Source organism: Shewanella sp. SM71, assembly GCF_025653905.1.
Classification (GTDB): Bacteria; Pseudomonadota; Gammaproteobacteria; order Enterobacterales; family Shewanellaceae; genus Shewanella; species Shewanella oncorhynchi.
Genome location: NZ_JAKKRW010000001.1, coordinates 115344 through 173014, shown reverse-complemented (window position 1 = coordinate 173014; position 57671 = coordinate 115344). Strand labels below are relative to the sequence as shown.

Genomic DNA, 57671 nt, shown 5'->3' with positions numbered 1-57671 from the left:
GATAAAACAACGTCCAAAACCGCAGTTAGCTGTTATTTGATAAAAAATAACACATTGAAATTATTGAGCTAATTCGTTTAAATTGATGCTCCTACCTAAATAGGCCAAAATCACAGGCTGAGCATCAACTTCTAAACGTTTGGCCTGTTGCTTACCAAAAGACCACGCAATCAAGGCACCAACGGCCGCAAAGCCCATGGCACCTAGGTTAGGATTAAACTCAAGCAACTGGCCTAAAAATTGTCCTAACGCCGCGCCGACAAACAGGCCAAACAGCGGCATTAAATAGATTAATGCTGCTGCTTTGAGGATCACGCTCTCGGGAAGGCCTAATTTGAGTAATTCACCAGCCTCACAGCGGCGGTCACTCTGAATAGAAAATTGCTGGGTTTTCGAGGAAAAAGCCTGAGCGACAGCAGAGGTCCCGCAAGACTCACTGTTACTGCAGCTCTTGCAGGTACTCTTAAGTTCCACTTCAACCGTCAACCAGCCTTGACTATCACTGGAGACGACTCTGGCAATTTCTTCCATCATAATCGGCGTCCTATTCTAGCGTCAGACTTTTAGCAATGCGCGTTAAGGTTTCTGTCGGCACTTTACCCACAGCAACCACTTCGGCATTACCGACTTTTTCTGAGACTAACGACAAGCCATTACGGGTAATTAATTCTTCAGGCAATGGACTCGTGCCCGCACGCGCCACATAAACAGAAATATTTGCCAGTCCATCGGTCAGTGCTATGTATTCCACCGCCTCATGGCTGCCAATCAATCTATGGTGATCACGCACTACCACAGTAAAACCTGCGGGTAACCAAGCAAATTGCCAGTTTTGACCGTCTTGGCGCTCGGCTTGATCGATAACTGCCGGCCACTCTTGCTTATAAGCCTCTTGCAAAATGGCTGGCGGCTCGCTGAATTCAATGAGTTCAATCACCATGATCTGCTCAAGTAATTGCTTATCTTGAGTCAGCATGTCGTATCTCAGCGGCAGATAGGTTTCCATATCAAGCCAAATTTGAAAGCCATAACGGAATTCATCATTAGGCAACAGGCGGATCATCTGCCCCGGACGCCCAGCGATACGGGTACGGCCACCGAGTACAAACTGATAACCCACTTCTAAGTCCGCCATATTGGCAGAGAAAGCAGCAGGCCAGACACCTTGAATATGATTAGAAACGATACTATACGCAGGCTCATCGTGCTCAATAAAGGTGACACGATTACCGACACGCACTGCATTTTTGGGTGGACCGTTAAGGTATTCTAGAAAGGCAACTTCTTGATTATTCACCTTACCATGCAGGTAAACCAAAGGCCGAATATGATCGGCCTGAAGTTGAATAATCGATGCTTTAAACTCTTTCTCTCGTAAAGCCTGACTCATTTTCTCGAGCCAAGCTTTGGCAGGCATGTCTTCCTGCGCGGTTGCAGGAAAGACCAAGGCTAATAAAGCCAACAGGATTAGACGCAAGCTAACTCCTCGTTATTGATTGACCGGAACGGGTACGACCTCGGTATTGTCCTCTACAACCGCACCAGTATTCAATCGTTGTTGCAACATATGATCTTGGATATAAGTATTAATTCGACGACGTTGCTCATTCACCTGATCATTGGTATAGCCTTGATTCTGTTGTACAGGACCGGTTTGTAGGCTCACAGGTGATGCGCTACCAATCAGCGGCCTTGTAATTAACACGGGCGATGGTGACGCGGCATCATCGGCGGTTTGATTGTAATTCTGCACACCCACAATCGCAAACATAGCAACCGTCGCAGCAATGGCATATTGACCAAATTGCTTAAATAAAGGTATGACGCGGCTTTGCTCCGAATTGGCGGCAATTTGTGGCGTTACAGGTGCAGTGACTTTAGACACATGATGCTTAGGCGCAACTATCGCTGGCTCAAGTTCAATGGCGGCAGCAATGCTAGCAGAGAGATCTAACACAATAGTCTGCGGCAATTCGCCACGCATGGCATCGCCTATCATATGATAGTTATGCCATTTATCATGTGAATGTGTATCAGCAGATAACTCTGCCATGGTCTGCTCATCAGTCTCTCCATCGACTGCGGCAGATACCCATTCTTGACCTAATTTATCCATTTTTCACCTGTCTAAATATAAGGGTTTCTTAAAATAAGAATTTAGGCTTCCAGCAAAGGCTGGAGCTTTTTATCGATTGCTTCTCGTGCTCGGAAGATACGTGATCTTACGGTCCCGACAGGACAATCCATGACTATGGCAATATCTTCGTAACTCATACCATCGAGTTCACGCAATGAGATGGCCATTCGTAATTCTTCAGGCAAGGTCTCTAATGTATCGAAAATCACTTTTTTGATTTCATCCGATAACATTAGCCGTTCTGGGGAGGCAAACTCCTTCAGCGCGTCACTACCTTCGTAATATTCGGCATCTTCTGCATCAACATCATTCGCAGGCGTTCTACGCCCCTGTGATACGAGATAATTCTTCGCAGTGTTTACTGCGATGCGGTACAACCAAGTATAAAATGCACTTTCACCGCGAAAGTTTGGCAAAGCTCTGTAAGCTTTGATAAACGCTTCCTGTGCGACATCAGCAACGTCCGCTTGGTTCCGTACATAACGGGATATCAAGCTAATGACTTTACTTTGATATTTAAGCACTAACAGGTTAAAAGCGTTTTTATCACCTTGTTGTACGCGCTCAACTAATTGTTGATCACTTAATTGTCCACTCATCCGAGCCGACTTCTCCTAAATCTAAAATGCTGATTTCTCAGTCGCTCGAATCATATTCACTTATGTAGACTCGCGGGCTTTGAAAAAGTTCTAAAAATTATACAAAAAAAGTAAGGTAAAAAGGAAAGTACCCATAATCGGTGAGTTGGTTTACCATAGTTGGCACTCTTCAGTCACATCATGATACCCGATGAAACAAGTAGTTGAACACCAATCTGACATATTAGTCATAGGTAGCGGTGCCGCAGGTCTGACACTAGCTTTGCATCTTGCTGAAAAAGCAAAAGTAATTCTGCTTTCAAAAGGCCCACTCTCGGAAGGGTCGACTTACTACGCCCAAGGCGGTATCGCCTCCGTCTTCGACGAAAGTGACACTATCGAATCCCATGTTGCAGACACCTTAATCGCAGGGGCGGGTTTATGTGACAAAGACGTTGTCACTTTCACGGCTGAAAATGCCAAGAGTGCGATGCAATGGCTTATCGAATGTGGCGTCGCCTTCGATAAAGAAGAAACCACAGACGGCAACGCAAAAGATGCACCTTACCATTTAACCCGTGAAGGCGGCCATAGCCACAGACGTATTCTGCACGCTGCCGATGCCACAGGCAAAGAAGTGCAAACCACACTGCAAGAACGCGCACTCGCCCACCCCAATATTCACGTTTTAGAACGCTATAACGCCATCGACCTCATCACCACCCGTAAGTTAAATCGCCCAGGTAATCGTGTGTTAGGCGCTTATGTGTGGAATCGTAATGAAGAACACGTCGAAACCGTTAAGGCCAAGTTTGTTGCGTTAGCAACAGGTGGTAGCTCAAAGGTTTATCAATATACCTCAAACCCCGATGTCGCTAGCGGTGATGGTATTGCCATGGCATGGCGTGCAGGTTGCCGTGTGGCGAATATGGAGTTCAACCAATTCCATCCAACGTGTTTGTACCACGCAGATGCGCGCAACTTCTTACTCACCGAAGCCCTGCGTGGTGAAGGGGCTTATCTGCGTCGTCCAGATGGCAGCCGCTTTATGCCGGACTTTGATGAACGCGCTGAGTTAGCTCCCCGTGACATCGTTGCCCGCGCCATCGATTATGAGATGAAACGTCTGGGTGCCGACTGTGTATATCTGGATATCAGCCATAAAGATGCTGACTTTGTGATGAAGCATTTCCCGACCATCTATAGCCGTTGCTTAGAGCTGGGAATCGATATCACTAAAGATGCGATTCCTGTGGTACCCGCCGCACACTATACCTGCGGTGGTGTAATGACAGATATGCACGGTCAGACGGATCTCAATGGTCTCTATGCTATTGGTGAAGTCGCCTATACGGGCTTACATGGTGCCAATCGTCTGGCGAGTAACTCGTTACTCGAATGTTTAGTGTTTGCCCGTGCGGCGTCACAGGACATAGAAAGCCAACTGCATAAAATTCAAATCCCGGGACAAATACCCGCATGGGATGAAAGTAAAGTGTCGAACTCGGATGAGGAAGTGGTCATCGCCCATAACTGGCACGAACTGCGGTTATTCATGTGGGACTACGTTGGAATTGTACGCTCTGATAAACGTCTGGAGCGAGCACTGCGCCGATGCCTGATGTTACAGCAAGAAATTCAGGAATATTACAGTAACTTCAGGGTTAGCAATAACTTGCTCGAATTACGTAACTTAGTGCAAGTGGCCGAATTAATTATTCGCTGTGCCATGGAGCGTAAAGAAAGCCGTGGGCTGCATTTTAATATCGATCATCCAGAGAAATTAGACGCGCCTCGCCCAACAATTTTACTACCAGAAAAGTAACCGCATACGCATAGGTGACTTCATCATAAACAGACTAAATCTCAGAATGAGGTTTAGTCTGTTGCATTTTAGCCCGCAGCAACAGCCGACATAAATGTCGATAGTCAGTATCGTCTAACATATCAGCCCAAACCAGCAAGAGCCGTAGCTGAGTATCCACTTCGATATAAATCAAGCAAACAAAGGGCGTGACCCAAGTGCGTTTTAGTACCTGAAAGTGCTCCCCCGTTGACAAACGTCCCTCGCCTTTATCACTCAGCACAAAATCTAAACGCCAATGCTGCAGTCGCCACAACTGCGACAGCAAAAAAATACTGACAAGTACGATAAACAAATATTTAAGCAGAGATAAGGCGATAATGTCGCTTTGGGGCCAAAGCAGAAATGAGCTAGAACAGACACAAATAAAAACGACCAACGAGAGTCGTTGGTCGAAAGAAGCTTTTACGCTGAAACTATGGTGCCGGTCTTCCACGGACTTTTACTATCATACGAGCCAGTTCAGTATCAGGGCACACTTCATGGCCCATAAACCAAGCAAACAATTCTGGATCTTCACATTCCAACAAACGGATAAACACGGTTTTATCTTCATCGGACATTTCTTGATAGAAGTTTTCAACAAAAGGTTGAAGCAAGACGTCTAATTCCAGCATCCCACGGCGACATGCCCAGCGAACCCTTGCGATGTTCATTAATTCCAAGGTATTTCTCCCAACACAGATTTGGCATTAGTCTATCAGTTCACTGACTAAAGTGTCGATTAACCCTTCATATTGACTTACAAAATTAGCATTGTTGTACTTGCGTATCGAGCCCCTCAAAGAGATCGCTAAAATCTGTATCCAATAATCGCTTTACCGCAGGATGTTGGATCATACGTTCGGCAAACATCACATGGTATTCCTCTTTCACATCGGTAGTTTCACCGAGCAAATTCATACCATGGGAAATCACTTCTTGGCGATAAATCGACGGTGTGACAAAAATACCTCGTTTAAGGTAACCAAAGGCCTTCATCATGGCCGCATCATCGAACTCGCCCAAAATACTGACTTTAAGGTTTTGCTCGTCAAACCAGCGATATAGCTGTTGTCCAAGTGATGTTCTGCGGCCAGGAATTAATAGCTGGCCTTGCTCTAAACAGGCTGGAAAATCTGCGCTATAAGTCTCAGCGGAGAAAAAACTCACGCCACACTCGCCTAATTTTTTAGATAAAATTTCAGGGTATTTCAGTGACTCACCTGCACAATCCGAAAGGATCATATCCAGTTTATGCTCACGTAAACGCGCCATTAGGCTCTCGTGAGTCGCCTCATAGCAGGCTAAGTGCATAGAATTGTCATTAGGCACTACAGATAATAACACTCGACTGACTAAAGCTTTAGATAAGGCATCGGCAATACCCACCTCGAATAACATGGCATCCGCTTTTTGATAGTTAAGTAAATCGAGCATTTCATAGCTAAGGCTAAACATCTTATCGGCGTAGCGAAACACCAATTCACCTAACTCTGTCGCCTCCAATGTCCGACCGACTCGCTTGAACAGACTGCCGTTTAACCTATCTTCTAAGGCACGAATTTGCCCCGTTATCGTTTGCGGCGTTAAACATAGGGCTTCGGCCGCCTTCGCGACTGAGCCCTTTTTCTTAATCATCCAAAAATAATACAAGTGGTTATAATTCAAGTGCAGCATGCTAACCCGCTGTTAATGCTCCCTCAAACGCCAAGGCGCTGAGGGGGGACTGTGTTATTTTAAACTCGATAGTTTAAAATCAGATGATTAAAAACCTGATGATTCCCAGTCAAGTTACTTTAAACGCTGGCAGTCGAGTAAGTTAGTAACTATGCCTTGTAACTGCTCCAAATCGGCAGCATTCCCCAGACTTACCGCTTCAGTGACTCCTGAAACTAAAACGTTACGTTCAGGAATACGTTCGGCGCAATAGGTTCGATTCGCTTCTTGAAAACGTTTACCACCGCGATACTTAAGTGCCCTCGATTCATAACCATTAGTTTCTAATCTCGCCCCTAAGGAATCAGATTTAAACATCAAAGCGCCATCCACTATTCCTTCAAGATAGCTTTGGCAAGTCTGCGAGTTTGCATCCTGATTACAGGCCGAAATTTGCGATGCCGTCGCGGTTGTCGATAAACATAAGAGCGTTGCTATTCCCATTAATTTCAACTTTATCATAGTTATACTCCTTTCTTAGGTAACACTTTTGATAACCAGAAATACCCGACTAACGCTGCCATAATCGAACCGATTAAGGTCCCTAGGCGTGCTAAGTCACCGTACATAGGGTCTGCATGTTCAAAGGCTAACGACGCAATAAACATAGACATAGTAAAACCAATACCGCACATGGCCGCGACGGGGGCAATTTGCTTCCAACCTACGCCATCGGGCAATTGAGCTAATTTTAGTTTCACCGCAATAAAGCTAAATAACATTACACCGATTGGCTTACCTAACATCAGGCCCAATGCAATACCAACAGGAACAGGAGAAATTAACGTCTCCAAATTCATATTGCCGACATAAACGCCCGCATTGGCAAAAGCAAACACTGGCAAAATGAGGAAAGTACTCCAAGGATGCAAACTATGCTCTAAGCCTTCTGAGGGTGAACTGCCATCCTTTGCCCGCAATGGAATACAAAAAGCAATGATGACGCCAGCCAGGGTCGCATGCACTCCAGACTTAAGTACGGCAACCCAAAGGATTAACCCTAAGATGCCATAGGGTAAAAGTGAGGTAACCCCTTTGCGGTTTAACCCAACCAAGCCCGCAATCGCTAAACTGGCAATCACTAAACTGATGGTTGATAAGTCAGTACTGTAAAACAGCGCGATAATCACTATGACGCCTAAATCATCGATGATAGCTAAAGCAAGTAAGAAGACTTTCAGTGAAACAGGAACGCGGCTTCCGAGCAGCGCCATAATACCTAAGGCAAAGGCAATATCGGTCGCGGCAGGAATCGCCCAGCCCGCTTGTGTGACAGGATCACCGTAGTTAAACAGTAAGTACACACCAGCAGGGACTAACATGCCGCCAATGGCTGCAAAGGTAGGCAGGGAAGCTTGAGCGACACTCGATAAGGCGCCTTCAAGTAACTCACGTTTCACTTCTAAACCAATCAGCAAAAAGAATATGGCCATCAAGCCATCGTTTATCCACAGGATGAGTGGCTTGTGTATATTGAGCTCGCCAATTTTGACTTGAACGTCAGTGCCTAAAAAGCCTTGATAAAGTCCAGATAAGGGGGAATTGGCCATCAGCATGGCTAAGGCAACAGCAACCAATAACAGGATACCGCCAGCCGACTCTTGGCTCAGAAAATTTCTAATTGCTTTTTCCATCTTGCACTCCTAAAAATCATAATGAATTGAGTGTAGACGAATTGTAATAACAAATATAATCGTAAGTTTCTCCCTAACACCTCGGTTATCCCGAAGTGTTAGGCTAAAAAACATGCATCACACAGCAACAGGGGCTTTGATATGAGGGTGTGGAGCGTAGTTTGTTAATTCAAAATCATCGAATTGATAGTCAAAAATCGACTCAGGTCTGCGTACAATAGTCATGGTCGGCAACGGTTTTGGATCACGACTTAACTGCAGTGCCGTCTGTTCCATATGATTAGAATATAAATGGGTATCGCCACCCGTCCACACAAAATCACCTAAGGCCAAGTCACATTGCTGGGCGACCATCATAGTTAACAAAGCATAACTGGCAATATTAAATGGCAAACCAAGAAACACATCACAACTACGCTGATACAGCTGACAAGATAATTTGCCATCAGCTACATAGAACTGAAAAAACGCATGGCACGGTGCCAAAGCCATTTTATCCAGTTCGCCCACGTTCCACGCAGAAACGATAAGACGGCGAGAATCTGGCTGAGATTTTATCTGGGCGATAACTTGCGAAATCTGATCGATAGCATCACCACTCTGGGTTGGCCAACTGCGCCACTGGGCACCATAAACTGGGCCCAAATCGCCATTATCATCGGCCCATTCATCCCAAATGCTGACCTTGTTTTCGCGTAAATAGGCAACGTTAGTTTCACCCTTCAGAAACCACAGCAATTCATGGATGATAGAGCGCATATGGCATTTTTTGGTGCTCACCAAAGGAAAACCTTTGCTCAAATCGAAGCGCATTTGATAGCCAAATACCGAGCGAGTCCCAGTACCTGTGCGATCCGATTTATTCACGCCTTCGGCTAATATGTGCTTCATTAAGTCTAAATATTGTTTCATTGCTGCTTACCTTGCTTACGAAAAATCAAGTACAAACCGATTAACACCATAGGCACAGAGAGTATCTGCCCCATAGTCATAAATCCCCAGTAGAGTCCCAACTGTGTGTCGGGTTGCCTCACAGTTTCAACCATAATACGGAACATACCGTAACCGACTAAGAACATACCAGAGACTGCACCGACTTTATCGGTACGTTTGCTAAACCAGTAAAGTAATAGGAATAATGCTACGCCTTCAAGGGCGAACTGATACAACTGGGATGGATGACGTGGGTCAGGCCCACCAGTTGGAAACACCATAGCCCAAGGCAGATCAGTGGTTCGTCCCCAAAGCTCGCCGTTGATAAAGTTACCAATACGACCAGCGCCTAAACCAATAGGCACAACAGGTGCCACCATATCGGCGACAGCAAAAAAAGTACGTTTTTGTTTCCACGCGATATAGAGCATCGCCGTAATCACGCCCATCAAACCGCCGTGGAAGGACATGCCACCTTCGGAGATTTTAAATAAATAGAGGGGACTGGCGAGGAAATAATCGAAATGATAAAAAAGCACGTAACCGATACGGCCACCTAAAATCACCCCAAGAAAACCGTAAAAGAGTAAATCTGAAACTTGCTCCCGAGTCCATATCCCCTTTGAACGGTCGGCTTGGCGGTTCAACAACCACATGGCCGCAACAAATCCGACTAAATAGGTAAAACCATACCAACGCAGTGCCGGTTCAAAGGTTTGTCCAAAAAGATTAAACGGTCCAAATGAAACGATCACGGGATCGATATTGGGGAAACTCAACGCCATAACACATCCATTAGCAGCCTAAAACAAAGATAAACATAAAAACTAGGTCAGAATTAACTTAAGGCCGACACATAGAAGTAACAATGCAAATATCTTTTTAAGTACAGGTGTTGGCCAAGTGCTCGCCGCTTTTACCCCCACAGGCGCCATCAAGACAGAAGTAATCACTAAACCAAACAATGCAGGTAAATAGATATAGCCTAAGGTACCATAGGGCAACTCAGGGGCATTCATTCCTGCAATAATATAGCCGAAACTGCCAGAAAGAGAGATTAAGAAGCCCATCGCAGCAGAAAAACCCACGGCTTGACGCATCTGTAAACCATAAAAAGTCAAAAATGGCACTATCAGTATACCGCCACCTATCCCGGTCAAACCTGCCAAAACCGCAACAAAAGCCGATACAACAAAAAGCACTACTGAATTAGGTAATTGACGATTTGATTCGGCCTTAACGGGATAAGCCATTTGAATTGTCATTAAAATCACAAAGATGGCAAAACCTTGTTGTAACTTATCAGCGGGAATACGCTCAGCAATAAAACCTGAAGCCAGCGCGCCTATAATAAGGCCCGGTAACATTGATTTGAATAAATTCCAAGGCACATTGCCACGCTTATGGTGGGCACGTGCCGACGAAATAGAGGTGAGAATAATGGCTGCTAGCGAAGTGGCAATTGCAATATGGGGGAGCTGAGTAGAGCTAATACCGACCGATGGCAAAATATAAAGCAGTGCCGGCACTACAATCAAGCCGCCACCGATACCTAATAATCCTGCCATAAAGCCGACAAATGCGCCTAAAGCCAAGCAAATAAAGAACACCAACAACAAACTATCCACACGAGTACCTACAGCGTGATAAATTGAGGGCCTTAGCTTAAAGCAAAACACAGCATTAGTTAATTAAGAATTGTTGCAAGACCCTGCTTGGTCAAATATTCTTTAACCAGCTCACGCACTTGGAAGCCGTTTGATAGGCTCAGCGCTTTAGCAAGTAATTGATCTAAATCAGCCCGCGCAACACGACGCAATAGATAATTGATCCGCGCTAAACTGCCCTGATTCATACTCAACTGATCGTATCCCATAGCCACCAGCAAAATGGCCCCCATAGGTTCGCCCGCGAGCTCTCCACAGATACTAATATCGAGTTTATGGTATCGACAATCGAGGTGCGCCTGATGCAAAGCCCGCAATATTCCAGGATGATAACTGTCAAATAACGAGCTCACCCGTGGGTTATTACGGTCAACAGCCAATAAATATTGGGTTAAATCATTACTACCAACAGAGACAAAATCCACTCGTTTTGCCACATCATCCAACTGATATAACATGGCTGGCACTTCGAGCATAATGCCTATGCGTGGCATCACTATGTCGCTGTTAACATCGTTTTTTAATTCAACATAGGCTTGTTGCAAATATTCTAAGGATTGATCGATTTCATCTAAGTTGCTGACCATAGGCAGCAAAATACTTAACTGTTTACCGTCTCCCCCAGCCTGTAGCATGGCCCGTAACTGCACCAAAAATAGCTCAGGATGATCCAGAGACAAGCGAATACCGCGCCATCCAAGGAAAGGATTGTCTTCTTTAATCGGGAAATACGGTAAAGGTTTATCGCCTCCCACATCTAAAGTACGCATCACCACAGGTCGACCGGACGCGGCCGATAAGACCTGTTGATAGACTTTGACTTGCTCAGATTCACTCGGGAAGCGCTGTTGCAACATAAAAGGAATTTCAGTGCGATAAAGCCCAATACCGTCGGCGCCCTCTGCAATTTCAGAGGCCACACCACTGAGTAATCCCGCATTGAGATACAAGCGAATACGTGAACCATCTAAGGTTACAGAAGGCAGCGCTAATTCTTGGGCATACTGGCGTTGCAAGGCTTTTTGTGCCGAAATCAGGCTACGATACTCACCGACAATAGCAGGTGATGGCGACACCAATAACTGACCACGGCTTGCGTTTACGACTAAAAGTTTTTGGTCAATATTGGCGGATAACAGTTGCTCTACACCTGTAATAGCAGGCACACCTAAGGCACGGGCTAAAATGGCGGCATGGGAGTTTACGCCACCAAGCTCAGTGACAATACCCGCAAGCTTTTGCCTTGGGAACTCAGCCAACATAGTCGCATCGGCTTCACGGGTAATGAGGATTACAGGTTTATCGGGCTCAAGCTCTAGACGTTCTGGCTCAATAAGTTGGCGCAATACTTTTTGACCTAAGTCGCGAATATCGCTAGCCCGCTCCTTAAGGTAAGGGTCTTCCATTGCTAAAAACTGTTGAATATAACGTAGAGACACTCGGCTCACCGCCGACTCAGCAGCCCAACCTAATTGCACTTCACGGGTATATTCGCCGCCTAAACTAGCATCATCGAGCAGTAACTGTAATGCATTGAAAATGGAGACAACTTCGTCATCTTGCTCGCGATCAAACCGTTGAGATAAGGCACCTATCGCTTCTTTACAACGCGCCATAGCCGTAGTTAAGCGACTCGATTCATAGGCAATATCGTCAGAACGCACCTCAGGCTGTTCAAGGGGGATTTCCCCACCAAGTACGAAGGCATACGCAATGGCGATACCGTTTGACGCTGAAGTACCTTGAAACAGAATTTGTTGATGATGGGAGCTGACTTGTGCTTTTTGTTTTAACCCACGCACTGCCATCGCTAATTGGGCGGCGAGGGTCATCAGGAAGGCTTCTTCGCCCTCACTGAATTGACGAGCACTCGCCTGCTGTACCACTATCACCCCAACCACAGCCTTCTGGTAGATAATAGGTACAGCTAAAAAAGCGCGGTATTCTTCTTCGGCGACTTCAGGAAAAAGCTTAAACCTTGGATGAAGCCGAGCATCCGCTAAATTAACGGCCTCTTCTCGCTGGGCAGCGAGTCCAACTAAACCTTCAGTCAGCGGCATACGTACTCGACCAACGGCGCTTTTTTCAAGACCATCGGTTGCAGATAACACGAGTTCTTGCTCTTCTAGGATATAGATGGAGCAACATTGGGTTTCCATCGCCGCTTTAGTCGATGAAACTAAGATTTCTAATGCGGTTTCCAAACTGTGGGCAGATGCCACAGCCTGAGTAATATCCCTAAGCGTATTTAACACTGTTTTCAATCCTCTTTTGAAAATCAGCCCGTTGTTTTTTGTCTTCCCCGTTTCCTAGGTATTTCTAGGGTTTGGAATGACAATGCCGTTACCGCAAACTCTTTCATCACCTTACGATAAACATCACGCTTAAATGACACCACTTGCCGCACAGGATACCAATAACTTACCCAGCGCCAATCGTCAAATTCAGGATGTCCAGAAGAACTCAAATTAATCGCACTATCTTGGCTTTTCAGTTGTAACAGAAACCACTTTTGTTTTTGCCCGATACACACAGGTTTACTGTCTTGCCTCACTAAACGCTTTGGCAAACGATAGCGCAACCAAGAACGGGTCGAGGTTAATATATGCACGTGTTCAGGTCTTAGGCCCACTTCTTCATACAACTCACGGTACATAGCCTCTTCTGCTGTCTCGCCATCATCGACGCCACCTTGAGGAAATTGCCATGAGTGTTGACCGAAACGTCTAGCCCACATGACTTGGCCATATCTGTTACAAATTATAATGCCCACATTTGCGCGAAAGCCGTCGCTATCAATCACATGGACTCCAAATCACATTAAATTTTAATAAACTGATTGTTTCATAAAGCTAGTCTCTCAGCAAACCTCTATTTTATCCTAAGCTTTGGATAACATCTGACTTAAAAGACATTTATCAACAATGCTAGGGGATGGAATCCGGGGATATCCACATTTTCTGTGGATATCTCTGTTTGAAACTCAGGTGAACTTGTTATAACGTTCAAAAAACATCTATTTACCATCGTTTTTAAAATTTAGAGTTAAAACTTAATGGCAAACAAATTCATAAACTTGCACGTTAATCACGATTTATTTTAGACTAAAAAACCAATAAAGCTCATTATTTGACCAGCAAGAAGTATTTATATCATTCTCGCGATATTACTCAACTTTATACACAAATAGTGTCCACAACTGTCCACAAAAGCCAGAATAAATGCACTTTATTCGCATTGACTTAGGATTTTTATTAGGTTAAGAGGCTCACTTTACTGAGTTATCCATAATATCTGTGGATAAGTATGTGGGGAACGCAAGGGAAAGCAGAGAGTAACTTTGAACACTTTTTTGCAAAACGGGGGTTAACACGGATATAAAATTTAAAATCAGTCACTTAGAATAAAAACATTCGGTACAAGTTAATCCACCCTGTAGGGCTCATTTTTTAACCACCATTGCTAAGCGGTTATTTTTAAGTAAAATCCAGCCATGAATCGAATTATCCCCCCTGAAAATCTATCTGAACTACTCGAACGTGCCAACATGATGGCGGGCGTGAGTTTGGCGCAGATAGCCAGCCAAAGAAGCATTCGTGTCCCCAAGGATCTTAAACGCGATAAAGGTTGGGTCGGTCAACTAATCGAAATGGAATTAGGCGCAACGGCGGGTTCTAAACCTGAGCAAGATTTTCTACATTTAGGGGTCGAGCTAAAAACTATCCCCATTGATACACAGGGGCGACCGCTGGAGACCACATATGTCTGCGTGGCGCCGCTATCGAATATCCAAGGATTAACCTGGCAAAACAGCTTAGTCTGCCATAAGTTACAGCGAGTACTTTGGGTACCCGTTGAAGGAGAGAGGCATATTCCTGTGGGTGAGCGCCGTATAGGTACGCCAATATTGTGGGAACCGGATCCGCACGAGTTGCAATTACTGCAACAGGATTGGGAAGAGATCATGGAGCTTATCGCCCTCGGAAAAGTAGAGAGGCTTACAGCGCGCCACGGCGAAGTGCTGCAATTGCGCCCTAAGGCCGCTAATAGTAAGGCGTTAACACAAAGCATTGCCGAAGATGGTAGCCTCAAAATGACCAACCCTAGGGGCTTTTATTTAAAGACCAGTTTCACTGCTATGATACTTAATAAGGTATTTGGTTAATTTTTAGTAACGATATGGACTTGGATTGATCCAGATCACAAATTTCACTGGCACTAAGGTGACTCTTTTCTATAAACTACGGCATCCTGAAATCACAGCCGTATTCGGATACCAATCAAGCAGTGAGAGCACGTAGACAAGCGAAAAAACTCCTTTTTGCGATTTTAGCTTGGGCGATTGCCATGGCTGCATTCGTGTTTTTTCGATATGCCCAATCACCAGAGCTGCCCCAATGGGCGGTAAGTTCGGCTGATCTCGCAACACTTGCTATCTACATGGGGATTATTTTCGGCAGCTTACATTGGATGTCGAACGTCATTGCCGATTTCAGTGCAATCAATCGCCTCCCCTATGTGTTTTCAGTCATCTTTAAGGGCTTGTTTTTATTACTGGGTGCTACGACGTTAGCTTACATGACTCAGTTTTTAAATATGTGGGCCATCGAAAATCACATGTCGACCCTCAGACAAATGCTGACGGCGCACATTCTCTATAGTCCTTCATTCCAAGCATTGATCGTATATTTGGTCGTTGTACGAGTCAGCTTAGCTTTTGTCGAGCAAATGGCATTATTAGTCGGGCCGCGTATTTTACTCAACATAGGCCTTGGTAAATACCACAAGCCAAGATATGAGCAGCGCTTATTCCTCTATTTAGATATGGTCGCCTCAACCACACATGCCGAATCACTTGGCGATTACCGCTTTAGTCGATTGATCCAAGACAGCTTTAGTTTACTTTCAGATACAGTGTCCAATAACGAAGCTGAAATCTACCGCTATATGGGAGATGCAGTGCTGCTTCACTGGCCATTAGAAGAAGGGATAGTTCACGACCGCTGCATGAATATCTATTTTGAATTTAGCCAACAACTGAACTGGCAACGCCGCTACTTTGAAGAGCATTATGGCTTTGTGCCGAAATTTAAAGCGGCGGCCCATTGTGGACAAGTCGTCGCTGCAGTTGTTGGTGTACAGAAACAAGAAATTAGTTTCTTTAGTGACGTGCTCAATACCTTAGCAAGACTGCAAGATCAATGTAATCCACTAGGACAGCGCATGTTGATTTCGGGCGCACTCGCGGGACGTTTAGATAACCCCAACACTCAGTATCACCTATCAAATCTAGGCCCAGTCAAACTCAAAGGGAAACAACACTCGATTGAAGTGTTTGGCGTTTCCCCGCTCTGATTTGTAATCGACTTTAAGCTTTAGCTTGAATTAATGCTTTGCAGTTACAGTCAGTTTATTCCTCGTCCTTAGCTAATAATTTTTGGATCATTAAACCTAAAGTGCGGAAAGTTAAGATCCGACTGGTGGTTTGACGCCAGACAAGGCCGATATCACGGTAAGGTGCCTCACCCGGTGGCGTCATCACCACTAAATCTGTGTCATTCAAAATACCCGCGTCAATGGCCATTTGCGGAAGAAACGTGGTGCCCAGTTTACTGTTCACCATCTGCACTAAAGTATGCAAACTGGTGGCGGCAAACGGATTGACTTTCGCACTATCACCTAGCTGACATGCAGTAATAGCATGGCCTGTGATGCAGTGCTCACTTTGCAGAAGAAAAATACTCTCGTCCGGCAGAGTTTGATAATCAATAGGTTGATGTATGCCACCCGCTAAATCTTTGTGGGCCACCATTTTGAAAGGATCTATGCCCACTTTCATGCTGTGGTAACCGCTAGTATCAACGGGTAGCGCTAGGATCAATAAGTCCAGCTCTCCTTTCCCCAAAGCATCTAGCAAACGCTCAGTGGTATCTTCCTTCAATAATAAACTCATCGCCGGATAAGATTGCTGACACTGGCGGATCACACGACTCAATAGAAAGGGCGCAATAGTGGGAATACAGCCTAAGCGAATATCCCCCGTCATCGGCTCGCCTTGGTTTTTCACTAATTCCACCAAATCATCCACATCAGTGAGAATTTTACGGGCGCGCTGCACCACTTCTTCACCAATGGCGGTAAACATAAATGACTTATGGTCTCGCTCAATCAACTGATGCCCTAACTGCTCTTCTAGGTTTTGGATCCCACTTGAAAGCGTTGATTGACTGACAAAACACACCTTAGCGGCGCGGTTAAAATTCTGCTCTTGATGGAGATTCACCAAATAGAATAAGTTTTTTAAGCTAGGTAAACTTTTCATTTTCTCGATTGCCATTAAGGTTATGAATTAAGAAATTAAATCTACTTTAGCATAAGTGATGAGCAATAACGCGGCATAAGATATCAGGATTGTGACCCGAATCGATATTCAATCGGTTCGCCGTAAAACTTAAGTGAGAGTATCAAAATAAGATGGGAAAAGCGCTAACAAGAAAATGTCGAAAACAACAAACTTAATCGTAAAACCAATGCAAGATTCACTCAATTGAGCGCAACAATAGACATTATTGCTGCGCCTTAACGTACCTTAGCAAATAATATTTTATGCTTTGGCTTGGAGGAATAACTTTAACTGTTGTAAATCTGCACTCGCGTGTTCAACGATGTCAGCAACCCAAGAGCCATGTTCAGCATCCCATCTTGCTTCTTCGCCATGCTGTAATAATTGGGCGATTTGCTGAATACGTTTTAACCCCACAGAACCTGCAGCACCTTTAAATTTATGTGCTTCTGAACATAAGGTATCTTTGTCTGCTGCGTCGTTAGCTTTCACTAGATTTCCAACATATTCAGGCATTAACTGCTCAAATAACACCACACTCTTGAGTAAGGTACCGGCACCAATGGCGCTGCAGTACTGTTCGAGAGTATTGAGATCTAGGATTGCTTCTAATTCAACTGTGGCCATAAGGCCTCCCTTAAGTGGTTCAATGCTTAAAACGAATTTATCACATGATACCCACTAAAATTGTCAGTGCAACTTATAGCGATATTCATGGTCTAATTCAGATTAAAATTAACAAAAAACAAACTAATAGTCGTAAATAAACGCTTACGACATAATAGCGACGACATAACATTTAGGGAGTAAATTTATCCCACTAACTTGCCTCTATCGTTGCGCTAATGCGTGCCCTTGTCCACCATAAAGCTGCAAATTATCCACAATCGCCACCAATCCATCCCAACGATAGACACACCAATCGGGTGCTAATAGCATAGGTTTTTTCGCATAAGCGGTGACACGGTGAAAAATCACTTCCGCGGGAGTATGGCGGATCATCTCGCCGACACTGTGAGCATAATCCTCAAGACTCAATAAAGGTAAGCGCCCACTTCGCCACGACTTAGCCATAGTACTACCTTCGACGATATGCAAAGGATGTAGCTTCAAGCCATCAACGCCCTGCTGCAATACAGCAGCTAAAGTCGCCATATAATCGCTATGGGTTTCATCGGGTAAGCCAAGAATGAGATGAGTGCACACCTTAAGACCGCGAGCTCTCGCCCTCGACACAGTGTCACAATAACAGGCGAAATCATGGCCACGGTTAATTCTACGCAGTGTTTCATCTTTGGCTGTTTGCAACCCGAGCTCTAACCACACATCGACACCATTTTCCTGATAGCGCGCCAGTAAATCCAGTACATTATTCGGCACACAATCGGGGCGAGTTCCAACACATAAACCGACTATCTCACCATCTTTAACCGCTTCATCGTACTTAGCCATTAACACTTGATATTCATCGTAAGTGCTAGTGTAGGCTTGAAAATAAGCAATAAATTTATCGGCTTGTGCCTGAGGCTTCGCCTCACGATAGCGGCTCTTACCCTGTTCGAGTTGCTCAGTAATACTCAATACATCGGCAGTTTGATGGCTAAATGACGCCACATTACAGAAAGTACAACCTCCACGCCCTAAAGTGCCGTCACGGTTAGGGCAAGTAAACTTGGCATCTATAGTGAGTTTTCGCAGTCGGGTGCCATATCGCGCCTTACAAACGGCACCAAAGGTGTTCACATATGCATCAAGCCCCATCAGAGCACCCACCAAATTTCATATCGCTTCATTGAGAATAACCAAGATAAAATCACAAATAGAAAAGAAAATACGTGAACAAATAGAAGAAAAAGCTTAGTGTAAATAAGGTAGCGAGAGTTTTCTTGGCGCTACATCAAATTCCCGCCTGACTCATACCGTTATTATCATAAATGTGCGCACCCTCAAATTAGCCAGCTTACCGCTGAGATCTTGCTCACATCAAAAAATGAATAACAATTCAACAATTTTAATTTTTTATCTATTTACTGTGTTTGCAATAAAAATCACTATTTCTAAATCAAAAACAATCCCATCAGCATGTTACACCTTGGTAAATTTTGAGTTTGATAGTTTTTAAAATTCTTTTTATTCATAATGTTATACAACACATTTTACTGTTGACGTTAACGTAAGGCAATTGTGATTTGTGTATGAAACATGAATTAATACCCATGTTTTATGCAAATTTTTGGTTTGACCTTTATTGAATCTCAGGCTAATTTGGGTGGTTCGGGTGCATATCTATAGAAAGTCTTTACATTTTCTCCCCGAGTAGTAATCAGTTGAGGTCTAGGGAGGTTTTTGTATGAGCTTATATCATCCCAGTTTTGAGCGGGACAATTGTGGTTTTGGGTTGATAGCACAGATGGATGGCGAAGCCAGCCACCGTATAGTGCGCACGGCAATCCATGGTCTAGATCGCATGAAGCACCGCGGGGGCATTGCCTCCGACGGTCGCACTGGCGACGGCTGCGGTTTATTAATGCAATTACCCGTGCAATTTTTTGAAGCGATTGCTGCGGAAAATGATTGGCATTTGAGCCGAAAATTTGCCGTAGGTATGCTGTTTTTAAGTCAAGACGATGAACTAGCTGACCAAGCCAAGTTTATTCTTGAGCGCGAACTCGAGCGTGAAACCTTAAGTATTGCAGGCTGGCGCAAGGTGCCTGTCAATCCCGATGTGTTAGGTGAAATTGGCAAGGCTAGTCTGCCACAAATCTATCAAGTGCTGATCAACGCCCCCATTGGCTGGCGTGAGAAAGACTTGGAACGCCGCCTTTATATGGCGCGTCGCCGCTTAGAGCAGCAGATCACCGACGACAAAGACTTCTATGTCGCGAGTTTGTCTGGCCAAGTTATCGTCTATAAAGGTCTGATGATGCCTGTAGACTTGCCCGCGTTTTATCCCGATCTCGCGGACATTCGCTTAAAAAGCTCTATCTGCCTATTCCATCAACGTTTCTCAACAAATACTTCTCCTAAATGGCCATTAGCTCAGCCGTTTAGATATTTAGCCCATAACGGCGAAATCAATACGATTACGGGTAACCGTCAATGGGCCCGCGCCCGTGCCTATAAGTTTAATTCGCCGCTACTGCCAGATTTGCAGCAGGCCGCTCCCTTTGTGAATGAAACAGGCTCAGACTCTTCATCTTTAGATAATATGCTGGAAATGCTGTTATCTGGTGGCATGGACTTATACCGTGCCATGCGTCTATTGATCCCGCCTGCTTGGCAAAGTAATCCGGAAATGGATGACGAATTAAAAGCCTTCTACGACTTTAACTCTATGCACATGGAGCCTTGGGATGGTCCGGCAGGTATTGTGATGACAAACGGTCGCCATGCCGCCTGCGCTGTTGACCGAAATGGTCTGCGTCCATCGCGTTATGTGATCACAAAAGATCGTATTTTGACCTTAGCCTCCGAAGTGGGTATTTGGGATTACGCCGCCGATGAAGTGATTGAAAAAGGCCGTGTTGGGCCTGGCGAATTGCTGGTATTAGATACCTTGAACGGCCGCCTGTACCAATCTTTTGAAATTGATAACGATCTTAAACGCCGCCACCCTTACAAAGAGTGGATGGCGAAAAACAGCCGTACTTTAACGCCAGCGGAAGATTTAGCCTCTGAGCAGCACGGTGCCAGCGAGTTAAGCCCTGAACTATTGTTGCAATACCAAAAACAATTTGGCTATACCCGTGAGGAATTAGAACAAGTTATTTGGGTATTGGCGAAGCAAGGTGAAGAAGCCACAGGTTCTATGGGCGACGACACACCTATGGCGGTATTGTCGAAAAAGTCACGTTCACTGTATGACTATTTTAGGCAGAAATTTGCTCAAGTAACGAATCCCCCCATAGATCCATTACGTGAAAAGCACGTCATGTCATTGACCACTTGTATTGGCCGTGAACAGAACCTCTTCAATGAAACGACTGGGCATGCTTACCGGGTAATGTTCAATTCACCTATTTTATTATTCAGTGATTTTAACCAGTTACTGGGATTAGATAGCACTTACTATCGCGCCAATATTGTCGATTTAAATTACGAACCACAGGAAGGCTTAGAAAATGCCATTCGCCGTATCACAGCCGAAGCCGAGCGTTTAGCCCGCAGCGGCACGACTTTGTTGATCCTTTCGGATAGAGCCATAGGTAAAACGGCGCAAGTGATCCCCGCGGCCATGGCGGTCGGTTCTGTGCAGCAAATGCTGGTAAATAAGAGCCTGCGCTGCGACACCAATATCATAGTTGAAACCGCATCGGCGCGAGATCCGCATCACTTTGCCGTATTGCTTGGCTTTGGTGCCACGGCGATTTATCCGTATTTAGTGTATGAGTCAATTTCCGAACTGGCGAAACGCCATGACTTAACCGATACCACGGCATTGATGTTGAACTTCCGCTACGGCATCGAAAAAGGCTTGCGTAAGATCATGTCCAAAATGGGCATCAGCACTGTCGGCTCTTATCGTTGCAGCCAACAATTTGAAGCAATAGGCATTGCCAGCGAAGTGATTGAACTGTGTTTTAAAGGCGTAATTAGCCGCATCGAGGGCGCAGGCTTTGCAGACATCGCCCAAGACCAAGCGATTCTGCACAAAGCTGCCTACCGTGCCCATGTGCCATTACCGCAAGGTGGCCTGCTGAAATACGTTGAGGGCGGCGAGTATCACTGTTTCAACCCTGATGTGGTCAACACCTTGCAAGCATCATTGATTGACAAAGACTTCGCGAGCTATAAAAAATTCACCGAACTCGTCGACAATCGTCCCGTGGCCACACTGCGTGACTTAATCGGTATTAAGGGCGCACAAACATCGATTAATGTCGCCGATGTAGAAGCGGCATCAAATCTATATTCACGTTTTGACAGTGCCGCCATGAGCATCGGCGCCTTGAGCCCTGAAGCTCATGAAGCGCTTGCTATTGCGATGAACCGCTTAGGTGGCCGCTCGAACTCAGGTGAAGGTGGTGAGGATGCACGCCGCTTTAATACTGAACGCAACTCTGCGATTAAACAGATTGCCTCGGCACGCTTTGGTGTCACGGCGCATTATTTAGTTAATGCCGATGTGTTGCAGATTAAAGTCGCCCAAGGGGCAAAACCCGGTGAAGGTGGTCAGTTACCCGGCCATAAAGTGAGTGTTGAAATCGCCGGACTGCGTCATGCACGTCCTGGTGTGACCTTGATTTCACCGCCGCCGCACCACGATATTTACTCTATCGAAGATTTAGCCCAGCTGATTTTCGACTTGAAGCAAATCAATACTAAAGCGCTGATTTCAGTGAAACTTGTGTCAGAACCCGGTGTGGGCACTATCGCCACCGGCGTGGCCAAAGCCTATGCGGACATGATCACGATTTCAGGGTATGACGGCGGCACAGGTGCTAGCCCAATTACCTCAGTGAAATATGCGGGCAGTCCATGGGAGCTAGGGTTAGCCGAAGTGCATCAATCGCTAGTGGAAAATGGTCTACGTCATAAAATTCGCCTGCAGGTCGATGGCGGCTTAAAAACCGGTACCGATGTGATTAAAGCCGCGTTATTAGGCGCCGAAAGCTTTGGTTTTGGTACTGTGCCTATGATCGCCCTAGGTTGTAAATACCTGCGTATTTGCCACTTGAACAACTGTGCGACTGGCGTAGCAACGCAAGATAAAAACCTGCGTGACAACCATTACCATGGTCTGCCAGAGCGAGTGATGACTTACTTTGAGTTTGTTGCACAGGAAGTTCGTGAATGGATGGCGACCTTAGGGGTGAGCAAGTTTGAAGACTTAGTCGGTCGCAGCGAATGGTTATATGCCCTCGAAGGCCAAACCGCGAAGCAACAAGGCTTAGATCTGTCACCGATTTTGTATCAACCCAAAGTGCCTGCAACCTCGTCACGCACTTGGCAAGAAACCAATCCACCGGCCGATTTAGGACTGCTTAACCAGCATTTATTAAACGAATGCCAAAGCGCCGTCGATAAGGGCGAGAGTTTCGATGCAGCTTACAGCATCAACAACACAGACCGTTCCGTTGGCGCGACGTTGTCAGGCTATATCGCGAGCACACTCGGCGTCAAAGGCACCAAAGCGCCGGTCAAACTGAGCTTTAACGGCAGTGCCGGCCAAAGCTTTGGCGTATGGAACAGCCCAGGCCTTGAGTTAAAACTCTGTGGCGATGCCAACGACTATGTGGGTAAAGGGATGTCTGGCGGTAAGATTGTGATTTATCCACCACTGGGTAGTCCATTCCAAAGCGAGCGCAGCGCCATTGTCGGGAACACGTGCCTTTACGGCGCGACAGGCGGCAAGTTCTTCGCCGCGGGTCAAGCGGGCGAGCGTTTTGCAGTACGTAACTCAGGGGCGATTGCTGTGGTCGAAGGGCTTGGCGATAATGGCTGCGAATACATGACTAGCGGTATCGTGGTTGTCCTTGGTAAAACCGGGGTGAACTTCGGCGCGGGTATGACAGGCGGCTTTGCCTATGTGTTCGACCAATTTGGCCGCTTCAATCGCCGTGTGAATACTGAACTTGTCGACACTCAAAAACTGGAATCACCGATCCATCAACAACATTTAAAAGGCTTAATTGAAGCCCACGTGGCCGAAACGGGCAGCGAACATGCCAAGATGATCTTAAGTGATTTTGGTAACTGGTTAGATTGCTTCGTATTAGTGAAACCTAAAAATATTGCCGTGGCCGATCTGCTCAAACTCGAGCAATCGAGCCCAGAATTAGTTGTAAAAGCGGGGTAATGGCGCATGAGTAACGATTTTCAATTTATTGAAGTGGGTCGTAAAGACCCCGCTAAACACCCTGCAGCTAAACGTGCGACTCAGTTTATTGAGATTTATCAGCCTTTTGCTCAGCCTCAAGTAGCTGAGCAAGCGGACCGCTGTTTAGATTGCGGCAATCCTTATTGTGAGTGGAAATGCCCGCTACACAATTATATTCCTAACTGGCTCAAGCTAGCGGAACAAGGCCGCATCATGGAAGCGGCAGATTTAGTGCATGAGACCAACACTCTGCCCGAAATCTGCGGCCGTGTTTGTCCACAGGACAGACTCTGTGAAGGTGCTTGTACTCTGAACGACGACTTTGGCGCTGTCACTATCGGTAATGTCGAAAAATACATTACCGATACCGCTATCGCCCAAGGCTGGCGCCCCGATATGAGCAAGGTCACGCCACGCCCTGAACGAGTGGCGATTGTCGGCGCCGGTCCTGCGGGTTTAGGCTGCGCGGATATTCTGTCTCGCAACGGTGTTAAAGCTGTGGTCTTTGATAAATATCCACAAATTGGTGGGCTACTCACCTACGGTATTCCGTCTTTTAAACTCGACAAAGCCGTTATGGCGACCCGTCGCAATGTATTAGAAGGCATGGGCATTGAGTTCAAACTCGGGGTCACTGTAGGTAAGGATATCCCATTTACTCAACTGCTCGAAGAATACGATGCCGTCTTCCTCGGTATGGGCACTTATACTGCCATGAAAGCGGGTCTTGAGGGTGAAGATGCCCAAGGCGTATACCAAGCCCTGCCCTATTTGATTGGTAACACCCATCATTTAATGGGCACTCAAGATGCGCAAACGCCCTACCTGAACCTTGAAGGTAAACGTGTGGTGGTATTAGGCGGTGGTGATACTGCGATGGATTGCGTGCGCACAGCCGTCAGACAAGGTGCCAGCAGCGTAGTCTGTGCTTACCGCCGAGACGAGGCCAACATGCCAGGTTCACGCCGCGAAGTGCAAAATGCGCGCGAGGAAGGGGTTAACTTCCTGTTTAACCGTCAACCTGTGGCGATTAAAACCCAAGATGGCAAAGTGATCGGCATTGAATGCGTCGAAACTGCCATGGGCAAGGCCGATGCAAGCGGTCGTCAACGCGCTGAAGCGATTGCAGGTAGCGAGCAGTTGCTCGAAGCCGATACCATTATTATCGCCTTTGGTTTTCAACCAAGCCCTGCACCTTGGTTTGCCGAACACGGTATCGAGCTCGATCAATGGGGCCGAGTCAAAGCAAATAAGTTAGATGAAAACCCATTCCAAACTACCAACCCGAAAGTGTTTGCCGGAGGTGATATGGTGCGCGGTTCTGACTTAGTCGTGACAGCCATTGCCGAAGGTCGCGATGCCGCCCAAGGTATTCTTAATTACTTAGACTAAGTGCTATAGATTCAGTACCAATGTGTTTGTTTTATCGGTAAAAAACATTTTACCCTTGTCATTTTAACAAGCACTCTAATGGCTGGACTCGTGCAAACGAGTTCAGTCATTGGCTTGTGGCTTATCGCAATCGGTTGATGGATAAAATAGATAGATAAAGCGCGCATCTTAGGGGCGCACTTTTCCGTTAACCCTCCCGCGTTTTACCCCGCGATTATCAAGCAATCCCAATCTCGCCATAACGACTGCATAAAACTGTGTGGTATATTAGCCAGCATTACCGTGTCCCACTCTTTAAGTGTTGAATCAAAAAGGTCTCCCATGAAAATTGGAATTATTGGCGCAATGGAGCCAGAAGTCGCTCACCTGATCGCCGCCATGACAAATGCGACATCGCAAACCATTGCTGGTATTGAATTTATTGCTGGTACTCTCGCGGGTAAAGACGTAGTAGTGACTCGCTCAGGCATAGGTAAAGTCGCCGCAAGTATTGCGACCACGCTACTCATCGAAAAATATGCGCCGGATGCGGTGATCAACACTGGTTCTGCCGGTGGTTTTGTGGATTCGCTGGCCATTGGCGATATCGTGATTTCTTCTGAAGTACGTCATCATGATGTGGATGTCACCGCCTTTGGTTATGAAATTGGCCAAATGGCACAGCAACCTGCTGCGTTTATTCCTGCCGCACATTTAGTTGAAGCCGCCAACAAAGCGATTGCTCAACTGGGTGAAGTCAAAGCGATTGAAGGTTTGATTTGTACTGGCGACAGCTTTATTTGCGATCCTGTTCGCACCCAAGCCATGCTCAAAAACTTCCCGACTATGGCCGCCTGTGAGATGGAAGGCGCGGCAATCGCTCAAGTTTGTCATCAGTTTGGAGTGCCATTTGTGGTGATCCGCTCTTTATCGGATAACGCCAACAATGACTCGCCAGTGGATTTCGACTCTTATATTGTCAAAGCGGGTTATCACTCGGCTCTGATGGTGATGTTGCTGCTTGAGCAACTGAATCCTAGCGCAGTAAAATAATCACTTAAGTGGAAAGTACCGAATGCACACCTCTTTTTATCAACAACTTGTCGAGATAGATGGCGCTTTGTTTGAAGGCTTTTTGGTACTTTTTTTTGCTTTGTTATTGGCGCGGTTAGCGCCATTGCCACGGGAAATGCAGCCGCTTATTTGGTTTAGCCATTTAGCCAAGCAACTCGCAGCCAAAGTGAATCGCCCTGAACGATCTCCAAGCCAACAAGCCACAGCAGGCTTTTTAGCTATGTTGCTATTGCTGTTTCCATTTTGGGCCATTATCACCTTTTTACTCGAACTGGCTGCCTTTCCATGGTTTTTCGAATTTTTGGTGCTTTATCTGTGTTTAACCGATGCAGGGTTTAGCCAAGTTGCCGATGAAATCGCTAAGGCCTTAAAACGTGGAGATAATGCCAGCGCAAAAAAGCTTTTACAGCCTTGGGTGGTGCGCGATACCGATAGTTTGTCGGAAATCGGCCTAGCCAAAGCCACCATAGAAAAACTCGCCACTGCACCTATTTACGGCACAGCATCGACCATTTTCTTTTTCGCTATTGCTGGAGCACCGCTAGTGCTAGCAGTGCGCATGCTCAAACAACTCGAATTGAGCTGGCCGCCCATTCAACCAAAGTATCAACATTTCTGCAGTACTGTGAATCGTGTATCCATTATCTTGCTGGCGATTCCGGCTTGGTTGTGGAGCCTGTCGCTCGCCATTCAAGGCGGGCCTAAGGCGTTTGCAAAACTTTTTAGAGCCCCTAAAAATCATCACGCTATTCGAGGTTATGTTCTCAGTGTGAATCTCGTGGCCAGTATTTTGAGAATCGAGCTCGGTGGACCACAGAAGTTTGCTGGCGTGCGTATCAATGTGGATAAATTGTGCTACGGTCCGCAGCCAACCAGTGATGACATCACGCCTGCAATTAAGCTGACCTCACGTGCCTGTGCTATCTGGTTTAGCTTTATCATTATACTGCCCTTGTTATGGGCAAGTTTACGTTGGTTACAAAGCCTGTGATATGATGCCGCATTATCTCAACGTGAAGTTAAAGGCTGACCATCTTGCTCGAAAACATGCATGTTTCATTAACAACACCTGCGTTGTTATTTCCTGCTATCTCATTGTTATTATTAGCTTATACCAATCGTTTTTTTGCCTTAGCCGCATTAATCCGAAATTTAAGCAATGGTGAAAAACCCGTACATAAAGATCAAATTAAGAACCTGAGCCAGCGTATTACTATCATTCGTCGAATGCAGGAAGCAGGCGTGTCAAGCTTTGCCCTATGCGTACTGTGTATGATTTTTATCTATATCGGCTTTAATAAAACCGGCTCAGTGATTTTTGGCGCTAGCCTACTGCTCTTGCTCTATTCACTGATTTTATCTGTGATTGAAATCCGCATCTCTGTTGACGCATTAAATATCCATATCAAAGAGATGAGTAAATGAGCCAGTGGATCTACTTTTTTGATTTATGGGGTACCGCTGTATTTGCATTATCCGGCGCACTTGCCGCTGGACGCCATAGAATGGACCCCTTTGGCGTTATCGTGCTCGCCTCGGTTACCGCTGTCGGTGGTGGCAGTATTCGTGATGCCTTAATTGGTGCAACGCCAGTGTTCTGGATCCGCGACCCTAATTACATCATAGTGATCCTCGCGACCGTGCTCGTCTGTTTGCTATTAGTCCGTCGCCCTCGTAAGGTACCCGAGTATATTTTACCCGTTGCAGATGCCTTTGGATTGGCCCTCTTTACCGTGATAGGTGCTGAAAAGGCACTCAATATGGGCTTGAGTGGGATGATTGCCGTCGTAATGGGCTTGATCACAGGCGTGGGAGGAGGCATTATTCGAGACTTACTGTGTAGACAAGTTCCTATGGTCTTACGCACAGAAGTCTATGCCACAGCTTCGATCATAGGTGGTATCGGCTATACCGTGAGCTTAGCCTACGGTATGGGCGAAAAAATGGCGCTGTTTCTGGCGATGGCCAGTGCCCTATTAATCCGCTTAAGTGCCATCAAGTGGCATCTTTCATTACCGGCCTTTGATCTCAAGACCAAGAGGGAATAGTTTGCGAATATTGTGTTTTATTTTGTGCCTCATTTTTGTTCCAGCCCTCAATCCTGCAGCGGCACAAGCCAACTCAGGTGAAATGCCACAAGAACAGCAGTTAGCCGTAAAATATATGAATGCGCTAACTGAACACGACTATAAGACACTCCGAAAATTCTATAACCGCGAAAGCGTCTTCTTCGACAAAACCGCCAACCGTAAATACACTGGCGGCCGCTTCATCATCGACTTCCTTGAGCGCGCCCACGAGGGCGTGCTCGAGTACAACTTCAACATAGAACATATGTATAACGCAGGCTCTTTAGTAGTGATGATAGGTAACTATCATTTCAAGGGTCCAGGTGAACAATTTGGCAAACCGGGGAAAATCATCGATGTTGCGATACCTGGTGTGACAAGCCTTAAGATCGACATGCTCAATCGCAGAGTAACGGAACATGTCGACCTAATCGATTACCAGACCATGTCTGACCAATTAGCGATGCAGTAGTCACAAAATTTATCCGTCTTTGAAACTTGAGCCCTAAAAACGAGTCGAAACTAACAATGAGTCAATACCACTGCGTATTTCACCTTTGAAAAATTGACTGAGCCGTTTCGTTTCAATGAGGTTTGTATGAAGTTTTTTGGATTGATTGCCCTACTCGCCCTTAATGGCTTAATACTGGCCACCAAAGCACAGGCCTTACAGCCCATTATCGTTTCCTACGCCGTTCAGCCAGTAAGCCATTTTAATCAACAACTACGTACCGCTCAGGCACAACATCAGCCTTGGTCGGAAGATCCCAATAAAATCAGCAGCCAATATGCAGGCAACAAATTTACCTTAGTGCGAACTCAAACCAATAAAGACGGCATTTTAACCTATCAAGTGAGCGAGCTTTCCAAGCAGCATCCACAGATGCTGTTGATTATCTCACTGAAACAAAACGCTAAACTTTGGCAGGTAAGTTCGGCCCAATTGGCATGGAAATGCAGTGGTGGGCAACACTTTGGCACCGACAGATGTAATATCGCCGAGCATGAGGCCAGCACAGCGCCTTAATCTTGTATTGTCAAAAGATTCAAAAACAAAGAGCGCCCTAAGGCGCTCTTTTTGTTCGTTTAAACTTACTGTAGCGTAAACCTAACTAAACCAACGTCACTATACCAAAGTCACTTTGGCAAACTTACGTTTACCGACTTGGAATACAGCAACAGTACCCGCGAACAAAGTCATACGGCTATCTTCTAGCTTTTCGCCGTCCATCTTCACCGCGCCTTGCTTGATCATCCGCATCGCTTCTGAAGTCGATGACACTAAGTCAGCGTCTTTCAACAGATTGCCAATCGCAATACCTTCACCCGCAGCTAACTCAATTTCTTCGATATCATCGGGGATCATGCCCTTAGAACGATCGACAAAGGCTTGATGCGCACTTTCGGCAGACGCTGCATCGTGGAAACGTGTGATAATTTCCTTAGCTAAGGCGATTTTAGTGTCACGTGGGTTAGACCCATTCGCCACATCTTGCTTAAACTGTTCAATTTCAGCCAGTGGGCGGAATGACAGTAGTTCAAAGTAGCGCCACATCAAGTCATCCGAAATTGACATCAGCTTGCCAAACATTTCATTGGCAGGTTCGCTCACGCCAATATAGTTATGCGCCGATTTAGACATTTTCTTCACGCCGTCTAAACCTTCGAGCAGCGGCATCATGATCACAGCTTGTGGCTTTTGGCCTTCAGCTTTTTGCAGTTCACGGCCCATTAACAGGTTGAACTTTTGATCTGTACCACCCAGCTCAACATCGGCCTGTAGCGCAACTGAGTCATAGCCCTGAAGTAAAGGATACATAAACTCATGAATCGCAATCGACTGACCCGAGGCATAACGCTTCTTAAAGTCATCGCGCTCCATCATACGAGCCACAGTTTGCTTAGACGCGAGACGGATCATACCAGCAGCGCCCAATGGCTCTAACCAGCTTGAGTTGAATTCGATACGAGTCTTAGCAGGATCGAGGATCTTGTAAACCTGTTCTTTATAGGTTTCTGCGTTCGCTAAAACTTGTTCACGGGTGAGCGGCGGACGTGTGCTATTTTTACCACTTGGGTCCCCCACCATACCAGTAAAGTCACCAATCAAAAAAATGACTTCATGACCTAACTCTTGGAATAATCTTAATTTATTTAAGATTACTGTATGTCCAAGATGGATATCCGGAGCGGTAGGGTCAGCGCCTAACTTAATACGGAGTGGACGTCCTTCTTTGAGTTTTTCCAGCAGATCCGCTTCGAGTAAAATCTCATCGGTACCACGTCTAATTTCTGCTAATACTTGGTCTAAATCAGCCATCTCGGCAGGGACTCCTAAGGCCATGATCATAAAATGAAGAGACTTATGTTACTTGTTAGCCACCACAATTGAAAGTGTGTACACTAACGGGATTATTTAAGTCTCTGGTTATTGGTATCGGCGTCAATGGGAAAGGTTATAACGTTATTTAAATTGTTGCCTAAAAAGCATCAAATTCTCCTTAGCATTCTTTCAGTTATCACAATGATAACCATGCTTCTACCTTCTGAAGAAGCGCAAGCTTCAAGACAAACCACTAGCATTGATGACCAAGCTCAAATCAACACCCGTTATGATGTGCCCTTAGCTTTTCGCTCGCCTGAACGCCCTGAGTTGCCAGAAGGTCAAACAGATAATGCTCCGACAACGGCTGAACCGTTATCCTCACCCGATGCGCTCGCTGCAGCTGGAGCTAATAATCAAGCCGCAGGATCCCACGAAAGCGCTCTCCACAGAGATGTCGAACATTTTAACGTCAAAAATGGTGATACTTTAGCCGCGGTATTTGACCGCGCTGGCTTAACCAGCAAAGACGTTTATGAAATCACCCAGTTGCCTTTAGCCAAGCAAAACTTACTTAAGATAATGCCGGGCGAAGAAATTGTGATTTCAAAGGATGCAAACGGTAATTTGACTGAAGTGCGTTATCGGGTCGATGCTATTTCCACGCTAGTCATCACTAAAAGCCAAGAGCAATACAACGAAAAAATCTCCGAAAAGGATGTGGAAATCCGCAACCATTTCACCAGTGCCAAAATTAAGAGCAATTTCTGGAATGCCGCCGTGGATGCAGGCATGTCTGCTAACCAGATATTACAATTATCGACCGTATTCGGCTGGGATATCGACTTTGCCTTAGACTTACGCGAAGGCGACAGCTTTGCCATTATTTACGAGCAAGAATATGCCGATGGTGAATTTTTGCGTAATGGCAATATCTTAGCTGCAGAATTTGTTAACCAAGATGAGCGCTATACTGCCATTCGCTATACCGACGGTAACTACTATTCCGAAAATGGCACTAGTATGCGTAAAGCCTTCCTGCGCTCACCGGTCGATTTTAAGTATGTCAGCTCCAACTTTAACCCAAGACGTTTGCACCCAGTGACAGGCCAAGTCAAAGCCCATCGCGGTGTAGACTATGTCGCAGCCATTGGCACGCCCATTAAAGCTGCGGGTAGTGGACGCGTTATTGAGTCTGGTTATAATCAATTCAACGGTAACTATGTGTTTATCAAACATAACGATACCTATACCACCAAATATCTACACCTCACAAAACGTAATGTCAGCAAAGGCGCCAACGTTAAGCAAGGACAAATTATTGGTACTTTAGGTAAAACAGGCCGTGTCACTGGGGCTCATTTACATTACGAATTTATCGTCAATGGCGTACACCGCAACCCGAGAACGATTACGCTACCGAAATCCGAATCAATTGCGAGAAAAGAAAAAAATCAATTCGATGCACTTAGCAAGCAATTGATGACTACACTTTCGCAAAACAAGCAAACGCAATTGGCAATGCAATAACGACGGATGGATTCCTCCCAATGAAAAACGCTTATTATATTGGACTTATGTCAGGCACCAGCATGGACGGTGTCGATGCAGTATTGGTCGACTTTTCAGGCGCGCAGCCGCAGCTTATCGCCAGTCATACCGAAGCTATTCCGAGCCATTTACTCAAAGGTCTACAGCGCCTGTGCTTACCCAGCTCAGATGAAATTAACCGCCTCGGCCGTTTAGATCGAAATGTGGGTCAGCTGTTTGCCTTAGCAGTCAATAATCTGATGGCTAAATGTACTATTGCGAAAGAAGATATCATCGCCATTGGTAGCCATGGTCAAACTGTGCGCCATATGCCAAACCTCGAAGTGGGTTTTACCTTACAAATTGGCGATCCTAATACTATTGCGACCGAAACAGGCATAGATGTCATTGCCGATTTTCGTCGCAAAGATATTGCCCTTGGTGGGCAAGGCGCGCCCTTAGTACCCGCATTCCACCAGCAAACCTTTGCCCAAGTCGGTAAAAAACGTGTCATTCTCAATATTGGTGGTATTGCCAATATCACCTATCTGCCGGGCAATAGCGAAGAAGTCTTAGGCTTTGATACAGGACCAGGTAACACCTTAATTGATGCCTGGATGCAACAGGTTAAAAGTGAGCCCTTCGATAAAAATGGCGAATGGGCTGCATCCGGAAAAACTGATCAAAGCTTATTAACTCAGTTGCTTTCGCATCCGTATTTTTCCCTTGCTTACCCTAAAAGCACTGGTCGCGAACTGTTTAACCAAGCTTGGTTAGAGCAGCAATTATCGCCCTTTAATCATTTAGATGAAGAAGATATTCAATCAACTTTATTGGATTTAACCTGCCACAGCATAGCCCAAGACATTATAAAACTATCCAATGAAGGAGAATTATTCGTCTGTGGCGGCGGTGCATTTAATGGTCAACTGATGCAGCGTCTTGCAGCCTTATTACCAGGTTATAAGCTGGATACTACCTCGGCCCTTGGCGTCGATCCTAAGTGGGCAGAAGGCATCGCCTTTGCCTGGCTCGCCATGCGCAATCACTTAGGTTTACCCGCTAATCTCCCTGCAGTAACAGGCGCCTCCCGCGAAGCCGTACTCGGCGGACGATTTAGCGCAAAGTAATTGGCCTTCGCAAAATACTCAAGCGATAACCTAAACAAGAGCTTCTACATGAAGCTCTTGTTGTCTTTAAAAGACAAACTAATCTTTTCCCCCTCTTCCTGCCTAAATTTATCAAGAAAATCAGCAGCTATTTTAAAGCCATCTATTCTTAATTACTGAAGCATTTAGTGACAGAAGCATGAGTAAAAAAAGTTTCGTCACTGAAGCTTAATCAAGTCTCACTATAGTGAAAACGGATACAGGATATTGCTCTAAACAGCTCAAACACTTAGGAATAGCCTCATAGGCGTCCAATAAGAAACTGGTTTTAAGGGAACTCATGTCTACAGCGCGATTTTGCTCACTCAGACAAGATCCGTTAATAGGCAGGTAAATTAGGAATAAAGACGCACTGATTAACAAGCAAGCGTCTTTAAAAGAATAGGAAATCAAACAATGAACATGTCACAAAAAATGGCGGCAGAATTTCTTGGCACCTTGTGGTTAGTCCTTGGAGGTTGTGGCAGTGCGGTACTTGCCGCTGCATTTCCCGAGGTGGGCATAGGCTTACTCGGCGTCGCTTTAGCTTTTGGATTAACCGTATTAACCATGGCCTTTGCGATTGGCCATATTTCAGGTTGTCATCTCAACCCTGCAGTGTCATTCGGCCTTTGGGCTGGGGGACGTTTTCCGGCAGCAGAATTATTGCCCTATATCGTAGCCCAAGTCGCGGGTGGAATTGTTGGCGCAGGCATCTTGTATCTCATCGCTTCAGGACAAGAGGGATTTTCACTCGCGGGCGGATTTGCCTCTAACGGTTTTGGTGAGCACTCACCGGGTGGCTATAGCATGCTGTCGGTGATGATTTGTGAAATCGTTATGACACTGTTCTTCTTGATTATTATTTTAGGCGCCACCGATGAGCGAGCGCCTAAGGGATTTGCCCCAATTGCCATAGGGTTAGGTTTAACCCTAATTCACCTTATTAGTATTCCTGTGTCCAATACTTCGGTGAACCCAGCGCGTAGCACAGGCCCTGCACTGTTTGTCGGTGACTGGGCGGTATCACAACTCTGGTTGTTCTGGGTAGCACCGATTGTCGGCGCCATTTTGGCGGGCTTTATCTATCGTTACTTCCGCTCGGTAGAATAAAAGCCGAAGATCTAACACAACAGCGCTCTCTTGGCGCTGTTGTTCTTTTTCTAATCCCGCTCTAATGTTACCATTTAGCCAACTGGCGAATTTTGCTGTGCCCTAGGTTTTTACATTAGAGACACAACAGGCTTCGCCCTATCCAAGCAAAAGAGATATTTTTCATGAGCAAGACTGTTAAAAACCTCGCTGAGACAGCAGCAATGACGCCAGAAGCCCGTTACGATTACCTCGTTGAACAAGTTAAAGAACACAAAATACTTTGGACATTACAAGACCAAGACGGTTGCGTGATGTTAACCACTGAAGAAGAAGATTGCATCCCAATGTGGCCAACCGAAGAAGCCGCTGATTCTTGGGCTGTGGATGAATGGAGTGATTGCCAAACGTTAGCGATTCCACTCGATGAATTTCACGAAAGATGGGTGCCAGGCATGGAAGATGACGACCTCTTTGTCGCCGTATTCCCTGTATTAGATGATTTAGGTGTGGTAATCCCGCCTTATGAGTTAGATCAAAGATTAGCGCCTAAGCAAAGCCACTAATCACTATCGCTAAACGAGAATGCCTATGAGCGAGCAAAAATCGGCGATACCGACACCAGAGGCAAGTACAGCCCTGAGTCAGCACTTTCCGAAACGACTCATTGCCCTATTGCTAGTGTATGTTGTTGCGTCAGTGAGTGGCTTAATCGCTAAACAAGGGGTGTTATTTTGTCTGCTAACCCTCCTGATGGTGATTGCCATTATCGGTCGGCAAAAAGCAGGGCTTATCATGCTGCGCGGCTACACAGTCGTGCAGCTTGGATTGATTAGCATGCTGCCAGTGATCATGTACGATCCGGGCAACTTAGTGGTAGGTCCAACGACAGTGTACTTAGGTGAATGGCAGGGAAAACTGCCTGACTATGTGATTTTTATCGCTTTGATCGTCTTGTCATTACTGCAAGTTTGGATAGCCTTTGATAAAAAGGTAAAGGCATGGTTTAAACCTAAGCTTAACCTGAACATCATGAGCTAAGCTCTTGTAGAAAATAAATTTAGCCCAACAAAAAGCCGTCATTGCGACGGCTTTTTTGATCTCACTCCACACCTAAAAAGATGCAAAGTTAGTCATCATTAAACAGAAAAACTTTTTACACAGAGAAACTGGCACCACAGCCACAGGTTGTGGTTGCGTTAGGGTTTTTCACGAAGAAGCGAGAACCTTCCAGTCCTGAAGTGTAATCCACTTCACCACCGACTAAATATTGTAGGCTCATAGGATCGACAACCAAGAGAACGCCTTGTTTTTCTATCGTAAAATCGCCGTCATTGACCTTTTCATCAAAGGTAAAGCCGTACTGAAATCCAGAACAACCACCACCAGTCACATAGACTCGTAGCTTAAGTGCAGGATTTTGCTCTTCTTCCAGCAAACCTTTCACCTTGGCGGCTGCCGCATCGGTAAATTGGATTGGCATTGCTGTATCAGCTTGATCAGTCATTACTACCTCTTACATCAGTTTTCTGGGGCAAATTATCCTTTACCTGACTGTTTTGTTCAAGTATTACCCGTGGTTCTTTTTCACCCTGTAATAACTCAGGGGCACTATAGACATGTTCGGTCTGCGAATTCTTAGTCCAGCGGCTCGAAGGCACCAGCACTTTGACTTTCACTTGTTGTAAATTAAAGCCAGCAGGAACAGTGACCTTGGTATCTATGACTTGAAAATAGCGAAAATCAAATTCCAACTTAGAACCCGTGAGTTTGTTCACACTCAAGCTAACAGATTTACCATCTTGCACACCAATGAGCGTCAATTCAGTTCGACCTTGAATAGCTTGCTTACGCTTTTGCAACTGAGTCAACACCAACTTGAGATGGTATTCATCGGCCAAAGCGCCCGGCGTCATTTCAAGTCCGTGAATAGCGACGCCTTCAGCATTATCATCCGGTGTCATAATGCTGCGGTAAAACGCCAGCTCATGTTCCAATTCTTTTTGCTTTTTCATTTGCTGGCCAAACATTTCTTGCATTTGGGTATTAGCCTCGCGCTCGACGGACAGCTCTAAATTTCGGGTTGCAAGTAGTTGGGTCTGTGCCTCTAACTCAGCGGTCAAGCGTTGAGTCTTGCTGCTGATATGCTTAACAACAGGCTCATCGCTGCTTAATAGCAGAAAACTTATCCAAGCCCCAAAAAGAATAGAAACTAACACTAAAAGCGATAAATATACTGAAGATGGACGATACTTGAGATCCATCACTTGCAGCCGATCTAGCCAACGATGATAATTTGGCATTAGGTAACAGCCCCTTATATAAAATACAATCAACTCAAGAACGAGTTCGATACAATACAACTCAGGCCAATGTAGTGCAATTAACGATAAATAAAGTCGCTATCCAACATGCCATAGTCACAGCCAAAAAGTATTTAACCAATGAGCTACGTGACCATTTATCTCAAGCCCGCATCAGTGCACAGCTGTGCATACTGGCACTGTTATTTGCTATTTTTGCATCCTGTGTGATCTTACTGTTTCGACTCTTGCTCGTTTGGGCTAATCATTACACCCAAATACAGGCGCTGGATTTTACGGGGAACGTCGCCGACTGGCGAGCCCTGTTACCCCTTTTAGGCGCAATATTAATTTGGATAGTGGCGAAGCTGGGCTCCAAACGCTACAAACGTATGGGAATAGCCTATGTGTTACATAGAGTTAAACTGCATTATGGTAAAATCCCCCTACAATCCGCCGCTGGGCAATTTTTTCAAGCACTCTTTGCCCTAGGCACAAATTTCTCAGTTGGCCGTGAAGGTCCTGCCATTCATCTGGGTGCTGTCAGCGCCAGTTTTCTCGCTGAAAAATTCAATCTTCCCGATAATAGCGTACGCATCATGTGTGCCAGTGGCATTGCAGCAGGGATTGCCGCCACTTTTAACGCACCCTTAGCGGCGGTGATTTTTGTACTCGAAGTGATAGTTCGTGAATATAAAATCCATTACTTTTTCCCGATTATGCTATCAGCAATTTGTGGCGCAGTTTCAAGCCAACTGGTGTTTGGTAATGTGCACGAATTTGACCGTATTCAAGTGTTCCATATTCCCTTAGACCACTATCCTATTCTCGCCATCGGCGGCGTGGTATTGGGCTGCGCCGCGGCGCTATTCAATTACTCGCTATTAAAAGTCACCGCAACGGGTCAAAACTGGCCACTCATTTACCGACTATTACTGGCGGGCAGCGTCACCACCTTAATAGGTCTAGTATTGCCACAAGCCCTTGGCACAGGCGATCTCGCTATTGGCGAAGCCATTAGCCAACATCCAAGCCTATTGCTGTTAATCGCCCTGTTATTTGCCAAAACCATCGCCACCATTGCGGCGATTGGCTTAGGTATTCCCGGTGGTTTGATTGGTCCACTTTATGGTATCGGCGCGCTGCTCGGGGCGATTTTGGCGCTCATCAGTGCCATCTTATTCCCCTCCATCGCCCCTTATGTAGGGCTTTACACTGTAATCGGCATGACAGCCATGATGGGCGTGTGTTTAAGCGCGCCGCTGGCCGCCTTAGTCGCCCTGTTAGAAATGACTAATGACGCCAGCATTATTTTACCGGCAATGTTTGTAACAATTCCGGCTTTTTTAATTGCTTATCAGGGTTTTAAGACCGACTCCATTTTCTTTAAGCAATTAGAAATTATGGGACTAGGTTATAAGGTCGCCCCCGTGAATTTAGCACTGCAGAAAAAAGGCGTACGAGCCTTAATGGATAAACGCTTTGTTATCGTCAATAACAACGATGAATTGTTACTCGAAGTGCTAAAACGCGCCGAAGGTCGCCCGGTGCTAGTCCGCAATGCCGATGGCATTATCGAAATGCTTAGTCTTGAAATGCAATCCTATGATGACAGTACCACGCTATCACGCCATCCCATGCAAGGGCTAAGCGACAGCACCACCCTCAATGAAGTCTATTCACTATTGTCGCCCAAACGCTGCGGTGAGGTGTTTATCTATCAAGATACACCAGACAATGTGGTTGGGGTGATCAGTTGGTCGAACCTACAACATGAGATTCGTTCAGGCCAAGCCTAATATCGCTTCAAAATCTAGCCGCTATTCAATACCTAATATCGCTTCAAAACCTGAGGCGGCAGATTAAAAGCTTTGGGCTTCATCGCAAAAATCTAACATAGTGGCAATGTGGCTATTTCGTTGCCCCAGTGCTTCTGCTACAATCACGCCTCAGCCACCCTACATAACATCAGGGCAGATAAGCGCGATAATGCTGCTTAAAATGCCCCCTAGCAAATTGGAAAACAGGCTGATGAATCAGTTCGAAGGATCCCATATCCTCTCCGTAAACCAGTTAGATCTTGACTCAATCCAAACTATTTTTAATGTCGCTAGCCGCATGATGCCCTATGCACTTCGAGAGAAGCGCAATAATGTGCTCGATGGCGCCATTTTAGGTAACCTGTTTTTCGAACCGAGTACCCGTACCCGCGTGAGTTTTGGTTGTGCCTTTAACTTGCTCGGCGGCCATGTACGTGAAACCACAGGCATGGCTTCATCGTCTTTATCTAAAGGTGAATCCCTGTACGATACCGCGCGGGTGTTATCCACCTATTCTGATGTCATTGCCATGCGCCATCCAGACTCTTACTCGGTAAAAGAGTTTGCAGAAGGCAGCCGCGTCCCAGTGATCAACGGCGGCGATGGTTCGAACGAACATCCGACTCAAGCCCTGCTCGATTTATTTACTATTCAAAAAGAACTTAAGTGTGCTGGCCGCGGTATCGATGGCATGCACATCGCTATGGTGGGCGACTTGAAATTTGGCCGTACAGTGCATTCTCTATCGCGCTTACTCTGCATGTATAAGAACATTAGCTTCACACTGATTTCGCCTGCTGAATTAGCTATGCCTGATTATGTGATCTCCGACATTGAAAATGCTGGCCATAGCATCAAAATAACCGACCAACTTGAAGGCCATTTAGATCAAGCAGATATTTTGTATCTCACTCGCATTCAAGAAGAACGCTTCCCTTCACAGGAAGAAGCAAATAAGTATCGCGGCAAGTTCCGCTTAAATCGCAGTATTTACACTCAGCATTGCAAATCTAACACTGTCATTATGCATCCGCTTCCAAGGGATTCACGCGCGCAAGCCAATGAGTTAGATAATGATTTGAACAGCCATCCCAATCTCGCCATCTTCAGACAGGCAGATAATGGGCTGTTAATTCGCATGGCTTTGTTTGCATTGACACTCGGCGTTGATAATCAACTCGAAAAATATGAGTGTCCGGTTAATTGGTATTCACGTAAAGCCGATCGCTAATTGGCTACAGACTTTAAGGACTAAACATGACCCGTTCCGAAGCGCTATTTGAACAGGCTAAAAAAACCATCCCCGGCGGCGTTAACTCTCCGGTTCGTGCATTTAATGGTGTAGGCGGTTCGCCCCTGTTTATTGAAAAAGCTAACGGCGCTTATATTTACGATGCCGATGGCAAAGCTTATATCGACTATGTCGGTTCTTGGGGCCCGATGATCCTCGGCCACAACCATCCTAAAATCCGTGCAGCTGTATTAGCAGCGGTAGAAAATGGCTTATCTTTTGGTGCGCCAACTGAGCTTGAAGTGCAAATGGCCGAAAAAGTCATCTCTATGGTGCCTTCTATCGAGCAAGTACGCATGGTGAGTTCAGGTACAGAAGCCACTATGAGTGCTATCCGTTTAGCACGCGGTTTTACCAATCGTGACAAGATCTTAAAATTTGAAGGCTGCTACCACGGCCACGCAGATTGCCTGTTAGTGAAAGCCGGTTCTGGCGCGTTAACGTTAGGCCAACCTAGCTCACCAGGTATTCCAGAAGATTTCGCCAAGCACACCTTAACCGCTGTGTATAACGATTTAGATTCAGTTAGAACCCTGTTCGAACAGTATCCAACTGAGATTTCTTGCATCATCATAGAGCCCGTTGCTGGCAACATGAACTGCATTCCACCTGTCCCAGGTTTACTTCAAGGCCTGCGTGATATGTGTGATGAGTTTGGCGCGCTGTTGATTATCGATGAAGTGATGACAGGTTTTCGCGTATCACTAAGTGGTGCTCAAGGTTACTACGGTGTCACACCAGACTTAACCACACTTGGTAAAGTGATTGGTGGCGGCATGCCAGTGGGGGCTTTCGGTGGCCGTAAAGATGTGATGCAATTTATCGCCCCTACGGGTCCGGTTTACCAAGCGGGTACGTTATCGGGTAACCCCATTGCGATGTCAGCGGGTCTGGCACAAATGGAAGCCCTGTGTGAAGAAGGTCTATACGAAGCACTGAGCGCGAAAACAAAACGTATTGCAGAAGGCTTTAAAGCGGCTGCGGATAAGCACGGTATTCCAATGGCGATCAACTATGTTGGTGGCATGTTCGGTTTCTTCTTCACAGAACAACCGGAGATCACCCGTTTCGACCAAGTGACCCAATGCAACATCGAACAGTTCCGTATTTTCTACCACGGCATGCTAGATGAAGGTGTTTACTTAGCGCCAAGTGCCTATGAAGCTGGCTTCCTGTCAATGGCCCATGGCGAAGAAGAGATGCGCTTAACCTTAGAAGCGGCTGATCGCGTATTGGCGAGCATGAAAGCGGCAAGCTAAGCCTAAGCTTTAGTATTTAAGCCGTTTAAACATAACAAAGGGACGCCAATGCGTCCCTTTGCTTTTATTAGATTTAGTTAGCTTTGTGTCGCTTTAATAACGATCAGACTTTTTAGAACCTAAAGCCGATTTAAATATTTTCGCAGCCACCATGAATTGTAAGGTCAAGTGGATATGCTCAATAACGTGCTAAGGCCAACCCATCACGCCCAGCGCAATAAGTTGCTTACCACAATACGTTAACCAAACGAGTGAGCCTAAAAGCAAAAGATTCCGGATAATAAATGTCATTTTCCTCTACTTCAAAAACACAATATCCAGTATTGATACCCAAACAAGCTCAAGACGCAGAATTCTGCGGGACTGAGTGCTAAGAGCACTCAACTTCCGAGCGGGCACTAATTCAAAAGGTAAGCATTAAAAATGCCTGCCTACATAGGCATGACAATTCAGGAATATCGCCCTGAATAAAAATTAATTGAAGAATATGCAAACTAACTGCTTAGACTTTAATCGTAGATCTCACTTTTAACACGGTAATCAAATCAAACAATACAGTTAATAACGCTGCAATAATCACAAAAACCAATATATAAAACTAATTGGCAACCAAAAATCATGAGATAGACATCACAAAGAGGCATTAAATTGAGTTACAGCTAACAGTTGCGTTCTCTAGCCCATTATGTTCTGATCCGCACGCGCTAACACGGCTAGCTTAATTTAGCCTTGATATGCCCAATCTTTAGGTTGACTCAAGTCGCCCTACGACATCAAAACAGCAGTTGGAATTGCAGTTATGTTAAATACCTTTCTCATCTTACTGGCCGTGCTCGCATTGCTCAGTATTATTTTCGAAGAAGTGACCCACCTTAATAAAGCAAAAACCACCTTATTCTTTGGCTGTATCTCTTGGGTAGCGCTGTTTATGGCTGCAGGGGAACCGGCTAATGAGAAAATCGTTGCCCATCAGCTCAATGAAAATTTGCTCGAGATTGCCACACTTTGGCTCTTTCTGATGTCGACCATGACCTTCGTAGCATATTTGAATGCTAAGGGTATGATCCAAATCATGGTGCAAAAGCTGTTTCCACAGAAAGTATCAGTGCGTATGTTAATGATCCAAGTTGCCCTGTTTGCACTCGTGCTCTCAGCATTTTGTGATAACGTCACCGCGACTTTAGTGTCTTTAGGTTTATTAACCACCTTTAAACTCGACAAGCAAATGCGCCGTAGAATGGCAGTGTTGATTATCTTCGCGGTGAACTCAGGCGGTGTAGCCCTGATCACTGGTGATGTAACGACATTGATGATCTTCTTAGCTGGACATGTGCATATGTCTGAACTATTGATGTTGTTTATCCCTTCAGCCGTCAGCGTGATTTTACTGGCAACCCTATTCTCACTCAAAGCCGAAGGTGTTGTGAGCACGACGCCAATCAAACATACTTATCAAACCGTTGATGTATTGATTGCCCTCGTCTTCTTCTGCACCATTTTAATGACCATGCTACTCAACATATTGTTTGGTATCCCGCCAGTGTTAACCTTCTTAACGGGTCTATCAATTATGTTCCTGATTGGTCATACCACGCGCAGTGATAAAGAAGAAATCAAGATCCTAGAGTATATTCGCCAAGTTGAATACGACACTCTGTTGTTCTTCTTAGGTATTTTACTGCTCGTTGGTATGCTTAAAGAAATTGGCACCTTAGACATGTTGACTGAAGCTTATACTCAGTTTAATCCAAACATCTCTAACTTCGTCACGGGTATGGGCTCAGCCTTAATTGATAACGTACCGCTAACTGCGGCATTGTTAAAAGCCAATCCAGTACTGAGTACTCCTGAATGGCTTGGCTTGACTTACAGCGTCGGGGTAGGTGGTTCACTGCTGATTATCGGTTCAGCATCAGGTATTGTTGCCATGAGTAAAGTGAAAGAACTGACTTTTGTGAGTTACTTGAAATATGTTCCTGCACTTTTCCTCTGCTACAGCGTCGGTTACGCACTGACCCTATTCTTAGCCAACAGACTGTTTGATTAAGTTGATATTCACTAAGATCAAAAAAGGCGCCTAGTGCGCCTTTTTTATCAACTACTTATTCATTGTTACCACAAATAACCGCTAGCATGACTTATCGTAATACCTGATTAGATTGCGGGCACCTTAAACTGGGTTCCTTGAATATCTAACACTATGTCCCTTGGACGAATAGAGATGATTTTCAGCTTACCAGCAATCATATCCCCTTCTTGTAACTCGGCACCGTCTACATTCAGCCATCTCTGCGCAGGGTCGCTGGAATAAACATGAGCAACGATATTAAATTCAGGCACTTGTAATTGTAGGCCTACAGGTAATTGGCCGTATTTCGGAATTTCATCCACAGCAGTTTTGGGGATAGGATCTAATTTAGCTTCAGTGACATTCGTCTCTGCAGCATTAACATATTCCACATCCTTTAATGCATTTTGAAAGGAAGCCACTAACTTATCTTCATCGCGACTTTTATTGGTCTCTAAACCGACATCTTCCGCCGCGGCACTGACTTGCTGACGCAGGGCTTCAAGACTCGCTAGACCCGACTCATTGGCATTAGCGCCTAACATCATAGGCTGCTGTGATTGCGTCTCTGCTGGCACAACCGCTTCCTGACTTGCCGCATCGACTTGGGCTGACGTCGACATATAATCTGCGTAGCTTGAATCACTAAAACCCGAATTGCTATCACTTTGAGCCGGCATACCAACAGAATTGGTCGTTATATTCGCGCTAGCATTCATTTCAGGCGCATTTGATACTACAGTCTCAGCCTGAAATTGCGGCGATACCGTTAGCTCGGGTAAAGTCTGCGTCCGAGGAAGCGCCACTTTCCCAGCAAGCCGAACACCTGAAGCAGCACTGGGCTCAACTTGGAGCTCAGAGGCAGATCCTACCGCGGTAGACTGAAGCTCATTTTTAATCCCAGTCGAAGGTGGCAATGATGAAATTGATGGCAGTACATTAGCCACTGCCACAGTACCACTTTGGGAAAGTCGAGTTTTATTCCAAACGCTTAATCCCCAAGCCACACCAATTCCAGCGGCAACTGCAACGACTAATAAAGACAGTTTTCCTATCGGCACACCCGATTTACGTGGCTGTGGATAATTCGCCCTTGGCGTCATCACAGCATCAGGTAACGGTGATTGTTGCTGTTGTTTATTGCGGGTTACAGCATCGAGTAAAATGGACATCAGCTGCGCGCCCCATCATCAGTTAACCGTGGGCCTTGCTGACTTAAATACAAATTTAATCTCACTAATGTTTGATTCCCTGCAATACCATCGGCTTTTAATCCATGCTGACTTTGGAAGGTTTTAAGATCATTTTCCAATTGCACATCAAATTGATTAACCCGACGGGGGCTACGACCATTCACATGGGCTAACGCATTCTCTAACCACTGTAATTGACCAGGACTCGATTTTTGACTGATATCCATCATAGGCAAATTAGGTGCTTGCCATAATATTTCGAAGGTGCCACTGAAATGTTGATTAAACCAAGCTCTATCAACCCAAAGTTGCTGCTCACCCAGTTGCATCAGTAATTGTTCCCCCTCTACCGCAAGCACTGCACCATAAAAATCTTGTTGCTTGTCATCAACCAAATACACGACAGCCGGATAATTAAGCCGAGTCAGTGACATCCAGTTACCCTGCTGTTGATAGCAAGCTAATCCTTGCTCAACCGCCGATTGGCAAGCCGTCAAGCCTTTATAGGGCACTTTGCCCCACACGCTAAATAAACCTGCAAAAGCAGTATCGATATTGCGACTCTGATTAATCGCCTCGTTTAACAGACGTTGATTAGGATCGGGAATGGAAGTCTGACCGCTTGGTTGATTAGTCGGTTTTACTGACTTATCAGCGATGTATTCCCCGCCTAAGGTTTGAGCATTTAATGACGCCACATTTGTTGGCACAGACCCAGAAACCAAATTGGACGCTGGCACCGTATTGACTGACTTATCAGTAAATAACCAATAAGACACACCAAACGCAACACATAACGCCGCAGCGGTTGCTGTCGGCCACAAATACCTATTTTGAGTCGGTTCTTCTTCACCTAATACTTCAGCCGCAGCTTGCCGCACCATATGATGATCTATGGGCACCCGCGATTGTGCATAGCCTGCCATCAGTGAACGTTCACATAAAAGGTTAATTAATCGAGGGATGCCGCCACTGTATTTCTGCAAAACGTTAACGGCTTTACGGGTGAATAAAGGCTCAAACCGCCCTGCCACTTGCAAACGATGCAGCACATAGAGGGCGATTTCATCTTCATTGAGCGGCAATAAATGATAACGAGCCGTGATCCGCTGGGCTAACTGACGCAATTCTTGGCGCTTCAATAACAGCTGTAATTCCGGCTGACCGATTAAAATCACCTGCAGTAACTTCTTAGTGTCCGTCTCCAAATTGGTCAGAAGACGCAATTGCTCCAGCACCTCAGGACGTAAATGCTGTGCTTCATCGATAATGAGCACGGTATTACGACCTTTGCTGTGATTTGCCAATAAAAAACGGCTCAAGTGATCAGTCAATTGCTTGAGTGTAGGATTATCGCCGTAGGAAATCTTAAGCTCATCACAAAGCGTTGCGAGTAATTCAAGCTCAGTTAACGACGGATTAAGGATAAAAGCAGTATCGGTATTATCGGGTAATTGCCCAAGTAAACAACGAGATACTGTTGTTTTACCCGTACCGACTTCCCCTGTTAACAACACAAAGCCGCCCGTTTCCCCTAACCCATAGGTTAAATGGGCTAACGCCTCTCTGTGCCTATCACTCAGAAACAAATAATGGGGATTGGGTGCAATTGAAAAAGGGTTATCGCTGAGTCCGTAAAAGGCCTTGTACATACCACCAATCATCCTAATTTAAAAATAACGCCCCACGTTAAAGCGTCCCAATGTTATTGTCAAAATATCTGCAACATCAATGTGACAGATAAGTGCGCAAATATCTCGCAACGACTTTATCCATCATCTTAATGAGCGTGATAAGCTATGTTCATGACACATTAGCCGAATCTTGCCTGTGAAAATATATCTCGTCGGCGGTGCTGTACGTGACAGCCTGCTCAATCTTCCCATTAAAGATAAAGATTACCTCGTCGTTGGAGCAACACCAGAACAAATGTTGCATCAGGGTTACCGCCAAGTGGGTAAAGATTTCCCCGTATTTCTACATCCCAAAAATCAACAAGAATATGCTTTAGCCCGAACCGAACGAAAAATTGGTCTGGGTTATGGTGGTTTTAGCTGCCACGCCAGCCCTGATGTGACTTTAGAACAAGATTTGTTGCGCCGAGATCTAACCATCAATGCGATCGCCCAAGATGAAAAGGGCAACTTATATGATCCTTTTAATGGTATTGAGGATATTAACGCGCGCCTGTTACGCCATGTGTCGGATGCTTTCGTTGAAGATCCACTGCGAGTGTTACGCGTCGCCCGCTTTGCCGCAAGGTTTCATGCCTTAGGATTTCAAATTGCCGCAGAAACCCTGGCACTGATGCGTCAAATTAGCGCAAGCGATGAGCTTAGCGCTTTAACGGCGGAGCGAGTTTGGCAAGAAGTTGATAAAAGTTTAGGCGGACCTCACCCAGAGGTCTTTTTTGAGGTACTTCACCAATGTGGCGCACTCGAAGTCCTATTCCCTGAAATTCACGCCTTATTTGGCATACCTCAACCTGAAAAATGGCATCCTGAAATAGATACTGGCGTGCATACCTTAATGGTGCTCGCTCAAGCCGCACTGCTGACTGAGGATAAAAGCGTTCGGTTTGCCGCCCTAGTACATGATTTGGGCAAAGCACTGAGTCCAAAAGAGCATTTACCAAAGCATCACGGCCATGGCCAGAAAGGCTTGCCACTCATAAAAGCCCTCTGTACACGTTTACGAGTACCCAATGAGGCACGCGATCTGGCGTTACTCGTCAGCGACCAACATCAGAACGTCCATCAGGCATTCGAGCTCAGAGCCGAAACTATCGTTAAAATATTCGATAAAGCTGACTTTTGGCGTAAACCAGAGCGCTTAACGCAACTTATATTAGCTTGCACCGCAGATATGCGCGGCCGCACAGGATTTGAAAACATCCCATATCCTCAGGGAGAGTATTTAACTCAGTGCTTCACTGTCGCCAATAATGTCGATATTGCCGCCATCATTGCCACTGGTTTCCAAGGCGCAGAGATAAAACAAGCCTTAAATTTACATCGAGTTGAAGCCGTCAGTCAGTTTAAACAAAAAATGCAAACAAAACTGCCGATGGACAACCAGTAATTTGTAAAGGATTTGTAAGTCGTGCATCACTGCATGGTGAATAATGCCCCTTTTTACGATTAGAAATGTCGATATCACATAGAAAAAAAGCTTTTAAAAAAAATTTATATGCCTATAGTGGTTAAACACATTAATATTCGTAGCAAATTAAAATAGCTATGTCATAATTAGGCAGTTTCGCTTACAAAGTAACGAAACATTCAAATCCAACCTATTTTAAGGGATTTTTTACAATGAACAAAAAAGTACTGATGATTGCTGGTTTAGCAATGACTGCCCTACTAGGTGGTTGCGCGAACACTACTGCTCTGGAAGAAAGCGTTGCAACTCTGGGCAACAAAGTTGATCAATTGTCAGCTGATGTTGGTTCTCTGAAATCAGAGCAAAGCAAACTGTCTGCAGACGTTAAAGATGCAAAAGCAGCATCTATGGACGCACAAGCAGAAGCTAAACGCGCAAACGACCGTTTAGACAACGTTGCTTCTCGTTACAAGAAGTAATGAAAGGTAATTTAGCTTACTATTTAGTAAGTTAAGACAAAAGGCTTAAGAAAGATGAAAGCGATAAGCACATCAATCTAAGCCTTTTTTTATGCCTGCAATTCAAGATTGCCATGCTAAGAATAGCGAATGCGACAATACAAAATCGCTAAATTGGTTTTAAACTTCCAAAGGCATGTTAAAGGCGATTCGCCTACCTCCCTCTAAAAGTTAGCCTTGACATACTTCTGTATAAACGAGTGTTATTCCTCTTTTAAATAAAGTCGCGTTATTAATCTAAAGTTCTCGTTTGCGTTTTTAAGCATCCCTAACAATCAGCCTCATTTATCATAAAAAATGTATTTATGGGAAGTGAAAGCTAGTAATTTAAAGAACAGCTATAGATAAAAAAATCGAGGCTATATGGAAAACAAAAGCAATAAGAAGGTTGTCTTTGTCACTGAACAAATAGGCCTAAAGTTAAAAATAATAACACCTTCAGCCTATCCAACATAAGAGCAACATAAAAACATCAAACAGAATCATAGGTTTGAGTAATATAGCCTTTTAAAGCATCAAAAAACCATCTAACTAAACCTATGAATTGTCTTAAAATTAACTGCATCGACTGCAAGTTTTAACCTATAGCGATTCACTCACGCGTTTATGTGCCAAGACTAATACATAGTCAATTTCTAGCGACTCAAAATGATTAGCTTGAATATCATGTTTCATCTTGTCAGTTGCACGCCACGCATAGGGTGCCATATCCAATAACGTTAATGCCTGTTCACCTGTAATTGATAAAGTAAAGCGCAGTGACTGAGTTTCTTTTACCAATAATGCTGAGGGTAAATTCACTTGGAAAGGTTTTTCAGCCAAGTCGGAATAAATATATTCTCTGAGTTGCCATAGATGTCGTGGCCCAGGCATAACCAGTAACATGGTCCCATCATCTTTCAATACCCTGACAGACTCTTTTCCCTTTAACGGCCTATCAATAACAGTAATAAAATCCACACAATTATCGGCAAAGGGTAATTTTTTAGAAGAGCTTAAACACAAGATCCCAGGAGTCTGCGCTTTTGCTGCAGCAAAAATAGCATTTTCTGCGTCCGCTACACCCACGTACTGGACGTTTCGCGGATTTTCGACCTCTGCCAACTTGGAAGCTAAAGCGCGCAAATAGAAGCCCTCAGCGCATTCATAATCCAATAAACAAGCGTCAGGCTTGATAGAGCCGGTGATTAACTCAGCCAATTTATCGATTAAAGGCGAAAAGATGCCTGATTCGAGAAGAAAACGCTTAGCCCTAACTTGCTCGCGCGAATCCCCTGTCGGCTTTTGGCGTTGTGGTTTAGTAAAAACCCAATACCCTTGCTCATTTCGATCAAAGTGATGCTTATTCGCACAATAAAAACCTTGGGAGGCTTTGTGTTGTTTTAATGCAAGTCCGCAGGTTGGACACTGATATTCGAGACCCATATAAAGCTCCAAAAATAAGTTAAGCTTCAGAAAAAAGAGGAAGCTCCAAAAACAAAAATCGGGTACTTGACCCGATTCTATTATTCATAATTTCACTATAATGACTAAACTGGAATGACTACAAAAAAATAAATCCACACAACACAGCACCCAGTGCCAAACGGTAAATAACAAACGGGGTCATTCCCATGCGGCTGATGATTTTCAAGAAATAATGAATACATGCATAAGCTGCAACAAAGGAGATCAAAGTGCCTAAGATCAATGCTTGATAATCAATTGGCAGCGCGCTTTCCGCCAAATCTTTACCCACTAAAATTGCCGCGCCTAAGCTCACAGGCACTGACATTAAGAATGAAAAGCGAGCCGCAGCATCTCGACTCAAACCTAGCATTAGCGCCGCGGTCATAGTGGCACCAGAACGTGAAGTTCCAGGGATTAAAGCAAGCGCCTGGGCGAAACCAATTAACAAGGCTTTGCGCCATCCAGTCTGATAGATTGTTAAATCGCGGCGCGACATCTTATCAGCCCACCACAGCAATAAACCAAAAACGACTGTCGTGACCGCGATAACCTCTGTATTACGTAGGTGAGTTGCAATAAAATCCTTAGCCATAAAACCAAAAAATACAGCGGGTAACGTCGCCAGAATAATCCACCATGCCAGCTTGCTGTCTTCGGATTGCTGACCTTTAAAAATGCTTGCAACCCAAGCATTAAACATAGTCCATAACTCGTGTCTAAAATAAATCACCACAGCAAATAACGACCCTGTATTCACCGCCACGTCGAATGACAAACCTTGATCTTCCCAGCCTAAAAGCTGAGCAGGCAGAATTAAGTGGGCAGAACTAGAAATAGGCAAAAACTCAGTTAGCCCTTGAATAAGCGCTAAAATAATGACCTGAAACGTATCCATGACAATCCTATCAATAAATTAAAACGTCAGCCCTTGGGGCCATTCAAACATCACAGGCCAAAGCCGCTGCGACTCTTTATCATACTCTTGCCACAAACTGGCATAGCTTTTATCAACCACAGGATGAATCAATTCCGGCGCTAACTCGGCTAATGGCCATAACACAAAGGCATTATTAACTATCTCTGCACGGGGGAGCGTAACGGGCGTTTCACATACCACATGGTCATAAAGCAGCAGGTCTAAATCTAAAGTTCTTGGGCTAAATTTCTTCGCCCCGACAAGCCGGCCGTGATTCTGCTCGATTTGCTTAAACTGCGCAACTACCGCAGCAATATTAAGGTCAGTTTCAACACTAGCAACCATATTCAAAAAGTTAGTGCCACTAAAACCTACCGCTTCACTTTCATACATAGAAGAGAGGCGCAGCGGCCCAAAACACGCTCGCAGCGATATTAATCCCGCTTGCAGATGCTGTTCAGGCTCGATATTGCTACCTAGACTGATATAAATACGTGCCATGCAATGTCCGATTTATCTGAAGATAAACATGATTTCTTAATCAACAGTCAAGTTAATCAAACTCTTATCTAACGTGAACGCTCTATCTCAACGCCAACCGATGCGGCAGTCGCTACCGCCCCCTGCTTCATCACGACAACTTTCACCCAAGTCACGTTAAATTCTTGAAGTAAGCAATCCGCTACGCGCTCGGCAACCGTTTCGATTAACTCGATTGGATGCTCAGTAATAAGTTCTGTTAATCGATTGGAAACTGTCTCATAGCAAAGCGCATATTGATAATCGTCTGTCGCGGCGGCAGGTTTGTTATCCCACGCCATATCTAAATCTAGCAACAGACTCTGATGGATTGTCTTTTCCCACTCATAGACACCAATCACAGTATCAACGCGTAATTGCCGTATAAGTACTTTATCCATGCTTTCTCCAACTAACTTACTACTATGAGGTCTGATAAGCTAAAAGCGATCCTAGCTGTATAATCCGCAATCTTCTGACAGATAACTAATTTGCTTTCTACTCGAGCCAATCCACAGTAGGATAACGCCCTAAAAGGATTTGCTCATTCAGAAAATATCTCAACCTCAAATGGGCGAGTTATTCCACAAACCTATAGCGGGATTGACAACTGAGTCAGCTTTTTAAATTGTTGCGCGATAATACCTTAAGACGCGTAAGGAAACCAATGTGAGTTCATTAACACTGACACTTTTGATGATTTTGGCCGCCTATTTGGCAGGTTCAATCTCGAGTGCTGTGCTGGTTTGTAGAATGAGGGGTTTACCCGATCCAAGATTACAGGGTTCAGGTAATCCGGGAGCTACCAATGTACTGCGAATTGGCGGCGCGAGTTCGGCTGCCATGGTGTTGTTTTTTGACATGCTCAAAGGCGCCCTGCCATCTTATTTAGCCTATCTGATGGGCATAGATGCAGTCTCACTCGGACTTATCGCTATCGCCGCCTGCCTTGGGCATATTTATCCCGTATTTTTTGGATTTAAGGGGGGTAAAGGTGTCGCAACGGCTTTTGGTGCTATGGCTCCCATTGGCGATGATTTAGCCATTTGTTTAATGGCATCTTGGATTGTCCTCCTCTTAATTAGCCGCTACTCGTCCCTTGCAGCCATTCTGACGGCCTTGCTTGCGCCACTTTATACTTGGTGGTTAGACGACAGATTTACCATTCCCGTTGCCATGCTATCGACGCTTATCATTATTCGTCATAAAGACAATATCCAACGGTTACTTAAAGGTGAAGAGTCCAAAGTTTCACGTAAAAAAACGCCTAAAAAATCTTAATGTGACAACATTATCCCAATAAAAAACTGCGCTATAAGCGCAGTTTTTTTGTCTCAACATAACCTATCAACATCAAAGGCGTTTTATGCCACAGGTGGCAAGGTATCTAACGGCCATCTTGGCTGACCTTTTACCGCCAAATCTTCGTGCTGCCCCGCCTTTAAACGCTGCAATCCTGCAAAGGCAATCATGGCGCCGTTATCGGTACAAAACTCACCACGGGGATAAAATACTTGTCCACCAAGCGAGCTCATCATTTCAGCCAAGGTTTCTCTTAAGCGCGTATTCGCACTCACGCCACCGGCGATCACTAAGCGGTTATAGCCTGTTTGCTTCAGTGCACGGCGACATTTAATCGCTAGCGTATCAACCACAGCTTCTTCAAAAGCACGAGCAATATTGGCTCGAGTCTGTTCATCGTCAGGTTCGGCAGCAATGGTATTAGCGGTAAAAGTTTTTAGACCCGAAAAGCTAAAATCGAGTCCAGGTCTATCGGTCATAGGCCGCGGAAACTTATACCCTGCAGGTAAACCTTTAGCAGCAAGCTTTGCTAAACGCGGACCGCCGGGATAATCCAGCCCCATTAACTTAGCTGTTTTATCAAACGCTTCACCCGCAGCATCATCAACAGACTCGCCTAATACTTCATAGCGGCCAATTCCATCAACTTTAACCAACATAGAATGGCCACCAGAGACCAATAAGGCCACAAATGGGAACTCGGGCGCGTCATCTTCAAGCATAGGCGCCAGCAGGTGCCCTTCCATATGATGCACACCAATAGCAGGCTTGTCCCAAGCAAACGCCAGTGACCGCCCCACACAGGCGCCAACAAGCAAAGCACCAATCAAACCTGGGCCCTTGGTATAGGCAATCCCATCGAGATCAGCAATTTCAGTATTCGCATCTTTCAGCGCTTGACGAATAAGCGGCACAATTTTACGCACATGGTCACGTGACGCCAACTCAGGCACCACACCACCATAGTCAGCATGCAGCTTAACCTGACTGTATAAAGTATGAGATAATAAGCCCAGTTCATCGTCATAGACGGCGATACCTGTCTCGTCACAGGATGTTTCAATACCTAAAACCCGCATGGTGTCTCATCAATTGCTAACTAAAGGGCGCCAATTCTACCTGCAAGCGCTCGATTACTCCAGTCGCGCAGGCCATATTGAGCCCACTATAGGACTGAGCTCAGTTTTAGGGCTTTACAAGCCTAGGTGTCTCGGTATAAAATTCCGCACCATTTTAAATAGACTTGGTTCGAGCAATTGAACCAGAACAACCTACACCTAAGGGGTGATGGCGTATGCCAATTATTAAAGTACGTGAAAACGAACCATTCGACGTAGCTCTGCGTCGTTTCAAGCGCTCTTGTGAAAAAGCTGGTATTTTAGCCGACGTGCGTGCTCGTGAATTCTACGAGAAGCCAACTACTGCACGTAAGCGCGCAAAAGCAGCTGCAGTTAAACGTTTAGCTAAGAAGCTTTCTCGCGAAAACGCACGTCGCGTACGTTTATATTAATCTCATATGAGCCTAATTGATCAGCTAAAAGACCATATGAAACAGGCCATGATCGCCAAAGAGAAGGCGCGCTTGAGCACTATTCGTATGGCATTAGCCGCCATCAAGCAGATTGAAGTGGATACCCGCGAATCTCTGACTGATGAACAGGTTATAGCGGTCTTAACCAAAATGGTGAAACAACGTCGTGACTCGATTGCTCAATTTGAAGCAGCGGGTCGTAACGAGTTGGCCGACGTGGAAGCAGCAGAGATTCAAGTTATTGAAGCTTTCCTGCCTACCCCTCTTACAGAGGCGGAAATCGCGGCGCTCATCGATGCAACTATTGTAGAAGTAGGTGCATCCGCCATGGCGGATATGGGCAAAGTAATGGGAGCATTGAAATCTAAAGTGCAAGGACGTGCAGACATGGGCGCTATCGGCGCTATGATCCGTGCTAAATTGCAATAATTAGCGTTTCACTGTATGAACAAGCCGTGCCTATGCGCGGCTTGTTTGTTTAAATTCGCGCAAGGCGGGATTTTAAGCACTCAATGGCAATACCTCGTGATTTTATCAATGAGCTAATCGCTCGCACTGACATAGTCGAACTTATCGATCGTAAGGTGCCCTTGAAAAAGGCGGGTAAGAACTACTCGGCCTGTTGTCCTTTTCATAGCGAAAAATCACCTTCGTTTACCGTCAGCCGTGATAAACAGTTCTATCATTGCTTTGGCTGCGGTGCTCACGGCAACGCCATCGATTTTGTGATGGAGTATGACCGACTCGATTTTATTGATGCCATTGAAGATTTGGCGGGCCAGCTTGGATTAGAGGTTCCCAGAGAACAAGGCACAGGCAAGCGACATGATGACGGTTTAAGTCGTGACTTATATCAACTCATGGAAGAAGCGAGCCTTTACTTTCAAAACCAACTTAGACAACACCAAGATAAACAAAAAGTTATCGATTATCTTGCCTATCGCGGTTTATCCGATGATGTAGTAGAACATTTTGGTATTGGCTTTGCGCCAGACGGTTGGGATGGCTTATTGGGCCGCTATCGCCAGAACCAAGATGCGCAGGATAAGTTACTGACTGCGGGGATGTTAATTAGCAACGACAGTGGGAAACGTTACGACAGATTTCGTGACCGCCTCATGTTTCCTATCCGCGACAGGCGCGGACGAGTCATTGGTTTTGGTGGCAGAGTTTTAGGTGATGGCACACCCAAATACTTGAATTCTCCAGAAACGCCCATATTTCATAAGGGCAATGAGCTTTATGGTCTCTATGAACTAAAGCAGCGCTATCGCGATCCAGACAAAGTACTGATCGTTGAAGGCTATATGGATGTGGTGGCATTGGCGCAATTTGGCGTCGATTATGCTGTCGCATCATTAGGCACCTCGACCACAGCAGAGCAATTTCAGCTTTTGCTGCGCAGCGCTAAAGAAGTGATTTGCTGTTACGACGGCGACAGAGCAGGTACTGAAGCGGCATGGCGCGCCTTAGAAACAGCATTGCCATTATTAAAGCCGGGAGATCAAGTGCGATTTATGTTCCTGCCTCAGGCCGAAGATCCTGATTCTATGGTACGTAAAATTGGTAAAGATGCATTTGAAACCTTAATGGACTCTGCCATTGCACTACCCGAGTTTCTATTTGACACGTTAGCGACAAAATACGGTACAGATAAAGGCAACTTAGCGAAACAAGCTTTTATCTTAATTGAAAAAATTCAAGACACTGTGCTGCAAAATTTACTGCTTGAGAACTTAGCTCACAAGTTAGGAATGAACAGCTCAGAAGATATGAAAAAGAAGCTAGGCTTTAGCGTGAAACAAGCTAAACCAATGGCAAGTAAAGGATTAAAAGGACGCGGTACACCATTGCGACTCGCCATCGCACTGCTAGTACAACATCCTAAACTGGGTATGGGTTTACCCCCACAACCCGCACTCGCCCACTTGCAGATGCCAGGCATAGAATTGCTGCCACTGTTATTGGAGATGACTCGAGAGCAAACGTTAAACAGCGCACAACTACTTGAACAATTCCGAGAGCACCCCTACAGCGGCACTCTCCATAAATTGGCCCAATGGGACCATCAAGTGGCGGATGAAAACTTGCTCGAAAAGTTTAAACAAACCCTGGTTTGGTTGAACAATCAATATATTGAACAACGATATCAGGAATTGAGTCTAAAACAGACTCATACAAAAGAAGAGAAGATGCAGCTCTCGAAGCTGATCTCAGTCATGAAAGGGTTAAACTGAGGCAAAAATGTCCTCATTCGCTACCCCAGTGACTAGCACAGATATGTGCACACGGCTATAATTGACGATTTGCGCGGCACTTGGCTTATGCTAAGTGTCCGTCGTTGTAACAGTTTCCCAACTTGGATGATATCTATGGATCATACTCCGCAGTCGCAACTTAAGCTGTTGCTTGCCAAAGGTAAAGAGCAAGGTTACTTAACCTATGCAGAAGTGAACGATCACTTACCTGCAGACATGGTCGATTCTGACCAGATCGAAGATATTATCCAGATGATAAATGACATGGGTATCCGGGTGTTCGAAGAAGCCCCCGATGCCGATGACATGATGATGTCGGAAGACAACACAGACGAAGATGCAGCAGAAGAAGCCGCCGCAGCACTGGCAACAGTAGAAAGCGAACTTGGCCGCACAACCGATCCCGTACGCATGTACATGCGTGAAATGGGTACCGTTGAGCTTCTGACCCGCGAAGGCGAAATTGTTATCGCCAAACGCATCGAAGAAGGCATCAACACAGTTCAAAGTTCAGTCGCCGAATACCCACAAGCGATCGCTATGATCCTTGAGCAATTCGACCAATTTGAAGCCGACGAACTGCGCTTATCTGATATTATCTCTGGATTTGTAAACCCGGACGAAGATGACGTAGCCCCGACCGCCACTCACATCGGCTCAGAATTATCTGAAGAAGAGCTGGACGATGAAGATGACGAAGAAGATGACGATGACAGCGAAGATGAAGAAGAAGGCAACAAAGGGCCTGATCCTGAAGAAGCTCGTGAAAGATTCGGTCAACTCAGAGCCGCTTACGAAAGCGCACTGAAAATTATCGAAGCTAAGGGCCGTGAACACCCTGAATCGGTAAAAGCCCTCTTCGAAATCGGCGAAATCTTCAAAGAATTCCGCTTAGTGCCTAAGCAGTTTGACCGTTTAGTCAAAAGTATGCGCACTATGATGGACCGCGTGCGTGTTCAAGAACGTTTAGTATTAAAACTGTGCGTTGAACAAGCCAAAATGCCGAAGAAAAACTTCGTCAAATTCTTCACTGGCAACGAAACCAACCTCGATTGGTTCAACACTGAGAAAGCCTCAACGAAACCTTATGCCGAAGGCCTAAGAATGGTTGAAGATGACGTCATTCGTTGTCGTACCAAGCTTGCAGCAGTTGAAGAAGAAACCGGCTTAGCGATTTCTGCCATAAAAGACATCAACCGTCGTATGTCAATCGGTGAAGCCAAAGCTCGCCGTGCGAAGAAAGAAATGGTTGAAGCCAACTTACGTCTGGTAATTTCTATCGCGAAGAAATACACCAACCGTGGTCTGCAATTCTTGGACTTAATCCAAGAAGGTAACATTGGCTTAATGAAAGCCGTGGATAAATTCGAATACCGTCGTGGTTACAAATTTTCGACCTATGCAACTTGGTGGATCCGTCAGGCGATTACCCGTTCTATCGCCGACCAAGCGCGCACGATTCGTATTCCAGTACACATGATCGAAACGATCAACAAGCTGAACCGTATCTCTCGCCAAATGCTACAGGAAATGGGCCGCGAGCCTTCACCTGAAGAACTGGCTGAGCGTATGATGATGCCGGAAGATAAGATCCGTAAGGTACTGAAAATAGCTAAAGAACCTATCTCCATGGAAACCCCAATCGGTGACGATGAAGATTCGCATTTAGGTGATTTTATCGAGGATACAACCCTCGAATTACCACTGGATTCTGCGACCAGCGAAAGCTTGAAAAACGCCACTCACGAAGTGTTAGCAGGTCTAACCGCCCGTGAAGCGAAAGTACTGCGTATGCGTTTTGGTATCGATATGAACACTGACCACACACTTGAAGAAGTGGGTAAACAGTTCGACGTGACCC

Annotated in this window: 54 protein-coding genes (1 of these 54 only partly in view); 27 read left to right on the top strand and 27 right to left on the bottom strand. The window is 45.4% G+C overall.

Annotated features, from left to right (window positions below):
- Positions 1 to 60: 60 nt before the first annotated feature.
- The 4 genes from L5L97_RS00750 to rpoE are packed head-to-tail and all read right to left on the bottom strand — an operon-like array spanning position 61 to position 2736.
- Positions 61 to 534 (bottom strand): SoxR reducing system RseC family protein, encoded by a 474-nt coding sequence (locus tag L5L97_RS00750; RefSeq protein WP_105249858.1) that lies wholly within the window; start codon positions 532 to 534, stop codon positions 61 to 63.
- 10 nt (positions 535 to 544) lie between these two features.
- On the bottom strand, positions 545 to 1477 hold the full coding sequence (locus tag L5L97_RS00745; RefSeq protein ID WP_028760824.1) for a MucB/RseB C-terminal domain-containing protein: 933 nt from the start codon (positions 1475 to 1477) through the stop codon (positions 545 to 547).
- Between the two features lie 12 nt (positions 1478 to 1489).
- Positions 1490 to 2116: a sigma-E factor negative regulatory protein gene (locus L5L97_RS00740; RefSeq protein ID WP_168823424.1), complete on the bottom strand. Its 627-nt coding sequence runs from the start codon at positions 2114 to 2116 to the stop codon at positions 1490 to 1492.
- A 41-nt stretch (positions 2117 to 2157) separates the two neighbouring features.
- Complete coding sequence (gene rpoE / locus L5L97_RS00735; protein WP_028760826.1) at positions 2158 to 2736, bottom strand: RNA polymerase sigma factor RpoE; 579 nt, start codon at positions 2734 to 2736, stop codon at positions 2158 to 2160.
- A gap of 190 nt (positions 2737 to 2926) precedes the next feature.
- On the opposite strand from rpoE, the gene nadB reads away from it, so the two are divergent.
- Positions 2927 to 4540: an L-aspartate oxidase gene (gene nadB, locus L5L97_RS00730; protein ID WP_219253001.1), complete on the top strand. Its 1614-nt coding sequence runs from the start codon at positions 2927 to 2929 to the stop codon at positions 4538 to 4540.
- Positions 4541 to 4574: 34 nt separating this feature from the next.
- On the opposite strand, the gene L5L97_RS00725 is transcribed toward nadB, so the two are convergent.
- The 10 genes from L5L97_RS00725 to rppH form a co-directional block, all read right to left on the bottom strand.
- Positions 4575 to 5015, bottom strand: a complete 441-nt coding sequence (locus L5L97_RS00725) for a protein YgfX (RefSeq protein WP_263180808.1) — start codon at positions 5013 to 5015, stop codon at positions 4575 to 4577.
- Positions 4996 to 5244, bottom strand: a complete 249-nt coding sequence (locus L5L97_RS00720; RefSeq protein ID WP_028760829.1) for a succinate dehydrogenase assembly factor 2 — start codon at positions 5242 to 5244, stop codon at positions 4996 to 4998. The genes L5L97_RS00725 and L5L97_RS00720 overlap by 20 nt, the downstream gene beginning before the upstream one ends.
- Positions 5245 to 5329: 85 nt before the next feature.
- Complete coding sequence (nhaR, locus tag L5L97_RS00715) at positions 5330 to 6238, bottom strand: transcriptional activator NhaR (RefSeq protein WP_028760830.1); 909 nt, start codon at positions 6236 to 6238, stop codon at positions 5330 to 5332.
- A gap of 114 nt (positions 6239 to 6352) precedes the next feature.
- Positions 6353 to 6739, bottom strand: coding sequence for a hypothetical protein (locus tag L5L97_RS00710; protein ID WP_105249860.1), 387 nt, complete (start codon positions 6737 to 6739; stop codon positions 6353 to 6355).
- 2 nt (positions 6740 to 6741) lie between these two features.
- A complete protein-coding gene (gene nhaA, locus L5L97_RS00705) occupies positions 6742 to 7911 on the bottom strand; it encodes a Na+/H+ antiporter NhaA (RefSeq protein WP_168823431.1) in 1170 nt (389 codons plus the stop codon).
- A gap of 117 nt (positions 7912 to 8028) precedes the next feature.
- Positions 8029 to 8823: a thymidylate synthase gene (thyA, locus tag L5L97_RS00700; protein ID WP_263180807.1), complete on the bottom strand. Its 795-nt coding sequence runs from the start codon at positions 8821 to 8823 to the stop codon at positions 8029 to 8031.
- Positions 8820 to 9629, bottom strand: coding sequence for a prolipoprotein diacylglyceryl transferase (gene lgt, locus L5L97_RS00695; protein WP_028760834.1), 810 nt, complete (start codon positions 9627 to 9629; stop codon positions 8820 to 8822). Before lgt ends, thyA begins: the two co-directional genes overlap by 4 nt.
- Before the next feature lie 42 nt (positions 9630 to 9671).
- On the bottom strand, positions 9672 to 10472 hold the full coding sequence (locus tag L5L97_RS00690) for a sulfite exporter TauE/SafE family protein (protein ID WP_113940671.1): 801 nt from the start codon (positions 10470 to 10472) through the stop codon (positions 9672 to 9674).
- Between the two features lie 59 nt (positions 10473 to 10531).
- A complete protein-coding gene (ptsP, locus tag L5L97_RS00685; RefSeq protein ID WP_263180806.1) occupies positions 10532 to 12766 on the bottom strand; it encodes a phosphoenolpyruvate--protein phosphotransferase in 2235 nt (744 codons plus the stop codon).
- Positions 12767 to 12789: 23 nt separating this feature from the next.
- Positions 12790 to 13314: an RNA pyrophosphohydrolase gene (gene rppH, locus L5L97_RS00680; protein WP_006080762.1), complete on the bottom strand. Its 525-nt coding sequence runs from the start codon at positions 13312 to 13314 to the stop codon at positions 12790 to 12792.
- A gap of 690 nt (positions 13315 to 14004) precedes the next feature.
- On the opposite strand from rppH, the gene mutH reads away from it, so the two are divergent.
- Both mutH and L5L97_RS00670 read left to right on the top strand, forming a co-directional pair.
- On the top strand, positions 14005 to 14676 hold the full coding sequence (mutH, locus tag L5L97_RS00675) for a DNA mismatch repair endonuclease MutH (protein ID WP_131523041.1): 672 nt from the start codon (positions 14005 to 14007) through the stop codon (positions 14674 to 14676).
- Positions 14677 to 14798: 122 nt separating this feature from the next.
- The gene (locus L5L97_RS00670; RefSeq protein ID WP_105249866.1) at positions 14799 to 15866 is read left to right on the top strand and encodes an adenylate/guanylate cyclase domain-containing protein; all 1068 of its coding nucleotides are present in this window, start codon (positions 14799 to 14801) and stop codon (positions 15864 to 15866) included.
- 55 nt (positions 15867 to 15921) lie between these two features.
- Here L5L97_RS00670 and oxyR read toward each other — a convergent pair whose 3' ends face one another.
- From oxyR to L5L97_RS00655, 3 genes are all read right to left on the bottom strand, one after another.
- Positions 15922 to 16833, bottom strand: coding sequence for a hydrogen peroxide-inducible genes transcriptional activator OxyR (gene oxyR / locus L5L97_RS00665; protein WP_028760839.1), 912 nt, complete (start codon positions 16831 to 16833; stop codon positions 15922 to 15924).
- Positions 16834 to 17115: 282 nt separating this feature from the next.
- Positions 17116 to 17481 carry an Hpt domain-containing protein gene (locus tag L5L97_RS00660; RefSeq protein WP_028760840.1) on the bottom strand — a complete coding sequence of 122 codons (366 nt, stop codon included), beginning with the start codon at positions 17479 to 17481 and terminating at the stop codon, positions 17116 to 17118.
- A gap of 204 nt (positions 17482 to 17685) precedes the next feature.
- Positions 17686 to 18615, bottom strand: a complete 930-nt coding sequence (locus tag L5L97_RS00655) for a TIGR01212 family radical SAM protein (protein WP_263146053.1) — start codon at positions 18613 to 18615, stop codon at positions 17686 to 17688.
- A 589-nt stretch (positions 18616 to 19204) separates the two neighbouring features.
- Between L5L97_RS00655 and gltB the strand changes: the two genes are divergently transcribed.
- The 8 genes from gltB (at position 19205) to L5L97_RS00615 (ending at position 29215) form a co-directional block, all read left to right on the top strand.
- Positions 19205 to 23653, top strand: coding sequence for a glutamate synthase large subunit (gene gltB / locus L5L97_RS00650; protein WP_263180805.1), 4449 nt, complete (start codon positions 19205 to 19207; stop codon positions 23651 to 23653).
- A gap of 6 nt (positions 23654 to 23659) precedes the next feature.
- On the top strand, positions 23660 to 25066 hold the full coding sequence (locus L5L97_RS00645) for an FAD-dependent oxidoreductase (protein ID WP_263180804.1): 1407 nt from the start codon (positions 23660 to 23662) through the stop codon (positions 25064 to 25066).
- Between the two features lie 321 nt (positions 25067 to 25387).
- Positions 25388 to 26098, top strand: a complete 711-nt coding sequence (locus L5L97_RS00640; protein ID WP_028760844.1) for a 5'-methylthioadenosine/adenosylhomocysteine nucleosidase — start codon at positions 25388 to 25390, stop codon at positions 26096 to 26098.
- A gap of 22 nt (positions 26099 to 26120) precedes the next feature.
- A complete protein-coding gene (locus L5L97_RS00635; protein ID WP_263180803.1) occupies positions 26121 to 27110 on the top strand; it encodes a cobalamin biosynthesis protein in 990 nt (329 codons plus the stop codon).
- 56 nt (positions 27111 to 27166) lie between these two features.
- Positions 27167 to 27544, top strand: coding sequence for a DUF2721 domain-containing protein (locus L5L97_RS00630; protein WP_012088590.1), 378 nt, complete (start codon positions 27167 to 27169; stop codon positions 27542 to 27544).
- A complete protein-coding gene (locus L5L97_RS00625) occupies positions 27541 to 28167 on the top strand; it encodes a trimeric intracellular cation channel family protein (protein WP_105249873.1) in 627 nt (208 codons plus the stop codon). Before L5L97_RS00630 ends, L5L97_RS00625 begins: the two co-directional genes overlap by 4 nt.
- Before the next feature lies 1 nt (position 28168).
- Entirely contained in the window at positions 28169 to 28660 is a 492-nt protein-coding gene (locus tag L5L97_RS00620) for a nuclear transport factor 2 family protein (RefSeq protein ID WP_028760847.1), read from the top strand.
- 126 nt (positions 28661 to 28786) lie between these two features.
- Positions 28787 to 29215 (top strand): hypothetical protein, encoded by a 429-nt coding sequence (locus L5L97_RS00615; protein WP_263180802.1) that lies wholly within the window; start codon positions 28787 to 28789, stop codon positions 29213 to 29215.
- A 99-nt stretch (positions 29216 to 29314) separates the two neighbouring features.
- Here L5L97_RS00615 and tyrS read toward each other — a convergent pair whose 3' ends face one another.
- Positions 29315 to 30508, bottom strand: coding sequence for a tyrosine--tRNA ligase (gene tyrS / locus L5L97_RS00610; protein ID WP_263180801.1), 1194 nt, complete (start codon positions 30506 to 30508; stop codon positions 29315 to 29317).
- Positions 30509 to 30634: 126 nt separating this feature from the next.
- On the opposite strand from tyrS, the gene L5L97_RS00605 reads away from it, so the two are divergent.
- The 5 genes from L5L97_RS00605 to L5L97_RS00585 all read left to right on the top strand — a co-directional run bounded on the left by L5L97_RS00605 (position 30635) and on the right by L5L97_RS00585 (position 35322).
- A complete protein-coding gene (locus L5L97_RS00605; protein WP_219252987.1) occupies positions 30635 to 32041 on the top strand; it encodes a peptidoglycan DD-metalloendopeptidase family protein in 1407 nt (468 codons plus the stop codon).
- 20 nt (positions 32042 to 32061) lie between these two features.
- Positions 32062 to 33171: an anhydro-N-acetylmuramic acid kinase gene (locus tag L5L97_RS00600; protein ID WP_212599972.1), complete on the top strand. Its 1110-nt coding sequence runs from the start codon at positions 32062 to 32064 to the stop codon at positions 33169 to 33171.
- A gap of 435 nt (positions 33172 to 33606) precedes the next feature.
- Positions 33607 to 34302 carry an aquaporin Z gene (gene aqpZ / locus L5L97_RS00595; RefSeq protein ID WP_168823454.1) on the top strand — a complete coding sequence of 232 codons (696 nt, stop codon included), beginning with the start codon at positions 33607 to 33609 and terminating at the stop codon, positions 34300 to 34302.
- A 164-nt stretch (positions 34303 to 34466) separates the two neighbouring features.
- The gene (locus L5L97_RS00590) at positions 34467 to 34847 is read left to right on the top strand and encodes a DUF2750 domain-containing protein (RefSeq protein WP_028760853.1); all 381 of its coding nucleotides are present in this window, start codon (positions 34467 to 34469) and stop codon (positions 34845 to 34847) included.
- A 25-nt stretch (positions 34848 to 34872) separates the two neighbouring features.
- A complete protein-coding gene (locus L5L97_RS00585) occupies positions 34873 to 35322 on the top strand; it encodes a hypothetical protein (protein ID WP_168823456.1) in 450 nt (149 codons plus the stop codon).
- Positions 35323 to 35437: 115 nt separating this feature from the next.
- Here the strand turns inward: L5L97_RS00585 and erpA are convergent, their stop codons facing one another.
- Together erpA and L5L97_RS00575 are read right to left on the bottom strand one after the other, a co-directional pair.
- The gene (erpA, locus tag L5L97_RS00580; protein WP_006080742.1) at positions 35438 to 35788 is read right to left on the bottom strand and encodes an iron-sulfur cluster insertion protein ErpA; all 351 of its coding nucleotides are present in this window, start codon (positions 35786 to 35788) and stop codon (positions 35438 to 35440) included.
- A complete protein-coding gene (locus L5L97_RS00575) occupies positions 35781 to 36584 on the bottom strand; it encodes a DUF6776 family protein (RefSeq protein ID WP_105249880.1) in 804 nt (267 codons plus the stop codon). Before L5L97_RS00575 ends, erpA begins: the two co-directional genes overlap by 8 nt.
- A gap of 74 nt (positions 36585 to 36658) precedes the next feature.
- Between L5L97_RS00575 and L5L97_RS00570 the strand changes: the two genes are divergently transcribed.
- The 4 genes from L5L97_RS00570 to nhaD all read left to right on the top strand — a co-directional run bounded on the left by L5L97_RS00570 (position 36659) and on the right by nhaD (position 43001).
- Positions 36659 to 38383 carry a chloride channel protein gene (locus L5L97_RS00570; RefSeq protein WP_263180800.1) on the top strand — a complete coding sequence of 575 codons (1725 nt, stop codon included), beginning with the start codon at positions 36659 to 36661 and terminating at the stop codon, positions 38381 to 38383.
- 232 nt (positions 38384 to 38615) lie between these two features.
- Entirely contained in the window at positions 38616 to 39635 is a 1020-nt protein-coding gene (locus L5L97_RS00565; RefSeq protein ID WP_263180799.1) for an aspartate carbamoyltransferase, read from the top strand.
- 26 nt (positions 39636 to 39661) lie between these two features.
- Complete coding sequence (gene hemL / locus L5L97_RS00560) at positions 39662 to 40954, top strand: glutamate-1-semialdehyde 2,1-aminomutase (protein WP_263180798.1); 1293 nt, start codon at positions 39662 to 39664, stop codon at positions 40952 to 40954.
- 799 nt (positions 40955 to 41753) lie between these two features.
- A complete protein-coding gene (gene nhaD / locus L5L97_RS00555; RefSeq protein WP_028760859.1) occupies positions 41754 to 43001 on the top strand; it encodes a sodium:proton antiporter NhaD in 1248 nt (415 codons plus the stop codon).
- 107 nt (positions 43002 to 43108) lie between these two features.
- Here nhaD and L5L97_RS00550 read toward each other — a convergent pair whose 3' ends face one another.
- Together L5L97_RS00550 and L5L97_RS00545 are read right to left on the bottom strand one after the other, a co-directional pair.
- Positions 43109 to 44194, bottom strand: coding sequence for a general secretion pathway protein GspB (locus L5L97_RS00550; protein ID WP_263180797.1), 1086 nt, complete (start codon positions 44192 to 44194; stop codon positions 43109 to 43111).
- Positions 44194 to 45867, bottom strand: coding sequence for an ExeA family protein (locus L5L97_RS00545; RefSeq protein ID WP_263180796.1), 1674 nt, complete (start codon positions 45865 to 45867; stop codon positions 44194 to 44196). Before L5L97_RS00545 ends, L5L97_RS00550 begins: the two co-directional genes overlap by 1 nt.
- A gap of 178 nt (positions 45868 to 46045) precedes the next feature.
- On the opposite strand from L5L97_RS00545, the gene L5L97_RS00540 reads away from it, so the two are divergent.
- Both L5L97_RS00540 and L5L97_RS00535 read left to right on the top strand, forming a co-directional pair.
- Entirely contained in the window at positions 46046 to 47296 is a 1251-nt protein-coding gene (locus tag L5L97_RS00540; protein ID WP_263175529.1) for a multifunctional CCA addition/repair protein, read from the top strand.
- Positions 47297 to 47529: 233 nt separating this feature from the next.
- Entirely contained in the window at positions 47530 to 47796 is a 267-nt protein-coding gene (locus L5L97_RS00535) for an Lpp/OprI family alanine-zipper lipoprotein (protein WP_006080732.1), read from the top strand.
- A gap of 621 nt (positions 47797 to 48417) precedes the next feature.
- On the opposite strand, the gene L5L97_RS00530 is transcribed toward L5L97_RS00535, so the two are convergent.
- The 4 genes from L5L97_RS00530 to folB all read right to left on the bottom strand — a co-directional run bounded on the left by L5L97_RS00530 (position 48418) and on the right by folB (position 51120).
- Complete coding sequence (locus L5L97_RS00530; protein ID WP_263175530.1) at positions 48418 to 49260, bottom strand: putative RNA methyltransferase; 843 nt, start codon at positions 49258 to 49260, stop codon at positions 48418 to 48420.
- Positions 49261 to 49378: 118 nt separating this feature from the next.
- Positions 49379 to 50179 (bottom strand): undecaprenyl-diphosphate phosphatase, encoded by an 801-nt coding sequence (locus L5L97_RS00525; RefSeq protein ID WP_173246178.1) that lies wholly within the window; start codon positions 50177 to 50179, stop codon positions 49379 to 49381.
- A gap of 18 nt (positions 50180 to 50197) precedes the next feature.
- Complete coding sequence (folK, locus tag L5L97_RS00520) at positions 50198 to 50701, bottom strand: 2-amino-4-hydroxy-6-hydroxymethyldihydropteridine diphosphokinase (protein WP_263180795.1); 504 nt, start codon at positions 50699 to 50701, stop codon at positions 50198 to 50200.
- 68 nt (positions 50702 to 50769) lie between these two features.
- Positions 50770 to 51120, bottom strand: coding sequence for a dihydroneopterin aldolase (gene folB / locus L5L97_RS00515; RefSeq protein ID WP_263180794.1), 351 nt, complete (start codon positions 51118 to 51120; stop codon positions 50770 to 50772).
- 268 nt (positions 51121 to 51388) lie between these two features.
- Between folB and plsY the strand changes: the two genes are divergently transcribed.
- Complete coding sequence (gene plsY, locus L5L97_RS00510; protein ID WP_263180793.1) at positions 51389 to 52000, top strand: glycerol-3-phosphate 1-O-acyltransferase PlsY; 612 nt, start codon at positions 51389 to 51391, stop codon at positions 51998 to 52000.
- 83 nt (positions 52001 to 52083) lie between these two features.
- On the opposite strand, the gene tsaD is transcribed toward plsY, so the two are convergent.
- Entirely contained in the window at positions 52084 to 53100 is a 1017-nt protein-coding gene (gene tsaD, locus L5L97_RS00505) for a tRNA (adenosine(37)-N6)-threonylcarbamoyltransferase complex transferase subunit TsaD (protein ID WP_131523062.1), read from the bottom strand.
- Positions 53101 to 53315: 215 nt separating this feature from the next.
- Here tsaD and rpsU point away from each other — a divergent pair, with 215 nt between their 5' ends.
- The 4 genes from rpsU to rpoD all read left to right on the top strand — a co-directional run.
- Complete coding sequence (gene rpsU, locus L5L97_RS00500) at positions 53316 to 53531, top strand: 30S ribosomal protein S21 (RefSeq protein ID WP_006080725.1); 216 nt, start codon at positions 53316 to 53318, stop codon at positions 53529 to 53531.
- Between the two features lie 6 nt (positions 53532 to 53537).
- Positions 53538 to 53981 (top strand): GatB/YqeY domain-containing protein, encoded by a 444-nt coding sequence (locus L5L97_RS00495; RefSeq protein ID WP_028760869.1) that lies wholly within the window; start codon positions 53538 to 53540, stop codon positions 53979 to 53981.
- An 83-nt stretch (positions 53982 to 54064) separates the two neighbouring features.
- Entirely contained in the window at positions 54065 to 55789 is a 1725-nt protein-coding gene (dnaG, locus tag L5L97_RS00490) for a DNA primase (RefSeq protein ID WP_105249891.1), read from the top strand.
- Between the two features lie 135 nt (positions 55790 to 55924).
- A protein-coding gene (gene rpoD / locus L5L97_RS00485) for an RNA polymerase sigma factor RpoD (protein WP_105249892.1) crosses the window boundary here: on the top strand, positions 55925 to 57671 show its 5' portion. The gene runs 92 nt beyond the window's last position; 1747 of the gene's 1839 nt are visible here — the first part of the coding sequence; it begins with the start codon at positions 55925 to 55927; its stop codon lies off the right edge, out of view.

Excerpts from the sequence above, each read along its gene's own strand:
- L5L97_RS00590 (WP_028760853.1), top strand. The coding sequence starts at position 34,467 with ATGAGCAAGACTGTTAAAAACCTCGCTGAGACAGCAGCAATGACGCCA.
- gltB (WP_263180805.1), top strand. The coding sequence starts at position 19,205 with ATGAGCTTATATCATCCCAGTTTTGAGCGGGACAATTGTGGTTTTGGG.
- lgt (WP_028760834.1), bottom strand. The coding sequence starts at position 9,629 with ATGGCGTTGAGTTTCCCCAATATCGATCCCGTGATCGTTTCATTTGGA.
- L5L97_RS00550 (WP_263180797.1), bottom strand. The coding sequence starts at position 44,194 with ATGTCCATTTTACTCGATGCTGTAACCCGCAATAAACAACAGCAACAA.
- L5L97_RS00545 (WP_263180796.1), bottom strand. The coding sequence starts at position 45,867 with ATGTACAAGGCCTTTTACGGACTCAGCGATAACCCTTTTTCAATTGCA.
- L5L97_RS00655 (WP_263146053.1), bottom strand. The coding sequence starts at position 18,615 with ATGGGGCTTGATGCATATGTGAACACCTTTGGTGCCGTTTGTAAGGCG.
- L5L97_RS00640 (WP_028760844.1), top strand. The coding sequence starts at position 25,388 with ATGAAAATTGGAATTATTGGCGCAATGGAGCCAGAAGTCGCTCACCTG.
- thyA (WP_263180807.1), bottom strand. The coding sequence starts at position 8,823 with ATGAAACAATATTTAGACTTAATGAAGCACATATTAGCCGAAGGCGTG.
- L5L97_RS00635 (WP_263180803.1), top strand. The coding sequence starts at position 26,121 with ATGCACACCTCTTTTTATCAACAACTTGTCGAGATAGATGGCGCTTTG.
- L5L97_RS00660 (WP_028760840.1), bottom strand. The coding sequence starts at position 17,481 with ATGGCCACAGTTGAATTAGAAGCAATCCTAGATCTCAATACTCTCGAA.
- oxyR (WP_028760839.1), bottom strand. The coding sequence starts at position 16,833 with ATGAAAAGTTTACCTAGCTTAAAAAACTTATTCTATTTGGTGAATCTC.
- nadB (WP_219253001.1), top strand. The coding sequence starts at position 2,927 with ATGAAACAAGTAGTTGAACACCAATCTGACATATTAGTCATAGGTAGC.
- L5L97_RS00585 (WP_168823456.1), top strand. The coding sequence starts at position 34,873 with ATGAGCGAGCAAAAATCGGCGATACCGACACCAGAGGCAAGTACAGCC.
- L5L97_RS00630 (WP_012088590.1), top strand. The coding sequence starts at position 27,167 with ATGCATGTTTCATTAACAACACCTGCGTTGTTATTTCCTGCTATCTCA.
- L5L97_RS00605 (WP_219252987.1), top strand. The coding sequence starts at position 30,635 with ATGGGAAAGGTTATAACGTTATTTAAATTGTTGCCTAAAAAGCATCAA.
- aqpZ (WP_168823454.1), top strand. The coding sequence starts at position 33,607 with ATGAACATGTCACAAAAAATGGCGGCAGAATTTCTTGGCACCTTGTGG.
- dnaG (WP_105249891.1), top strand. The coding sequence starts at position 54,065 with ATGGCAATACCTCGTGATTTTATCAATGAGCTAATCGCTCGCACTGAC.
- L5L97_RS00600 (WP_212599972.1), top strand. The coding sequence starts at position 32,062 with ATGAAAAACGCTTATTATATTGGACTTATGTCAGGCACCAGCATGGAC.
- L5L97_RS00565 (WP_263180799.1), top strand. The coding sequence starts at position 38,616 with ATGAATCAGTTCGAAGGATCCCATATCCTCTCCGTAAACCAGTTAGAT.
- rpoE (WP_028760826.1), bottom strand. The coding sequence starts at position 2,736 with ATGAGTGGACAATTAAGTGATCAACAATTAGTTGAGCGCGTACAACAA.
- tsaD (WP_131523062.1), bottom strand. The coding sequence starts at position 53,100 with ATGCGGGTTTTAGGTATTGAAACATCCTGTGACGAGACAGGTATCGCC.
- mutH (WP_131523041.1), top strand. The coding sequence starts at position 14,005 with ATGAATCGAATTATCCCCCCTGAAAATCTATCTGAACTACTCGAACGT.
- L5L97_RS00495 (WP_028760869.1), top strand. The coding sequence starts at position 53,538 with ATGAGCCTAATTGATCAGCTAAAAGACCATATGAAACAGGCCATGATC.
- L5L97_RS00615 (WP_263180802.1), top strand. The coding sequence starts at position 28,787 with ATGAAGTTTTTTGGATTGATTGCCCTACTCGCCCTTAATGGCTTAATA.
- nhaD (WP_028760859.1), top strand. The coding sequence starts at position 41,754 with ATGTTAAATACCTTTCTCATCTTACTGGCCGTGCTCGCATTGCTCAGT.
- hemL (WP_263180798.1), top strand. The coding sequence starts at position 39,662 with ATGACCCGTTCCGAAGCGCTATTTGAACAGGCTAAAAAAACCATCCCC.
- L5L97_RS00525 (WP_173246178.1), bottom strand. The coding sequence starts at position 50,179 with ATGGATACGTTTCAGGTCATTATTTTAGCGCTTATTCAAGGGCTAACT.
- L5L97_RS00535 (WP_006080732.1), top strand. The coding sequence starts at position 47,530 with ATGAACAAAAAAGTACTGATGATTGCTGGTTTAGCAATGACTGCCCTA.
- L5L97_RS00625 (WP_105249873.1), top strand. The coding sequence starts at position 27,541 with ATGAGCCAGTGGATCTACTTTTTTGATTTATGGGGTACCGCTGTATTT.
- L5L97_RS00530 (WP_263175530.1), bottom strand. The coding sequence starts at position 49,260 with ATGGGTCTCGAATATCAGTGTCCAACCTGCGGACTTGCATTAAAACAA.
- erpA (WP_006080742.1), bottom strand. The coding sequence starts at position 35,788 with ATGACTGATCAAGCTGATACAGCAATGCCAATCCAATTTACCGATGCG.
- L5L97_RS00645 (WP_263180804.1), top strand. The coding sequence starts at position 23,660 with ATGAGTAACGATTTTCAATTTATTGAAGTGGGTCGTAAAGACCCCGCT.
- folB (WP_263180794.1), bottom strand. The coding sequence starts at position 51,120 with ATGGATAAAGTACTTATACGGCAATTACGCGTTGATACTGTGATTGGT.
- tyrS (WP_263180801.1), bottom strand. The coding sequence starts at position 30,508 with ATGGCTGATTTAGACCAAGTATTAGCAGAAATTAGACGTGGTACCGAT.
- L5L97_RS00710 (WP_105249860.1), bottom strand. The coding sequence starts at position 6,739 with ATGATAAAGTTGAAATTAATGGGAATAGCAACGCTCTTATGTTTATCG.
- L5L97_RS00750 (WP_105249858.1), bottom strand. The coding sequence starts at position 534 with ATGATGGAAGAAATTGCCAGAGTCGTCTCCAGTGATAGTCAAGGCTGG.
- rpsU (WP_006080725.1), top strand. The coding sequence starts at position 53,316 with ATGCCAATTATTAAAGTACGTGAAAACGAACCATTCGACGTAGCTCTG.
- L5L97_RS00740 (WP_168823424.1), bottom strand. The coding sequence starts at position 2,116 with ATGGATAAATTAGGTCAAGAATGGGTATCTGCCGCAGTCGATGGAGAG.
- nhaA (WP_168823431.1), bottom strand. The coding sequence starts at position 7,911 with ATGGAAAAAGCAATTAGAAATTTTCTGAGCCAAGAGTCGGCTGGCGGT.
- L5L97_RS00575 (WP_105249880.1), bottom strand. The coding sequence starts at position 36,584 with ATGCCAAATTATCATCGTTGGCTAGATCGGCTGCAAGTGATGGATCTC.
- nhaR (WP_028760830.1), bottom strand. The coding sequence starts at position 6,238 with ATGCTGCACTTGAATTATAACCACTTGTATTATTTTTGGATGATTAAG.
- folK (WP_263180795.1), bottom strand. The coding sequence starts at position 50,701 with ATGGCACGTATTTATATCAGTCTAGGTAGCAATATCGAGCCTGAACAG.